Raw genomic sequence first — 52,311 nt, 5'->3', positions numbered from 1 at the left:
TCCTGCTGGCTGTGGCGCCCCATGGCGGCCAGGGCATCGCCGCTCTGGCGGCGCAGGTCGGGGCCGTCGAAGCCGGAGGAGGCGCACAGGGCTTCAAACAGGGGCCGCTTCTGCTCCTCGGGGCGATAGCCGCGGGCAAAGCCGTCAAACACCTGAACGAGTCCAACGGCAAAGAGGGGATCCCCCTGGAAGCCCTTCTGGCGGCTCAGCAAATGGAGTTCCACCAGCAATTCGTCGACCATGCGCCGGTAGAGGGGACCGATGACATGGGGGAAGGCGCCATGGAAGGCACGCTTGCTGTCAGCGACGGTGAGAGCAGCGCTCACGCGGTTGGATTCTTCGTTGCTGCGACCATAGCGCTGCAGGCACTCGACCCGATCGGCGGCTGGGTAGGATCGTCTCAATCGCCTGTCTGGAGCCCATGATCCCGATCGTCATCGAGGAGTCGGGTCGCGGTGAAAGAGCCTTCGACATCTATTCCCGCCTGCTGCGGGAGAGGATCATCTTTCTCGGAGAACCGGTCACAGCCGAATCCGCCAACCGTGTGGTGGCCCAGTTGCTGTTTCTGGAAGCGGAGGATCCCGAAAAAGATATCTTCCTGTACGTCAATTCCCCGGGAGGTTCTGTTTACGACGGCCTCGGCATCTTCGACACCATGCAGCACATCAAACCTGATGTGCAGACCGTTTGCGTGGGCCTGGCGGCCAGCATGGGCGCCTTTCTGCTCTGCGCTGGAGCCAAGGGCAAGCGCAGCAGCCTGACCCATTCGCGGATCATGATCCATCAGCCCCTGGGTGGGGCCCGGGGCCAGGCCAGCGACATCCGCATTCAGGCCGACGAAATCCTGTATCTCAAGGACAAGCTCAACAGGGAGCTGGCCAGCCGCACCGGACGCGATCTTGAGCAGATCCAGATCGACACCGATCGGGACTTCTTCATGTCCCCGGCCGAAGCGATGGCCTACGGCCTGATCGACAAGGTGATCGAGAAGCGGCCCATCCGTCCGGTCTGAGCCTGCAGGGCTGCCAAAGCCGGCTGAATCAATCACAAAAAAGGCCTGCGTGAGCAGGCCTTTTGCATGGGGATCCGGAATCCAGCTTCAGGAAGCTTCGGCTGGATCAGCCACAGCGGTTTCCTGGTGGCTAGCGGTTGCCAGATCAGCAGCCGTGAGCAGGGGGGAGAAACGGTCCTTGTCGGGAATGGCGGCAAACTCTGAGACGATCAGCCGGAACTCATCACCATCGAGACTTTCCTTCTCGATCAGCAGCTCCACCAGCCTGTCCATGCAGGCGCGATGCTCGGCCACCAACTTGACGGTGTCGGTGTAACAGCCCTGGACGATGTGCCGAACGGCTGCATCGATCTTGTGGGCGATGGCATCGGAAACATCGCTGCGGGTCATCAGGTCGCGGCCCAGAAACACCTCCTGGTTGCCAGCCTCCAGGGACATCGGACCCAGCTCGCTCATGCCGAAGCGGGTGACCATCTGCCGAGCCATGGAGGCCACCTGCTGAATGTCACCGCCGGCACCGGTGGTGACTTCCGAATGGCCGAAGACCACGTCCTCCGCGGCCCTGCCGCCGAGGGCTCCCATGATGCGGGCCCGCAGCTGGGCCCGGCTCACCAGCATCTGCTCTTCATCGGGGGCAAACCAGGTGAGGCCCTGGGCCTGGCCCCTGGGAATCAGGGTGACTTTCTGGACGGGGTCGTGCTGCTTCACCAGGGTGCCCACCAGGGCGTGGCCCACTTCGTGATAAGCGATCAGCCGTTTGCTGCGGCCGTCGGTGAGCGGCTTGCCCTCCATCCCGGCAATGATCCGATCCACGGCGTCGTCGATCTCCGCCAGGCCGGTGGCCTCCTTGCGCCGCCTTGCGGTGAGGATCGCCGCCTCGTTGAGCAGGTTGGCCAGATCGGCCCCTGTGAAACCAGGGGTGCGGCGGGCCACCATCTCCAGAGAAACATCATCGGCCAGTTTCTTGTTGCGGCTGTGCACCTTCAGGATCGAGAGGCGTCCCTTGATGTCTGGGGCATCCACCTGGACCTGGCGATCGAAACGGCCCGGACGCATCAGGGCTGAATCGAGAACATCAGGGCGGTTGGTGGCCGCGATGATGATGATGCCGCTGTTGCCCTCAAACCCGTCCATCTCGGTGAGGAGCTGGTTGAGGGTCTGTTCGCGCTCGTCGTTGCCGCCGCCGATGCCGGCACCACGCTGACGACCGACGGCGTCGATCTCATCGATGAAGATCAGGCAAGGGCTGTTCTCCTTGGCCCGCTTGAAGAGGTCGCGGACGCGGCTGGCGCCGACACCCACGAACATCTCCACGAATTCCGAGCCTGACAGGGAAAAGAAGGGCACGCCGGCCTCACCGGCGATGGCCTTGGCCAGCAGGGTCTTGCCGGTGCCGGGGGGGCCCACCAGCAGCACACCGCGGGGGATCTTGGCACCCACGGAAGTGAAACGCTCTGGGGTCTTCAGGAAGGTCACCACTTCCTGCAGGTCCTGTTTGGCTTCCTCAACGCCGGCCACATCATCAAACTTGACGCCGGTTTCCGCTTCCATCGCGAAACGGGCCTTGGTTTTGCCGAACTGCATCGCCTGGCCAGGCCCGCCGGGCATGCCGGAGGAGCGCCGGGCCAGGAAGATCAGGGATCCGATCAGCAGCAGGGGGAACAGCAGGTTGCCCAGCAGGCCCAGGGCGGGCGGAGTGGCTTTGGGGGGGTGGACATCGAAGCTGATGCCCTGATCCTTGAGCTTGTTGATCAGCTCGGGGGCAACACCGGGAAGGTCCACGCGCAGCCGTTGCACCCGGTTATCAAGGTCGGGATCCACCGCTTCGATCACGGCCGTGCGGCCACCGTCGTAGATGTCGACCGCCGTGACCCGGCCCGCTTCGACGTAATCGAGGAAGCGGCCGTAGCTCATCCGGGCCACCGCGGCGTTACGGGGCGAAGTGGTGTCACCGGTGGGCCCGGGCGCCAACCGTCCTCCTGAACTCAGTAACTGCCAGCCCAGGAAGAGGGCCACGGCGACCGGCAACAGCCACAGGGCAAGAACACGCCAGCGCTGATTCATGGTTGTGAAGCTTTTGGACAACCTTAAGAGCGGGGGGTCCGGCTTCGGGAGCCTTCCGGCGTCAAGGTTGACGTCTTCGTCGTCTGGCTCCCGCCCTGCTCAGCTGGCCTGCAGCCAGGGGTTGGCCTCGCTGCCACCCATGGCAGCGTCGGGGACGGGGGCGGCTTCCATGATCAACTCGCGGGACTCGATGGACTCGAGCAGTTCGGGTCCACCGAGACCATGGGTCCAGATTTCCACTTCGCTCCCGGTCGGACAGCGAAAGGTCAGGAGTTCAAAAGGAAAGACGACCCGTTCAAGGAAGAACTGTTCCGGCCCGATGCAGCGCAGGATGATCATGCGATCGGATCCATTCCGGTAGCCGCAATCCACCTGTTCCGTCCTGGCCAACTGTTCCAACACCTTTGTTCGGCGGCTTCCTTACCATCAAGACAGTCCGGCTGTGGGGATTCGGTGACGAAGGCGACGGATTGCCAGTCTTAAGACTTTCTTCTCTTCTCGTTGGTCCCGTGGGTGGCTGGTGCCTCCCCCGTCGTGGCGATGGCGTTGCGGTGGCGTTGCAGATCAAAGGCTCCTCAGGGCCGCGATCGGATCCAGCCGCGCCGCCCGCCGCGCCGGCACCACGCCGAAGAACAGGCCGATCGAACCCGACAGACCCACCGTCAGCAGCACCGTGCTGGCCTCGATCGTGGCGGGCAGCGGGGTGAGGGCCCCAACCAGGGCCACCGTGCCGAGCCCCAGGGCACTGCCGATGACGCCACCGAGGCTGGCGAGCACCAGCGACTCCACCAGGAACTGCAGCAGCACGTCGCTGCTGCGGGCGCCGAGGGCCTTGCGCAGGCCGATCTCCTCGGTGCGTTCGCTCACGGACACCAACATGATGTTCATGATGCCGATCCCTCCCACGAGCAGGGACACCGCACCGATGGCCCCCAGCATCAGGGTGAGGCCGCCGGTGATCGTGCCGACGATGGTGAGGGCATCCTTCTGGGAGCGCACGGCGAAGTCGTCCTCCCGCAGCAGCCGGTGGCGCTGACGCAGCAGGTTGGTGATCTGGAAGGCGGCTGCTCCGGTGCTGGCTTCGTCGCGGGCCTCGACGCTGATGAACGTCAGGCTGATGCCAAACGTTGGATCCCGCCCACTCAGCTGGCTCACCATGGTGGTGAGGGGGATGTAGGCGTTCTCGTCCTGGTTGGAGCCGAACACGGCCCCCTTCGGTGCCAGCACGCCGATCACCTCAAATGATTTGTCGCGGAGGCGCAGCTGGCGCCCCAGGGCTTCCCCGGTTGGCATCAGCTTCTGCTGCAGGTCCGGACCGATCACCACCACGTTGCGGGCCCCCTTCACGTCGCGCGCGTCGATGAAGCGGCCCCGGGCCACCTCGAAACTGCGCACCGGCAGGAACTCGGGGGTCACCCCCGAAACAGAGACCGAGGAGCTGAAGCCGCCGGCCTGGGCCACTTCATTGAGGGTGATCTGGGGCGCGACCCGGCGCACGCTGGGCACCTGCTCAGCGATGGCCTTGGCGTCCTCCAGCACCAGGGTGCGGGGCATCTCGATCCCCTGGCGCCGGGTGTCGTTGTTGCCTGGGACCACGAACAGCACGTTGGCGCCCAGGGTGCTGAGCTGGCTTTCGGCGAGGTTCTGGGCACCCCGACCCACCCCCACCAGGGTGATCACCGAGGCGTTGCCGATGACGATGCCCAACATGGTGAGCAGGCTGCGTAGGCGGTTGGAGCGCAGCGTCAGCAACGCCATGGCCACCGTTTCGCTCAGGGGCAGCTTGGAGGCCATGGCGGCGCAGCCGGAGGGGCTTCGGTTCTAGAGGAACGACGGCACCGCTGAGGGGTGGGTGCTCTGGGGACCTCGGTGCACCACACCGTCCTGCACTTCCAGGGTGACCACCTCCCCCATGCGCAATTCCAGGGTGGCGTTGGCCACACCCACGATCACAGGCACCCCCAGCCGCTCACCGATCACGGCCGCATGGCTCTGGCGACCCTCCTCCTCGGCAATCACCCCACGGGCCTTGCGGATCGCCTCCAGGTAGGCGGCACTGGTTTCGCGCACCACCAGGATCTCGCCGGCCTCCAGGCGGGACGCCTCCTCCGGAGTGCTGGCCAGCCGCACCTTGCCGCTGACCGTGCCGCTGCCGATGCCGACACCGCGGCCCATGACGGCGGAGACGATGCCCACCTTGACCAGGTCGGTGGAGCCGCTCACCCCTTCGAGGGTGCCGGCGGTCTGGACCACCAGATCGCCGGCAGCCAGGAGCCCCTGCTCCTGCGCGGCTGCCATGGCGACGCTGAAGGTGCGGCTGCTGCTCGGCTCGTCGTGGATCAGCAGGGGATTGACCCCCCACACCAGCTGCAGCTGGCGGGCCACGGTGACATCGGAGGTGATCGCCAGGATCGGTGTGCTCGGGCGGAACTTGCTGACGTTGCGCGCCGTGGAGCCGGTCTTGGTGAGGGGCAGGATCGCCGCGGCGTTGAGCTGGCGGGCGATGCTGCTGACCGCCTGGCAGATGGCGTTGGGGATGGTGGTGGCCATGTGGCTGTCCAGTACCCGCTGGGGGTAGTCGCGCTCGATGCGGCGGGCGATCTGATCCATCGTGGCCACGGCTTCGACCGGGAAGTCGCCCACGGCGGTCTCGTTGGAGAGCATCACCGCGTCGGTGCCGTCGAGGATGGCGTTGGCCACATCGCTCACCTCGGCCCGGGTGGGCCGGGGGCAGGAGGCCATCGAATCGAGCATCTGGGTGGCCGTGATGATCGGGATGCCGAGGCTGTTGGCCTTGCGGATCAACTCCTTCTGCAACAGGGGCACCTCCTCAGCGGGCATCTCCACCCCGAGGTCACCCCGGGCCACCATCACCCCGTCGCAGAGGGGAAGGATGGCGTCGATGGCGTCAATCGCCTCGAACTTCTCGATCTTGGCCACCACCGGGGTGTTGTGGCCCTGGCTGCGGATCAGCTCGCGGATCTCGAGCATGTCGGAAGGATTGCGCACGAAGCTGAGGGCCACCCAGTCGACCCCCTGCTGCAGACCGAAGCTCAGGTCGCGGCGGTCCTTGGGGGTCAGGGCCCGGATCGAGAGCTGGACATCGGGGAAGTTGACCCCCTTGTTGTTGGAGAGCACCCCACCCACGGTGACCCTGCACTTGAGGGTCTGTCCGGGGACGTCGACCTCCACCACCACCATCTCCACCCGGCCGTCGTCGAGCAGGATGCGGCTGCCGCAGGCCACCTCATCCGCCAGGCGCTCATAGGTGACCGTGGCGATCGTGTTGTCGCAGTTGACGGCGCGGGAGGTGAGCGAGAACAGATCCCCCTTGGCCAGGGTGATGGGACCGGCCTGGAAGCGGCCCAGGCGGATCTTGGGGCCCTGGAGATCCTGGAGGATGCCGATGTGCACGCCCAGTTCGTGGGCCACCTGGCGGATGGTGGCGATCCGATCGGCGTGGTCGCTGTGGTCGCCGTGGGAGAAGTTGAGACGGAAGGTGGTGGCACCGGCGGCGATCAGCTGCCGCAGTACCTCTGGTGACTCGGTGGCGGGTCCGATCGTGGCCACGATCTTTGTGCGACGCATCAGATCGTGAGGGGCCATGGGTCGACCGTGTACAGGGCCGGAAACTACCATCCGGACTTGCCCGGAGCGAGCTTGGAATGGACTTTCAGGACTACCAGACCCGCTCCCGTGAGACGGCGCGCTACCCGGATATCGGGGCCAACATCCTTTACCCCACGCTGGGGTTGTGCGGCGAGGCCGGCGAGGTGGCCGACAAGGTGAAGAAGGTGCTGCGGGACCGGGGCGGCGACTTCGGCCCCGACGTCCGCGACGACCTGCGGCTGGAGCTGGGGGACGTGCTCTGGTACGTGGCCCAGCTGGCCACGGAGCTGGGGCTCGATCTCGACGACGTGGCGGGCGCCAATCTGGCCAAACTGGCCAGTCGCGCGGACCGTAACGTGATCGGAGGCAGCGGCGATCGGCGGTGAAACAGCGAAGATCCCTCGCGACGCGTTTCGCCCGGCTGGCCTCCGGCCTGCTTCTGGGGCTGTTGCTTCTGCTCTCTGGCCCCGCCTCAGCGGCCGCCACCGACCTGAAGGTGTCGGAGGTGGTGCTCGAGCCCTGCCCCGCCGGTGATCAGGGCACGCAGCCGGAGCTGGCCCGCCCCAGTGGCGCCAGTTGCTGGGCCTTGCGGGGTGTCGTGGTGAACCCTGGGGCCAAGGCCGTCATGGACACCGATGTCTTCGGGCTGATCCTCGATGCCAGCGGTGAGCCGGTGCTGCCCAACCGCACCCGGGTGGGCTCGATCGGCGACGTGCCGCCTGGACGCTCCAACTTCGCCCTGCGGCTGGCGGTGCCGGCGGGCACCCCCGGCCCGCTTGGTACCCGCAGTGTCAAGGCAAGGGGATTCAGCTCCCCGGTGCGAACCCGGGCCGGGGTGGACGATGAACTTCTGCCCCTGGAAGAGGCCTTGGGCGCCTCCGACGATCTGTCCGCTCAGTAGGGCAGGCCGCCGGAGGAGAGGGTGGCGATCGCGGCCCCCAGCAGGCTCTGGGCCAGCTGCAGGGCGATGAAGGCCACCAGGGCCGACAGATCCAGCCCACCCAGGGGCGGAATCAGGCCCCGGAAGGCGTTGAGATACGGGTCGGTGATGGCGCTGACGCTGGAGAGCACCGGGTTGCTCCAGTCGAGGTTGGGGAACCAGCTCAGCAGCACCCGGACCAGCAGCACCAGGAGGTAAATGCTGAGGGTCTGGGCCAGCACCTGGAGCAGGAAAACGAGGATATTCATAGAAGAGGTCGAGGGGGTGGGGCTGCAACCGCCAGCCAACTCTATGGATCCGCTTCATCCTCGGGCGTCAGCGGGCTCGCGTCTGTCTCGGCGGCCGCCAGACGCGAGCCCAGGGCCGCCAGGTCGTCCGCCTTCAGCGAGAAGGTGCGGTGGAACTTCTCGCTCAGGCTGAGCCAGTAGGAACGCCCGTCACTCTGGCGACGTCGTTCGATGAAGTCCTGGGCCAGCAGCTCCTTGATGTGCTCGTAGGCCCCCGAGCCGCGTAGCTCCACCAGTTCCGACTGCAGCAGCCGCTTCTTGAGGGCGATGGTGGCCAGGGTGCGCAGGGAGGCGATCGACAGATCCACCGGCAGCAGATTCTGCACCAGATCCCCCAGGCCCGCGCGCAGCTGCAGCGCATAGCGCTGACCGTCCTGGTGGATCTCCAGGGCGGTGTCCCGGTGGGCGTAGTCGGCCATCAGGGTGATCAGGGCCAGCTCGGTGGCGTCCCGTTCGATGCCGGCGATGCTGGCCAGTTCCCCCAGCTCCAACGGCCGCCCCTTGAGGTACAGGATCGCTTCCAGCCGTGCCGGCAGGGACAGTCCGCAGAAGGGTTCGGGTTCAGCCATGGGAACAGCCGGCACGGTCTGGCGAAAGGGACTGTCCCACCTCCCCCAGGAACAGCCGGTAGGCGGGGTTGTGGGTCTCCTCCCAGTGCTGGTAAGGGAGATCGGCGAGGAAGGCCTGCCAGTCCTCCAGCTCCGCCGGCGGCACCTGCACCCCCACCACGATGCGCCCCACGTCGGCACCGTGGTTGCGGTAGTGAAAGATGCTGATGTTCCAGTTGGGATGCAGGGCGCTCACGAAGGCCATCAGGGCCCCGGGTCGCTCCGGGAACACGAAGCGATAGAGGCGCTCTTCCCCCTGGTTCAGGGCTGAACCGGCACTGGCCGGCAGCCGTCCGCCCACCATGTGGCAGAGATGCAGCTTGGCCAGCTCGTCGCCGCTGAGGTCGAGGCAGGGGAAGCCGTGGGCCTCCAGGGCCTCCATCAACCGGCGGGTGTCCTGGTGGCCGCTGATCTGCACCCCCACGAAGATGTGGGCCAGCTGGGGGTCGGCGAGGCGGTAGCTGAACTCGGTGAGGCTGCGCTGGCCGAGGACGGCGCAGAACCGCGCCAGGCTGCCGGGTTGCTCCGGGATCTCCACCGCCAGCAGGGCTTCGCGCTCCTCGCCCAGCTCGGCCCGTTCGGCCACAAAGGCCAGCCGGTCGAAGTTCATGTTGGCGCCGCAGGCCACCGCCACCAGCGTCCGGTCGCGTAGGTGCCGCTGCGCCACGTCCTTCTTCATGCCCGCCACCGAGAGGGCGCCGGCCGGCTCCAGAATCGAGCGGGTGTCCTCGAAGACATCCTTGATGGCGGCGCAGATCTCATCGGTGTCCACCGTGACCATGCGGTCGACGCAGCGCTGGGCCAGGGCGAAGGTGTGCTCCCCCACCTGGCGCACGGCGACGCCATCGGCGAACAGGCCCACCTGGTCGAGCCGCACCCGCCGGCCTGCGGCCAGCGAACGGGTCATGGCATCGGCATCGCTGGGCTCGACGCCCACCAGCTCCACCTGGGGCCAGAGGCTCTTGACATAGGCGCCGATGCCAGCGATCAGCCCGCCGCCACCCACCGCCACGTAGATGACATCGGGGGGATCGGAGCACTGGCGCAGGATCTCCAGGCCGATCGTGCCCTGGCCGGCGATCACGTCCGGGTCGTCGAAGGGATGGATGAAGGTGAGTCCCCGCTGCCGCTGCAGGCGGTGGGCTTCCTCGCAGGCCTCGTCGTAGGTATCGCCATGCAGCACCACTTCGGCCCCCCGGGCCGCCACCGAGCGCACCTTCATCTCGGGTGTGGTGATCGGCATCACGATCACGGCGGTGCAGCCGAGCCGCTGGGCGGCCAGGGCCACCCCCTGGGCATGGTTGCCGGCGCTGGCGGCGATCACCCCCCGGTCGAGCTCCGAGCGCTCCAGGCCCACCATTTTGTTGTAGGCGCCGCGCAATTTGAAGCTGAACACGGGCTGGAGATCCTCCCGCTTGAGCAGCACCTGGTTGAGCAGCCGGCGGGAGAGGTTGGGGGCGGGATCGAGGGGGGATTCGATGGCCACGTCGTACACCCGGGCCCGCAGGATCCGCTGCAGGTAGGCGGTCGCCTCAGGGAAGGCGTCGTCGTGGTCGGCCAAGGTCATGGCCCCAGTGTCGCAACCCGACCCTGGAACGGTGGCGTTCGCCGCCGTGGGTCGGAGCGAACCCCGTAGATTGGCCATCTGGAAGCAAGGAAGGGCATGCATCTGAGCGAGCTGAGCCATCCGAATCAGCTGCACGGCCTGAGCACCGCTGAACTCGAGGCCATGGCTCGCCAGATCCGCGAGAAGCACCTGGAGGTGGTGTCCACCAGTGGTGGGCACCTGGGTCCGGGGCTGGGGGTCGTTGAACTCACCCTGGCCCTTTATCAAACCCTCGACCTCGACCACGACCGGGTGGTGTGGGATGTGGGCCACCAGGCCTATCCCCACAAGCTGGTCACCGGTCGCTACAAGGATTTCCACACCCTGCGCCAGCAGGGCGGTGTGGCGGGCTATCTCAAGCGCAGCGAGAGCCGCTTCGACCACTTCGGCGCCGGCCACGCCTCCACCAGCATCTCGGCGGCCCTGGGCATGGCCCTGGCCCGCGACCGCCGCGGCGAGGACTTCAAATGCGTCGCCGTGATCGGCGATGGGGCCCTCACCGGTGGCATGGCCCTGGAGGCGATCAACCATGCCGGCCACCTGCCGCGCACCAAGTTGCTGGTGGTGCTGAACGACAACGACATGTCGATCTCAGCGCCGGTGGGGGCCCTCTCCACCCACCTCAACCGCATGCGGCTCAGCAAGCCGGTGCAGTTTCTCTCCGGCAGCGCCGAGGAGGCGGTGAAGCACCTGCCCTTCCTGCACGGAGAACTGCCCACCGAGCTCAAGACGCTCAAAGAGAGCATGAAGCGGCTGGCGGTGCCCAAGGTGGGCGCCGTGTTCGAGGAGCTGGGCTTCACCTATGTGGGTCCGATCGACGGCCACGACATTCCCGAGATGGTGCGCACCTTCCAGGCGGCCCACCGCTGTGAGGGCCCGGTGCTGGTGCATGTGGCGACCACCAAGGGCAAGGGCTATCCCTATGCCGAAGCCGACCAGGTGGGCTACCACGCCCAGTCGGCCTTCGACCTGGCCACCGGCAAGGCCTATCCCTCCAGCAAGCCCAAGCCGCCCAGCTGGAGCAAGGTGTTCGGCCAGACCCTCGTCAAGATCTGCGAGCAGGATTCCAGGGTGGTGGGCATCACCGCCGCCATGGCCACCGGCACGGGCCTGGATCTGCTGGAGAAGGCGCTGCCCCAGCAGTACTTCGATGTCGGCATCGCCGAGCAGCATGCCGTCACGATGGCGGCGGGCATGGCCTGTGAGGGCCTGCGGCCGGTGGTGGCCATCTACAGCACCTTCCTGCAGCGCGCCTACGACCAGCTCATCCATGACGTGGGCATCCAGAAGCTGCCGGTCACCTTCGTGCTCGACCGGGCCGGCATCGTCGGTGCCGACGGCCCCACCCACCAGGGCCAGTACGACATCAGCTATCTGCGGGCTGTGCCGAATTTCACGGTGATGGCCCCGAAGGACGAAGCCGAACTGCAGCGCATGCTGGTCACCTCCATCGCCCACGACGGCCCCTGTGCCATCCGCATCCCCCGGGGGGAAGGGGAAGGGGTGCCCCTGATGGACGAGGGCTGGCAGCCCCTGGAGATCGGCCGCGGTGAGCTGCTTGCCGACGGCGACGACGTGCTGATCGTCGCCTACGGCGCCATGGTGGCTCCCGCGATGGCCACCGCCGGCCTGCTCCAGGAGAAGGGACTGCGGGCTGCCGTCGTGAATGCCCGTTTCCTGCGGCCCCTTGATGAGGCCCTGATCCTGCCCCTGGCGCGCCGCATCGGCCGGGTCGTGACCATGGAGGAAGGCGCCCTTCCCGGTGGCTTCGGCGCCGCCGTGGTGGAAACGCTCAACGACCACGAGCTGGCCATCCCCGTCCTGCGCATCGGCATCCCGGACGTGCTGGTCGACCACGCCAGTCCCGAGCAGAGCAAGGAACGCCTGGGCCTCACCCCCGCCCAGATGGCCGATCGCATCCACCAGCGCTTCGGCCCTGTCTTTCGCGCCACCGTCCCCACCGCCCTTGCCGTCTGAGTCGTCCCTCCGCTGCCAGGTGCTGGTGGTGGGGGCCGGTCCGGCCGGCGGAGACCTGGCTCGGCGTCTGGCCCTTCAGGGGGTGGACGTTGTCCTGGTGGACCGCCTTTCCGACCTGAGCCGCTCCGCCTTCAGCAGCGCCGCCCTGCCGATCGAAACCATGGAAGCCTTCGGCCTGCCGGCGGAGGTGGTGGGCAGCCGCTGGCGGCAATGGCAGTTGATCGGGCCCGGCAGCGCCAGCCGTTCCTGGGCCTCGCCCCAACCCCTGGGGGTGGTGCTCGATTTCGGTGCCCTGCGCCACTGGCAGGCCGACCAGTGCCGTCGCTGGGGCGGGCGGGTGCAGCTGGGGCTGCATGCCTGCTCCAGCCACCAGGAGGGCGAGCGGATGGTCACGGTGCTGCGCCGCAGCGATGGCCGCACGCTGCGCGTCAGCAGCGACTGGACCGTGGATGCCAGCGGCCAGGCGCGGGCCCTGCTGGGGGATCCACCTCCGGCGCAACGGCCGCGGGATGGGCTGGTGGGGGCCGCCGGCCTGGAGTGGTTGCTGCGGGTGTCCCCCGCCTGCTGGGAGCGCTGGGCCGATCGGCTCAGTTTCTGCCTCGGCAGCGACTGGGTGCCCCAGGGCTACGGCTGGATCTTTCCGATGCAGCCGGGGGTGCTGAAGCTCGGGGTGTGCCGGCTGCTGGATCCCCAGCGCCAGCAGCCTCCCCTGGGGGGCCTGATCACGGAGCTGGGCCGGCGCCTGCTGGAGCCCGGAACGGGTGGGGCGGCCTTTGAAGTCCTCGACCGCCATGGCGGACTGGTGCGCAGCACGATCCGCCGCCGCGAACTCCATCAACGGGGCCGTCTGGTGGGACTGGGCGACGCGGTCAGTACCGCCAACCTGCTGGGCGGCGAAGGCATCCGCCACGCCCTCAGCAGCAGCGCCGTGCTGGCTCCCCTGCTGCAACAGGCCCTGGCAGCGTCTGGGGGACAGGCTTCGGCGCAACGGGCGCTGCAGGATTACGCGCCCCAGCTGAGGCGAGCGTTGGGTTGGCGCTGGTCCCTCAGTGGCCGGCTGGCGCGCCGCACCTGGCTCGGCCTGCACGGGCCCCAGGCCGATGGACGTCTCGACCAGGTGCTGAAGGGGCTGGAACGCCGCAGGGCGGAGGATCTCTCGGCCCTGCTGTTCGGCTATCGCTTCGAGCGCTACGGCCTCAGGGCCATGCCGTACCTGCTCGGCTGGCGCTGAAGTCCGGCCTGCGCCGAAAGCTCAGAGGACGCCGCGGGAGGCCAGACCCAGGATCGCGCCCATGCCGAGGATGTGACCCAGGCTGGTGGTGCCGAGCATGGCGCCGTGGCTGAAGCCACCGAAGAAGGAGTTGTTGGGCAGCTGCAGGCCGACGTTCTGCTGCTGGATGGTGGCCTTGCCGATGGCGATGGCGATGACGTTGCAGACGATCATGACCAGGGCCACCTTGGGAGACCAGCTGATCGACGCGGGAGCCATGGCCAGGAGGGGAGCGATCATGATGCACTTGCTGACGCCCCATCTTCCGGGTCAGGGCGCGCTGTGCCCCGCCCCCTTAAGACTTGTTCACCTGGGGCCGTCGGGTGGCTCCTGTTTCTCGGCCTGCTGCGGCAGAAATCCCAGCAGCACCACCAGGTTGCTCAGGGTCAGGAACGCTTCGGCGCCACCGTGGAGGGGATCCACATCCGCCAGTTGCTTGCCGTAGGCCAGCTGGGCCACAACGGCGGCGGCAATGGTCACGGCCACGAACAGCAGGGTCAGCTGGAACCCCCGCAACGCCAGCCGCGGAAAGGCCCGCACCTTCTGGGCCCACCACAGAAACGCCAGGTAGGGCAGCAGCGAGAGCACGAAAAACGGTGCCGGATCCACGCTGCCGAGGCGCTCAAACCAGTCGGCCAGGGGCAGGCTCACGGGGTCCCGTCCTCCGGGTCCAGCCGCTGCAGGCGCAACAGATTCCAGGCGGCCAGGGCCAGGGCCCCGTTGCCCAGGGCGGTGAGGCCGGCCTGCAGGACCACCAGCCCCTTGAGGGCCTCGCTGTTGTCGAACAGATGCCAGGTGCAGGCGGCCATGGCGCTCACCAGGGCCGGCACCATGGCCAGGGCCAGCCAACGCCAGCCCCCTTCTCGCCGCAGCCGCCCGTAGGCCTGTACGGCCAGGATCGCCAGCATCCACTCGAGCACCGAGGTGATGTGGATCCACCAGGTGGGCAGCGACAGCGCGTGCATGGGGAAAGCCTGGTGCGATCCGTAATGTACGGAGCCGGAACCACCGCTGCGTCGGATGCGTGCACTGATCTGCGGGTACTACGGCGAGCACAACCTCGGCGATGACGCCCTGCTGGCGGTGCTGCTGGACCAGCTCCCCGCCAGCTGCCACCCGGTGGTCACGGCCCATGACCAGGCTCTTGTCCGCAAGCAGTTCGGGGTCGAGACCACCGACCGGCGCCGGCTCGGGGCGGTGCTGGCGGCCCTCGGCCGCTGCCAGGCCCTGGTGCTCGGCGGCGGCAGCCTGCTCCAGGACGTCACCAGCTTCCAGAGCCTGCTGTATTACGGCGCCCTGATGCTGGCGGCTCGGCTCCGGGGCCAGCCCGTGATCCTCTGGGGCCAGGGCCTGGGTCCCCTGCGCCGCCGCCGCAGCCGCATCCTGGTGCGGGGCTTGCTGCCCCTGGCCACGGCGATCAGCTGGCGGGATGCCGCCTCCGCCTCCCAGGCGCGGGCCTGGGGGGTGGAGGCCCCCGTCGTCGGCAGTGATCCGGTCTGGGCCCTGGCCGCCCAGGGCTGGAGCGGCCGTGGCGGAGCGATCGTGCTCTGCTTCCGGCCGGTGCACCAGCTCAGCGGGGCGGCCTGGACGCCTTATCTGCAGGCCCTCGAACAGCTGGCGCTGGCGGCCGACCGGGAGGTGCTCTGGCTGCCCTTCCATCAGGACCAGGACCGGGGCCTGCTGGCGAGCCTCACCCAGCAGGGTCTGGTGGGCGAGGCCCTCGCCCGCCGCAGCCGGGAGCTGCTGGTGCAGACCCCCGAAGAGGCCATGGAGGCCTTCCGCCAGGCGTCTCTGGTGCTGGCCATGCGCCTGCATGGGCTGATCCTGGCGGCGTTGGCCGGCAGCCCCTGCGCCGCCCTCAGCTACGACCCCAAAGTGGCCGCTGCCGCCGCGGCGATCGGCTGCCCCTGCCAGGAGCTCGACGCCCCGCCGCCCGAATCTCTCCAGGCCACCTGGGCCGCCGCGCTCGACACGCCGCCGGATTCCAGCGGCATCGCCGCCCTGCAACGGGGCAGCCAGGTGCACCGGGGGATGCTGGCCGCTCTGGCTGTCTGACGTCCGCCCGGGGGGCTTCAGTCGGGCCGCCGCAGCTCGGCCTGGTCGAGGCGACGCCCCTGGCCATGGATGCAGCGCTGCACGCCGTAGCGGCGGAACAGGGGCATGAGCCGGGCCATGGCGGCCAGGGGACGTTGCCGCTGCCGCTGTCGCCGGTGGCCAGGAAGGGCAGCAGCGGCTCCAACCAGGGCCAGGAGCTGCCGGCGCCGGATCACAGCACCGTCTCCCCCTGCAAGCGGATCAGCTCCGCCAGCACCTCCTGGCTGTGGCCGGAGGGCCTGACCGCCACCCAGCTCGCCCGCAGCACCCCGTCCGGATCAATCAGGAAGCTGTGGCGGGCCGAGAAGGGGGCCATCCAGGAGCCATAGCGCCGGCTGACGACACCGCCGGGATCGGAGAGCAGCGGGTAAGCCAGGCCCTCGCTGCCACAGAACGACAAGTGGGCCTCGGCGTCGTCGGCACTGACGCCCACCACTTCGGCCTTCCGGGCGTGGAAGTTGGCCAGATCCCGCTGAAACCCACGGGCCTCCAAGGTGCAGCCGCTGGTGAAATCCTTGGGGTAAAAGTAAAGGGCGACCCAGCGGCCGCCGAAGTCTGCTGTGGCCAGATGGGTCTGCCGCACCGCCCCGTCGGGGCCCGGGGCTACACCGTCGAGATCAAAGACCGGGGCTGGTTGGCCGACCTCTGGCAGGGTCCCGCCCATGGCCCCAGCTCGGGCTGGACGGATCAGAAGCCCGATGCCGGTCAGAACGGCTCCGCCCAAAAACGTACGACGCTCCACGAACTTGCTGTCATCAGGGCAGGACCCTAGCGATGCTGGCGACTTGGCCCGTGGAGGGGGATCAACAGGGGCTCAGATCTTGGCCAGGTTGACGCCCAGTTCCTTGGCGTAGGCGCCGAGGCCTTTTTTCTGGATGGTTTTCAGGGCCTTGGTGGACACGCGCAGCTTGATGAAGCGCTTGCCTTCGGCCCACCACAGCCGACGCTCCTGCAGATTCACCTGCTGCAGCTTTTTGGTGCGCACGTGGGAATGGCTGACGGCCATGCCGTTGTTGGCGCGCTTGCCGGTGAGCTGACAGACCCGGGACATGACGTTGTGACGACGGTGAACAATGCAGGCCTGAGCCAGTTTGAGAGTTTAACAAATGGGGCACAACCACACCCGTGGGCCCATCAGGGAGCGAGTCTGGCGCCGCTCTGGGGATCAAACCAGAGCTCGTGCTGCCGCTGCCAGCTCAGGCGCGGTTCGGGGGGTGTCGGCGCCTCCGGGGCGGTGAGCACCCGCAGGGTGCCCCACGGGCTGTCGAGCCAGAGGAGTTGCTGGTGGCCCCACCATTCGCGGCGCAGCAACCGGGCCGCCACCGCACCGTTGTCGCCGAGTTCCAGGTGCTCGGGCCGCAGGCCGAGTTGGCGCCCGGGCTCGATCGCCAGCAGGTTGATCGCCGGCCGGCCCAGAAAGGAGGCCACGAATCGGTTGGCGGGGTTGGTGTACAGCTCCCGCGGGCTGCCCACCTGCTGCAGACGGCCGGCCTCGAGCAGGGCGATGCGGTCGGCCATGCCCACGGCCTCCTGCTGGTCGTGGGTCACGTAGATCACCGGCTGCTCGCGGCCACACAGGAGCCGCCGCAGTTCCGGCCGCAGCTCCTCCCGCAGCTGGGCGTCGAGGTTGCTCATGGGTTCATCGAGCAGCACGATCCGCGGATCCCGCAACAGGGCGCGGGCCAGGGCCACCCGCTGGCGCTGGCCGCCGGAGAGCTGGGCGGGCCGGCGCTGGCGCAGCTCCCCGAGCTGGAGCAGCTCAAGGGTGGCGTCGATGCGCCGCTGGCGTTCGCGGGGTGCCATGCCGCGCACCTTCAGGCCCAGCTCCAGGTTGCCGGCCACGCTCAGGTGGGGGTAGAGGGCATAGCTCTGGAACACCATCGCCACCTGTCGTTCGCCGGGGCCCCGCTCGCTGAGATCCTCCCCGTCCAGCAGCACCTGACCGCCACTGGCCGGATCCAGCCCCGCCACCAGGCGCAGGGTGGTGGATTTGCCGCAGCCGCTGGGTCCGAGAAGGGCCACACACTCGCCGGGGGCGACGTGCAGATCGAGGCGATCCAGCAGGCGCCGGTCCCCCACCTGCCGGCACAGCTGCCGTAGCTCCAGACCGGCGCCGGCGTTGGGGCTCATCCCTTCACCGCCCCACGGGTGAGGCCCGAGACGATCGACCGCTGGGCCAGCAACACCAGCAGCAGCAGGGGCAGGCTGCCCAGCACGGTGGCAGCGGCGAAGGCTCCGTAGGGGATGGTGAACACCGAGCCGCCACCGATCCGGGCGATGGCGATCGGCAGGGTGAGCAGATCGTTGCGACTGATCCAGGTGAGGGCGATGGCGTACTCGTTCCAGCTGGCCAGGAACACCAGGATCGCCGTGCTGGCCAGGGCCGGCCCGAGCAGCGGCAAGAGCACGTGTTTCAGGCGCTGGCCGAGGTTCAGGCCCTCGAGCCGCGCCGCATCCTCCAGCTCCGGGGGGAGGTCGGCGAAAGCGGCCCGCAGCAGCAGCACGGCCAGGGGCAGGGACAAGGCCGTGTACGGCAGGCTGAGGCTGAGCAGGTTATTGGCCAGGCCGAAGCTTCGGGCGATCTCCAGCAGCGCCAGGAACAGCAGCACGGTGGGGAACATGGCCGCTGCCACCAGAGCCAGGCCCACCCCCCAGCGCACGGGGCCCCGTTCCTTGTGCAAGCCGTAGGCGCAGGGCACCGCCAGCAGCAGGGTGAGCACGGTGGTGACCAGCCCCACCAGGGTGCTGTTGGCCAGGTAGCGCCAGAAAGGGGGGTCGCCGGAGAGCACCAGCTGGTAATTGGCCAGCGTCCAGGGATTGCCGTCGAGCAGCGGCGCCACCAGGGCCTCCGGCCGCAGCAGGGAGGTGCGCAGCTGCCAGAGCAGGGGGCCCAGGCTCCAGAGCAGCACCAGCAGCCTCATGCCGGCCGCCCCGAGGTGCGCTCCAGGCCAGCGCGCCGCAGCAGCAGCCAGCCGCCGCCGAGCAACACCAGCAACAGCAGGAAGGTGGCGAGCATCACGGTGCTGGCGTAGCCGAAGTCGAGGAAGCGCATGGCATTGAGGTAGGCATAGAGGGCCAGGCTCTCGGTGCTGCCGGCCGGCCCACCGCCCGTGAGCACCTGGATCAGGTCAAACACGCCCAGGGCCTGGGCGAGCCGGAACAGCAGGGCCAGGCTGAGGTAGGGCACCAGCAGGGGCAGGGTGAGGCGGCGCAGGATCTGCAGGCGGCTGGCCCCCTCCAGGCGCAGGGCCTCCTCCAGGTCCAGCGGAATCGTCTGCAACCCCGCCAGGAGAAGCAGGGCCACGAACGGCATGGTCTTCCAGACATCCGCCAGCACCACAAAAAACCAGGTGGTGGCTGGGGTGGAGAGGAAGCCGTAGCTGCTGCCGCCCAGGGAGCGGATGGCGGCGTTGAGCGGACCGTGGGGATCGTTGAGGATCCAGCGCCAGCCCAGGGCCATCACCGTGGTGGGCAGGGCCCAGGGCAGCAGGGTGAGGGCCCGCAGGGGTCCCCGGCCCCGCAGGGGGCGGTGCAGCAGCAGGGCCAGGGCCAGACCCCCCACCAGTTCCAGGGCCACCGATACGAGGGCGAAGCGCAGGGTCTGGACCGCATCCGTCCAGAAACGGGCGTCATCGAGCAGCCGCCCCCAGTTGGCGCCGCCATTCGGCACGGGCACCAGGCCGGTGAGCACCGAGCTGGCATGGAGGCTCAGCCAGGCGTAGCGCAGCAGGGGGTAAAGGAACACCGCTGCCAGCAAGAGCAGGGCCGGCAGCATCAGCAACGTGGTCCCGCGTTTGTTCATCAGCCTGGCGCTGCAGGGGTCGGGCTTCCCGCCAGCGAGCGCAGCACCTGCTGGCTCTGGCGTTGGGCGGTGGCCATGGTCTGGTCGGGCCCCGCCTGGCCGGTGAGCATGCCGTTCACCTGCCGGGCCAGCAGGTCACTGAGCTGGGCATAGGCGGGCGTGGGCGGCCGCAACTGGGGATGCTGCAGGGCCTGCCGCTGCACCGCCAGCAGCGGGGCGCGGCGTTGCAGGTCCGGGTCGTCATAGAGCTGGCTCCAGGTGGGGGCGTAGCCCTGCTCGATCGCGAGCTGGCGCTGCACAACGGGGCCGGTGAGCCAGCGGATCACCGCCACCGCCTCCTCGGGATGGGGGCTGCCCTTGATCAGGGACAGGCCCCAGGTGCCCAGGGTGCCGCCCCCCTGTTCCCCCGGTGCCCCCACCATGGGCGTGACGCCCACCTTGCCCGCCACCGGCCCCCCGCCCTTCTCGATCTCCCGCCAGGCATAGGGCCAGTTGCGCAGGAAGGCGGCCTCACCGGCGGCAAAGGACTGCAGGGCATCGTTCTCGGCGTAGTTGGCCACCGCCCTGGGGCTGACCCCGTCGCGCAGCAGGGCATCGAGCCAGGAGGCTGCCGCCACCGCCTCCGGACTGTCCAGCTCCGTCCGTGCGGTGGAGCCATTCCACCAGCGGGCGCCGAAGGCCTGCAGCATTTCCACCATCACGCAGCTCAGCCCCTCGTACTGGCGTCCCTGCCAGAGGTAGCCCCAGCGCACCCGGCCGCGGCGCTGCAGATCGCGGGAGATGGCCACCAGCTCCTCGGTATCCCGGGGCGGGCGGGGCATCAGATCGGTGCGCCAGTAGAGCAGGCCCGTGTCGCCGGTGAGCGGCATCCGCCAGAGATGTTCGCCCAGGCCATTGCCGAGGCGGGCGCCGGGCTCCATGGCCGCCAGCAGCTCCGGGCCGAACCAGCGCTCCAACGGCACGAACCAGCCGGCGGCCACGTACTTCGGCAGCCAGCTGACATCCACCAGCAGCAGATCGAAGGGGGCCTCCCCCAGCAACAGGCTGCTGATGGCCAGATCGGAAATGGTCTCCGTGTCGAGGGGGCCGCGGATCACCTCCACCGCCACGCCGGAGTTGCTGGCGTTGAAGCGCGCCACCGGACCGGCCACCGCATCGGCCAGGGGGGCGGGCATCAGCACCCGGATCGGCACCGGCTCCGCCGCGACCGCCTGCACCGCCCTCAGGCCAGTGGCGGACAGCAACACCAGCAGCAGAACCGCGAGCAGCCCGAGGACAGCGGGCTGCCGCCGCAGGCTGGAGAGAAGGGGGCGGGCCGCCATCGGCCAACGTTACCCGGCCCCTTCAGGACCTTCCCCGGCCACCCCCGGCGAGGTGGGGCTCAGAGGCCCCGCTGCATCAGCTGACCCATCAGGTCGGAGCTGCGCTGCTGGAAGCCGGCCAGCTGGTTGGGCTCCAGGCCCCCCACGGCCAGGCGGGCCACCTCATAGATGTGGCGGCTGAGATCCTCCGCCAGCTGGCGGCTGGGCGAGGTGCCGGTGGCCCCGGTGATCACGGCGCCGGAGGAGAGCTTCAGCAGACCTTCCACCAAGGGATGGCGGCGATTGACCAGCAGCACGTGGTGGTCGGGCAGGCCCGGCAAGCGCTGCTCCATCAGGGCTCCCATGTCATTGAGCCGGCGCATCTGCTCCGGCAGCAGGATCAGGGCGGCCGGTGAGCCGTCCCCCTTCAGCGACTGCACCTGGATGGTGATCTTGTTGTTGTCGAGGGCGGCCCTGAACAGGTCGCGCAGCTTCTCACCGCTGTCCTTGCCTTCGGCATCGGCCAGCTCGCTCTCGGGCTCATGCAGGCTGGCGTCGAGCTCGGCGTCGACCCGCTGGAAGCGCAGGTCGCCATGGCGGGCTTCGAGCCAGGGGATGAACTGGGAATCGATCAGGGTGTCGGCCAGCAACACCTCCGCCCCCTGCCCTTTCCACAGGGCCAGGGCGCCGGCCTGCCCGGCCTCATCGGTGCAGTAGAGGATCCGATCGGCGTTGTCGCCGGCCAGGCGGCCCCGGTAGCCGGCCAGGGTGGTGTAGGTGCGGCCATCGGTGGCGACCGGATCCAGCTCAGCGGCCTCCTCGCCGTCCTCGGCAGGCTGGGCGGCCGCCGCGGTGGTGCCGTAGAGGATCAGATCCGCCACCTGCTCGGCGAACTTCTCGTCCTCCATGGCGCCGATCTTGATGAAGGGGGCCAGGGAATCCCAGATCTCGGCGTAGCGGGCCGGTTCGTCGCGGTGCAGCGCCTTGAGCCGATCGCCCACCTTCTTGGCCACGAAGCCGCCGATCGAGCGCACCCGGCGGTCGGTCTGCAGGGCACTGCGGCTGACGTTCAGCGGGATGTCGGGCGAATCGATCACGCCCCGCAGGGGCAGCAGGTAGCGGGGCACCACCTCCTTGATCGAATCGCTGACGAACACCTGGTTGCAGTACAGACGGATCTCCCCTTTCTCCCAGTCGGCGCGGCCGGTGATCCTCGGGAAATAGAGAATCCCCTGCAGGTTGTAGGGGTAGTCGGTGTTGAGGTGCACCCAGAGCAGGGGATCGCCCTGGAACGGGTAGAGATAGCGGTAGAGGGCGATGTAATCGTCGTCGCTCAGATCGCGGGGGCTTTGGCGCCAGGGCGCCTCGCGCTTGTTCACCGTTTCGCCATCCAGCTGCACCGGCACCGGCAGGAAGTCGCAGTAGGTGGTGATCAGGGTGCGGATCCTGGAGGGCTCGATGTACTCCAGCTCCTCCTCCATCAGGTGCAGGATCACGTCGGTGCCGGGCTCGGAGCGCTCGGCCCCCTCAAGGCTGAAGTTGGGGGAGCCGTCGCAGCTCCAGCGCACCGCCTCGGCGTCGGTCGTGGCACTCAGGCTGACCAGCTCCACCCGGGAGGCCACCATGAAACTGGAGTAGAAGCCCAGGCCGAAGTGGCCGATGATGGCGTCGCTCTCGCTCTTGTACTTCTCAAGGAAGTCCTCGGCGCTGGAGAAGGCCACCTGGTTGATGTAGCGCTTCACCTCATCGGCGGTCATGCCGATGCCGTTGTCACTGATGGTGAGGGTTTTGGCCTCCCGGTCGATGCGGATGGAGATCAGCCCTTCGCTGCCCTCGCTGCAGTCGCCGGCCATGGCGGCCATGCGGCGCTTGCTGATCGCATCCACCCCGTTGCTGACCAGTTCCCGCAGGAACACCTCATGGCCGGAATAGACGGCCTTCTTGATGATCGGGAAGATGTTCTCGGTGTGGATCTGAATCCGGCCCTGTTCCAGCACCGTCATGGCGAATGAGAAGAAGCGCCCTGAACCTAGGTGGGGGTGCGCGGCGGCTCAAGGCCAGCGAGGGTGGGGTCCCCGAACCAGCGGACCTCAGCCGCCGGGCTGCTGCAGGTCGGGGCGCTCCTCCGGCAGGATCGCCCCCTCCACCGGACACACCTGCAGGCAGATGCCGCAGTCGATGCAGGTGTCGAAATCAATCCAGAAGAACACGGTTCCCTTGCTGTTGGCGCCCGCTCCGGGGTGGATGCAGGCCACCGGACAGGCGTCGACACAGTCGGCCACGCCCTCGCAGACGTTGGTGACGATCGAGTGGGCCATCGATAGGGAGAAGCAGCGGGCTGATCCTAGGCAGCCAGCCAGACCGCACCACGGCAGCCCCGCTCCGCCGCCAGCCGCTCCGCTTGCAAGCGGTCGGCGCAGGGCCGGGTGCAGAGCTCGGCGGCGTCCCCGGCTCGGTGCAGCTCAGCCATGCGGCTGAGGGCCTGCCCGAGGCCGGCGGCGCTGGCGCTGGCCACGAGCCAGGGACCCGGGGTCTGCGCCGCCCCCGCCGCCAGGGAACCATCCGCTTCCAGCAGGTCGCGGATGGCCTCCACGTCGAAACCGAAGCCGGTGCCGGCGGCCTGGTTGCTGCCGGTGCAGAAGCGTCCCACCAGGGCGTCGTAGCGACCGCCGCTGGCGATGGCCACCGGCGCATCGGCCCCCTGGCAGACGAGCTTGAAGACCAGGCCGTCGTACAGATCGAAGTGGGGCTGGAAGGTGGGATCCAGCTGCACCCGCACGCCAAGACCGGCGGCGGGCTGCCTCACGCTGGCCAGGGTGGCGGCGAGGGACTCCAGCAGCGGCACCGGTCCGAGCCATTGCTCCAGCTGGTAGAGCACCCGCACCGGCTCCCCCCGCAGCCCGATCAGGGCCATCAGCCGCTGCCGCTGGCTGTCGGGCAGGGCCAGGGCCCCGAGGGCCAGGGGGTCGAAGTCGGTGAGGGCGTGGCGCGCCGCTGAGCGCTGCTCCTGGGGCACCTGGCTGAGCAGGGCGCTGAGCAGGCCGTGGTGTCCCACCAGCAGGGTGGGCTGGTGCTGGGGCGGCAGAGCCAGGCTGGCCAGGGCCGCCAGCAGCAGGTGCAGCAGCTCGGTGTCCGCGGCGGCGGAGGGCTCCCCCAGCAGCTCCACGCCGCTCTGCAGCTGTTCGCTGATGCGCTGGCCGCCCCCATCGCCGCTGAAGCTGCGGAAGGTGGTGCCACTGGCCCAGAGCCGCAGGGGCCGGGGACGGCCCAGCATCCGGGTGCTGGCGGCCCGGGCGATCGGAGCGGTGAGTTCCGGCCGCAGCCCGAGGGGCTCATCGGCCACCAGCCGCACCAGCTCCCGTTCGGCGATGGCACCGCCGGCCTCCAGGGTGTCGAGCCGCTCGATGGTGGGGGGCGCCACCTCCTGGTAGCCCCAGAGGCGGTAGACGTTGGCCAGCAGGTCGCACAGGCGCCGGTTGCTGTCCACCTGACCCGGGTTCAGGTCCCGCGCACCGGCGGCAGGTTGGAGGGCCATGAAGAAGCTGGGGGCAGGCGGGGGGTGGGGGACGGATCCTATGGAGCGGTGGCATCCAGTTCGGGGGCCCCGAAGCTGGCACCGCTGAGCGGCCGGCAGAGGGCCAGCCCGTCGATCAGGGGTTGGCGCAGGGCGGGGGTGCAGGCGATCACCCGGCCGTCGGTGAGGTCGAGGCGGCCACCGTCGTAGGCGCAGACCTGCCCGCCGGCCTCTTCCACCAGCACCACGCCGGCCACCAGGTCCCAGGGGGACAACCCCCGCTCCCAGTAGCCGTCGACCCGGCCGGCGGCGACGAAGGCCAGATCCACGGCGGCGGCCCCCGCCCGGCGCACGCCGTGGCTGCGGTGGGTGAACCAGGCGAACTCGGCGTAGTTGTTGTCGAGGCGCTGGACCCGGTCGTAGGAGAAACCCGTGACCAGCAGGGAATCCGCCAGGGCGGCGCAGTCGCTCACCTGCAGCCGGCGTCCGTTGCACCAGGCGCCGTGGCCAGGGGCGGCCCAGTACTGCTCCTCGAGGGCCGGCACCTCCAGGGCACCGAGCAGGGGCAGCCCCTGCCAGCTGAGCCCCACGGAGGTGCCGAAGAACGGATAGCCATGGGCGTAGTTGGTGGTGCCATCGAGGGGGTCGACGCACCAGAGCAGGTCGCCCTGGCCGGCCAGTTGGCCGCTTTCCTCGGCCAGCACGGCCACCCCAGGGCTGGCCTCCGCCAGGACCGCCAGCACGGCGGCTTCGGCCGCCAGGTCGGCTTCGGTGACCAGGTTGCCCGCCAGGCCCTTCTCTTTCACCTGCTCCAGGCGGCCGAAGTGGCGCCGCAGCTCACGGCCGCCGGCCTCAGCGGCATCGCGGGCCACCTGCAGCAAGCGTTCCAGTTCGGTGGCATCAAGGCCGGAGCCCGCCAGGGCCCGTTGACAGAGGGAGGTCATTCGTCGTCCAGGGGCAGGCCGGGACGCACCAGACCGCGGCCGAAGAAGCGGCCGAACTGGCGGTCGTAGACCTCGTCCTCGTCCTGGGTCTCCACCTCCAGCGGGCCGGTGGCCCGGGCGACGCAGAGCAGGCCGTAGCCCTGCTGGCGCAAGTCTTTCGAGAGGCCGAGGGCCTCCCGCTGATCGATGCTTCCAGCCAGCACCCGCACGGCGCAGGCGGTGCAGCAGCCGTTACGGCAGCTGAAGGGCAGGGGTTCGCCCTGGGCTTCGAAGCTGCGCAGGATGTACTCCCCCTCCGGCACGTCGAGGCGGATGACGCGGTTGGTCTGTCGCCAGTGGACCGTGATCGGGTAGGTGCTGCTCATGGGGGCGCTGGGCAAGTAGGGGTGCAGGCGGGGCGAGGGGGCCAGGTGCAGCCCCTGCTAGATTGCCACCTGCCCCATTTCGCCGCTGGAGAGGTGGCCGAGTGGTCGAAGGCGCAGCACTGGAAATGCTGTATAGGGGCAACTCTATCGAGGGTTCGAATCCCTCCCTCTCCGCTTTTGAAGTCGGTCCTCCGGGCCGGCTTTTTTTTCGTCTGCAGGAGCCAGAAAACCCTCCCAGCGCACGCACTGAAAGGGTTCTTGTAGCCGCTTTTTGTTTGACGACCCCCAAGGCTAGGAATCAGCCGAAGCGTCCGCTGACGTAGTCGAGCGTCGACTGCTGGTTGGGGGAGTTGAAGATGTTTTCGGTTTCGTTGAATTCCACCAGATAGCCCACTTTCCCCGTGCCCCCTTCGACGGCCTCGGCATTGAAGAAGGCCGTCATGTCGGCGACGCGCACGGCCTGCTGCATGTTGTGGGTCACGATCATGATCGTGTAGCTGCGCTTGAGCTCGTGCATGGTCTCCTCGATCTTGAGGGTCGAGATCGGATCCAGCGCCGAGCAGGGTTCGTCCATCAGGATCACCTCGGGTTCGGTGGCGATGGCGCGGGCAATGCAGAGCCGTTGCTGCTGGCCGCCGGAGAGGGAGAAGCCGCTCTCCTTGAGCTTGTCCTTGCACTCATCCCAGACGGCCGCCTTGCGCAGGGAGCGCTCCACCAGCTCGTCCATGTCCCCTTTGTAGCCGTTGATCCGGGCCCCGAAGGCGATGTTTTCGTAGATCGATTTCGGGAAGGGGTTGGGCTTCTGGAACACCATGCCGATGCGGCGCCGCACCTCCACCGGATCGACCCGTTTGTCGTAGAGATCGTGCTGATCGAAGATCACCCGGCCCTTGAGGCTGCAGCCGGGGATGAGGTCGTTCATGCGGTTGAGGGCCCGCAGCACGGTGCTCTTGCCGCAGCCCGAGGGGCCGATGAAGGCGGTGACCTTGCCCTTGGGCAGATCCATGTAGACGTTCTTGACCGCTTCGAAGCTGCCGTAGGAGATCGTCACGTCCTGCAGGGACATGCAGACGTCGCTGGCCACGGTGGAGGGAGAAGATGCCGTCATGTCAGGGAAGGGGTGAATCGAAGCCGGAGGGAAGGGAGGCGGAAAAGGAGGCGGAACAGGGATCAGGACCGGGAGGCGTGGCTGATCCAGCGGGCCAGCAGGTTGGCTCCGAGAATCATGATCACGAGCACGAAGGAGGCGGCCCAGGCCAGCTCGTTCTGGGCTTCGTAGGGCATGATCGCGAAGTTGAAGATCAGCACCGACATGGTGGCGATCGGATGGAACAGTCCTTCTGGCCAGAAGGGGGAGAACAGGGCCGTGAAGATCAGGGGGGCGGTTTCCCCCGCCGCCCTGGCAATCCCCAGCACCACGCCGGTGGCGATGGGGGTGAAGGCGGCGGGCAGGGTGATCTGGGTGATGGTGACGAACCGGGAGGCACCGACGCCGTAGGCCCCCATGCGCATCTCCTGGGGCACCAGCAGCAGGCCTTCGTAGGTGGTCTTGATCACGGTGGGCAGCATCAGCACCGAGAGGGCGATACCGCCCGCCATGGCGCTGAAGCTCTGGTCGAAGAACACCCTGGTGGCGACGATCAGGGAGTAGACGAAAACCCCAGAGATGATCGAGGGCACCCCGGCGAGCACGTCGTTGCCGAAACGGACGAACTTGGAAAACCAGCCGTTCTGGGCGTATTCCGAGAGATAGACACCGCCGCCAACCCCCACGGGAATCGCGATCAGGGAGGCGATCAGGGTCACCACGATGGTGCCGATGATCGCGTTGCCGATGCCGCCACCCTCAAGGCCGGGGGCCGGGGGCAGGTCGGTCAGCAGCTGCAGGCTGATCAGACGCCCTCCCTGGATCAGGACGTAGATCAGCACCAGGAACAGCGGAACCACCGCGAGGGCCGCGAAAAAGGCGGCGATGGCGTTGGCGACCTGGTTGAAGCGATTGCGCTTCAGGCCCGGGTCGTAATGCAGGGTGAGCCGCTCCGTGAAGTGATTGATCGGTGGGGGTGTCGAGAGAGACATGGCCAGGGAACGGCGTGGACGGGGGGATGAAGTGGGTGCAGGGGAGCGGAAGTCAGTAGCGCAGGCTGAGACGCCGCACGATCCACTGGGCCAGCACGTTGACGACGAAGGTGAGGACCATCAGCACGACGGCCGCGTACATCAGCGCCGACACCTGGATGCCATCGGCCTCACCGAACTGGTTGGCGAGCATCGAGGCGATGGTGTTGCCCGGTGCCAAAAGGGAGACGCTGAAGTTGAGCGAGTTGCCGATGATCATCGTGACGGCCATGGTTTCGCCCATGGCCCGGCCCAGGGAGAGCATCACGCCGCCCATGATCGAGGAGACCGCCGCCGGCAGGATCACGTTGAAGATGGCTCCCCAGCGGGTGGTGCCCACCCCGTAGGCGCCCTGGCGCAATTCGATCGGCACCTGATTGAGAGCATCCCGTGAAATGGCGGTGATGATCGGCAGCACCATCACCACCAGAATCAGAATCGCGGGGGCCGTGCCGGATCCCTGGGGTGCCGTGGAGAAGAAGGGCGTCCAGCCGAGTGTGGTGTGCAGCAAGTTCAGGAAGGGGCGGATGGCCGGTTCCATCACGAAGATCGCCCACAGGCCCAGCACCACCGAAGGAATCGCCGCCAGGAGCTCCACCATCAGCCCGATCGCCTCCCTGAGCTTTGAAGGCAGCAGATCCTCGGTGATGAAGATCGCCGTGCCCAGGCCGATGGGAATCGCGATCAGCAGCGACAGGATGGCGGTGACGAGGGTGCCGTAAATGGCGATCAGGGCCCCGTACTGCTCGTTGACGGGGTCCCAGGCCGAGGTGGTCAGGAACTTGAAGCCAAAGGTGGCCATGGCCTCCCTGGCGCCACTGAACACCGTCAGGAAGATGGCGAGCAGGATGATGCCCACCGAAGCAGCCAGCACCAGGGTGAGCTGGCGGAAGCCGATGTCGATCAGCTTTTCCTGGGGGGGCCGGCGCCTCAGGGTGAACGCGTCGATGGGTGGGGCGCTCCTCATGCAGGGATGGTGCCGGTCGGCATGGACGTTCCTCCTGATCTGAGCACGAGTTTCCGCCGCTGCGTTTAAGCTCGGTTTAACGGCCCTCAGGCTCCGGTAGCGTTGGGCCGCCATCAAGACTTCCATGGGGCGCATCGTCGGTATCGATCTGGGCACCACCAATTCGGTGGTGGCCGTGCTCGAAGGCGGCAGACCCCAGGTCATCGCCAATGCCGAGGGGGGCCGCACCACCCCCTCGGTGGTCGGGTTCAGCCGTGACCAGGAGCTGCTGGTGGGCCAGCTGGCGCGGCGCCAGCTCGTGCTCAACCCCCGCAACACGTTTGCCAACCTGAAGCGCTTCGTCGGCCGCAGCTGGGACGAACTGGATGAGGGCAGCCTGGGCGTGCCCTACAGCGTGCGCGCCAACGACCAGGGCAACGTGCGTGTGATCTGCCCGGCCACCGAGCGGGAGTACGCCCCCGAAGAACTGGTGGCCTCGATCCTGCGCAAGCTCGTGGACGACGCCACCACCTACCTCGGCGAGGCGGTGGAGGCGGCCGTGATCACGGTGCCGGCCTATTTCAACGACGCCCAGCGCCAGGCCACCCGCGATGCCGGCCGGCTGGCGGGGATCGCCGTGGAGCGGATCCTCAACGAGCCCACCGCGGCGGCGCTGGCCTACGGCTTCGACCGCAGCACCGTCAAGCGGGTGCTGGTGTTCGACCTCGGTGGCGGCACCTTCGACGTGTCGGTGCTGCGCATCGCCAACGGTGTTTTCGATGTGATGGCCACCAGCGGCGACACCCAGCTGGGGGGCAACGACTGGGACCGCCGCATCGTCGACTGGGTGGCCGAAGCCTTCCTGCAGCAGAACGGCCTCGACCTGCGCCGTGACCGCCAGGCCCTGCAGCGGCTCACCGAGGCCGCCGAGAAGGCCAAGGAGGAGCTCTCCGGGGTGCAGAGCACCCCCCTGTCGCTGCCGTTCATCGCCACGGGGCCCGATGGTCCGCTGCACATCGAAACCACCCTGGAGCGGGGCGTCTTTGAGGGTCTCTGCCCGGACCTGCTCGACCGGCTGCTGCGCCCCGTCCAGCGCGCCCTGCGGGATTCGGGCCTCACGGCCGACGCGATTGATGACCTGGTGCTGGTGGGGGGCTCCACCCGCATGCCGATGGTGCAGGAGCTGGTGCGCACCCTGATTCCCCGCGAGCCCTGCCAGTCGGTCAATCCCGACGAGGTGGTGGCGATCGGGGCGGCCGTGCAGGCCGGCATCCTCACCGGTGAGCTGCGCGACCTGATGCTCAACGACGTCACGCCTTTGTCCCTGGGGCTGGAGACGATCGGTGGGGTGATGAAGGTGCTGATCCCGCGCAACACCGCGATTCCCGTGCGCAAGTCGGATCTGTTCAGCACCTCGGAGGCGAACCAGTCGTCGGTGGAGATCCACGTGCTGCAGGGCGAACGCCAGATGGCCGCCGACAACAAATCGCTTGGCCGCTTCCGGCTCTCCGGCATTCCCCCGGCGCCGCGCGGGGTGCCCCAGGTGCAGGTCTCCTTCGACATCGATGCCAACGGCCTGCTGCAGGTGTCCGCGACCGACCGCACCACCGGACGCCAGCAGAGCGTCTCGATCCAGGGGGGATCGAACCTCAGCGAGGAGGAGATCAACCGGTTGCTGGAGGAGGCGGAGCGCAAGTCGGTGGAGGATCGCCGCAAGCGGGCCGTGATCGACCGCCGCAACCGCGCCCAGACCCTGGTGGCCCAGGCCGAACGGCGTCTGCGGGATGCCGCCCTGGAGCTGGGGCCCGCCGGGGCGGATCGCCAGCAGCGTGCCGTGGAGCTGGCCCTGCGGGATGTGCAGGACGTGCTTTCCCAGGACGACCCTGCCGACCTCGACCTGACCGTGAGCCAGCTGCAGGAGGCCCTGTTCGGTCTCAATCGGCGCCTGCTGGGGGAACGGCGCGCCGAGAGCGGCCCCCTCAAGGGACTCAAGAACACCCTGGGATCGCTCAAGGACGAACTCTTCTCCGACGACGACTGGGACGACTGGGGCGGATCGGGCCGCTCCGATCCCTGGTCGAGTCCGCCGCGACTGCCCCAGCGGGATCCCTACCCCCTCGGCCGCTTCGCCGAGCGGGAGGCTGGCTACGACGACGACCTGCCTTCGCGCCGTTGGGAGAGCGGCCGTTCCTGGGAGCGGCAGGAGTCCTCCGAGCGGGATCCGGCCGCCGATCGTCACCGGCCGCGTCGCCCCGGCCGGGGCGATCAGGATGATCCCTGGGCCGACGGCTGAGGGTCGTGAGCCAATTCCCCAACTCGGATTCGGTGGCGACCGCCGCCCGTGACCACTGGGAGGTGCTCGGTCTGGCGGCGGGCGCCGATGCGGTCAGCATCAAACGGGCCTTCCGCCAGCAGGCCCGCCTCTGGCACCCCGACCTCAACGGCAATGATCCGGTGGCCGAAGCCCGCTTCAAGCGGGTCAACGAGGCCTATGCGGTGCTTTCCGATCCGATCCGGCGCCGCGCCTGGGAGGCCGGCGAGGGGCAGGACAGTGCCGGCTTCGAAGGCGATCCCTTTGCCAGCGGCTTCCCCCGTTTCGAGGACTACCTGGCCCAGCTCTTCGGCCAGGAGCGCCGCAGCGGCCGGAGCTGGGACGAGGAACCCGAGCCGGAGGAGCCGCCTGAGGCCGGCCGCGTCACCGCCGCAGCGGCCGCATCGCCCCCGGTGATGGCCGCCACCGATGAGGAAACCCTGGTGAGCCTCACACCGGAGCAGGCGCTCGCCGGCCAACGACTGGAGCTGGAGCTGCGCGACGGCACCGTGGTGGAGGTCTGGTCGCCGCCGCTGGCGGGGGATGGCTGGCGGCTGCGGCTGGCCGGGGTGGCGGCCGGCGGCGCCGATCACTTCCTGCAGCTGCGGGTACGCACCGAAGAGGGCTTGCGCATCGATGGCCTGCGGGTGCTCTACCAACTCGAGCTGCACCCCGCCGAGGCCGCCCTCGGCTGCCAGGCGGTGGTGCCCACCCTGGAGGGTCCCGTGCGGCTGCGGGTGCCCCCCGGTTCCTCCAGCGGCCGGTTGCTGCGCCTGCGGCACCGGGGCCAGAGCCAGGGGGAGCAGCGGGGTGACCAGCTGGTGGAGGTGCGGATTGTTGTGCCGGCCACGCCGACAGAGGCGGAGCAGGCCCTGTTCCGGCGCCTGCAGGAGCTGCACCGGGAGCAGGGCAGCGTCCCCATCAGCGGCTGACCGTCCCAGCGGCCGCCAACGGATGAGACACTGGCCAACGCCCCATCCCTAACGCTGTGACTGCCAGCAGTCCCCCACCCAAGCCGGTGCATGTCCTGTTGTTCGATCCGGGCAGCGACCAGGAGGGCATCCATTCGCTCGAGCTCGGGGGGCGCACGGTGGTGCTGTTGTTTGAGGACCCGGACGACGCCGAGCGCTATGCCGGCCTGCTCGAGGCCCAGGATTTTCCGGTGCCCTGCGTCGAGGCCCTGGATCGGGAGGAGCTGGAGATGTTCTGTGCTGAGGCTGGCTACGAAGCCCGCTTCGTTCCGGCCGGCTTTCTGCCCAACAGCGAGGAGGAGCGGCTGCTGATCGCGCCGCCCGAACGCAACATGGACGTGACCACCTGGAAGGAGGAGCAGGCGGCGGCGGCGCAGGCTGACGCCGGGGCACCCGAGGGCTCCGGCAGCGATCCGGAGCTGGAGGCCTTCCGGCGCCGCCTGGAAGGGCTGCTGTGAGTGAGGCCAGCGGCGACAGGGGCCACCTGCTCACCGAGCGGCCCAACCCGGCCAGCGAAGACCTCGACCGGCTGCCGACGGCGAGCCTGGTGGAACTGTTCTGCGCCAACGACCTGCTGCCCCAGCAGGCGGTGGCCGCTGCGGCACCGGCCCTGGCGGCCGCCATCGATGCCATCGCGGCTCGCCTCTCGGCCGGCGGGCGCCTGTTTTACCTGGGGGCCGGTACGTCCGGCCGGCTGGGGGTGCTGGATGCGGCGGAGTGTCCGCCGACGTTCTGCAGCCCCCCGGAGCTGGTGCAGGGGGTGCTGGCGGGCGGGGCGGCGGCCCTGCTGCGCAGCTCCGAGGGCCTGGAAGATCTCCGGGAGGCGGGTCGGGACGACCTCATCGAGCGGGGTTTCGGCCCGGCCGATGCCCTGGTGGGCATCGCCGCCGGCGGCACCACCCCCTATGTGCTCGGTGGGCTCAGCCATGCCGTCGCCATCGGAGCCCTGGCGATCGCCATGGCCTGTGTGCCCACCGAGCAGGTGCCGATGCCCTGCGACATCGACATCCGCCTGCTGACCGGCCCCGAGCTGCTGACCGGCTCCACCCGGCTCAAGGCGGGCACGGCCACCAAGATGGCCCTCAATATCCTGTCCACCGGCGTGATGGTGCGGCTGGGGAAGGTCTATGGCAACCGCATGGTGGATGTGGCCGTGACCAACAGCAAGCTGGAGGACCGGGCGCTGCGCATCCTGCGGGACCTGGCTGGCGTCGATCGCCCCCGGGCCGCCGCGTTGCTGGGCGCCGCCGATGGCTCGGTGAAACTGGCCCTGCTGATGGCGTTGACGGGCCAGGATGCGGCCACCGCCGCCCAGCAACTGGCCTGCAGTGGGGGCAGCCTGCGTTCGGCCCAGGCCGCGATGGCCGCCGGTTGAGCGGTGGGCTCCCGGCTGGATCAGCTGGCGCTGGATCCGTTCGCCAGGCGTTCGGCGGGCACCACGATCCAGAGGCGTTGAGCCTTGCCGCCGCCTGGGGCTGAGCCCGTACCGGTGTAAATGGCCACCAGGCCATTGGGCCCGGTTTTACAGAGACCGGGTGGATAGCCGTAACGGGCGCCGTGGTTGGCCAGGCTGGAGGCGGAGCGCAGGCCGATGGCCTGGGCGGCCCTGCTGCTGGGCAAGGCCGCTTCGTTGGCCAGGCTGGCCAGCTGGGCCGGGCTCAGCGGCTCAGTCTCGCTGCTGCTTTGGGCGCTGGTTGGCCGGAGCGCCGTTGCGGGTGCGGGCGGCAGTCTGCGCTCCAGGGCTTCGAGGCGGCTGTCCAGGGCCTCCAGGGACACCTTGGCCTGGGGCTCCACCGGCTTGGGGCGGCGGAAGATCAGCATGGAGAGCACCCCCACCGGAAACACCCCGATCAGCTCCCAGCCCTGGCTGCCCTGGCCGTTGAGGAAGCCTTGCAGTTGCTGGGCCGGATGCTGCGGCGGTGGGTCCACGCCCCCCTCGCCGGCACCCGCTTGGTAGAGGTGGGGGAACTCCTGTTTCAGAAACGACTCGGAAAAGACCCGGGCGCTGCCCCCCTCCCGGCTGCCGGGCGCCTCGGCAGCAGGTGAATCCGCTGGGGCTGCCTGGGCCGCAGGTTTGGGCGGCTCCACATTGATGTGGATCACCAGGTACTCCCAGCTATCCATGGCCTGTTCTGTGGGGAGGGATTCCAGGATCTCAGCCGGTGTAGGGGCCCCAGTAGGGGGCGGTGAACAGCTCGGTGCGGCGGCGGGTGGCCGGCGGCACCTGGGCGGCCGGGGTCAGCAGCGCATCCCGCAGCGCCTGGTGGGCCGAGCTGGGGGGGCGCAGGGCCTGGATCCGCTCGGCGGCCAGGCGCACGATCTGCTGGGCCAGGACCGCATTGGTGCGCAGGTTGTCGATCACCAGCTCAATCGTCACCGCGTCGTGCATGGTGTGCCAGCAGTCGTAGTCGGTGACCATCGCCAGGGTGGCGTAGGCCATCTCCGCCTCCCGGGCCAGGCGGGCTTCGGTGTGGTTGGTCATGCCGATCACCGTGCAACCCCAGGAGCGGTAGAGCTCGGATTCGGCCCGGGTGGAGAAGGCCGGCCCCTCCATGCAGAGGTAGGTGCCCCCGCGGTGCAGCTGGCGACCCTCCGGCATCAGGCTGTCGCCCACGTCGCCGAGCACCCGGGAGAGCACGGCGCAGAAGGGATCGGCGTTGCCCACGTGGGCCACCAGCCCCTCACCGAAGAAGGTGAGCGGCCGCTGCATGGTGCGATCGATGAACTGATCGGGCACCAGCATGTCGAGGGGGCGCACGCTCTCCTGCAGCGAGCCGACGGCCGACACCGACAGGATCCAGCGCACGCCGAGGGAGCGCAGGGCCCAGAGGTTGGCCCGGTAGGGCACCTCACTGGGGGTGAAGCTGTGGTGGCGGCCGTGCCGGGCCAGGAACACCACCTCGAGAGCGCCGATGCGCCCGATCCGCAGGCTGTCGGACGGGGCCCCGTAGGGGGTTTCAACGGTCAGTTCCCGGACATCCTCCAGCCCCTCCATGGCGTAGAGGCCGCTGCCACCGAGCACCCCGAGGCGGGCACGGGCATGGTCGAGGCTGGCCGGACCGCCGGCCTGGGGGGAGGGGGAGCGGGGCTCAAGGGTGGCCATGGAAGCAGGTTGCCCTGGACGGATACAGTCGAAGTTTGCCTCCTCGACCGTGACCAAGGCCCTGATGGACACCGACGCCGGCCTGATCAGCATTGATCTGTTCGACAGCGAGGCCCCCGGCACCGTCGCGAATTTCGTCAAGCTCTCCAAGGACGGCTTCTACGACGGCCTCGCCTTTCACCGGGTGATCGAAGGCTTCATGGCCCAGGGGGGCTGCCCCAACAGCCGTGAAGGCGCCCGCGGCACGGCCGGCACCGGCGGCCCCGGCTACACGATCCCCTGCGAGATCAACGCCCAGAAGCACAAGGCCGGCAGCCTGTCGATGGCCCATGCGGGGCGCAACACCGGCGGCAGTCAGTTCTTTCTGTGCCATGGCCCCCAGCCGCACCTCGATGGCCAGCACACTGTGTTTGGCCACACCGACAACATCGATTTGGTGCTGGCGCTCAAGAACGGCAGCCGCATCAATAAGGTGACAATCGAGGAGTGACGCTCTGCCCCTCCCCCATCGGGGGGGGGGTTATGGGTGGTCGGCCGACCCGGAAGCGGCTTGTTTGTCCTGGTCTGGCTCCTGCTCGGCCGATTCGAGATAATCCAGTAGCAGTGAGATGATCAGATCGGTCAGCGTCTGATCATTCAGCACGGCCTGACGCTTGGCCCGCAGGTGCAGTGTGGCGGGTAACAACACCGAGAGCTTCTTGATGGATTTCCCGGTTACCGTCATGGAGTCGGATTGCTGCTGATCGGGCCGGGTCGCGGTGTGCGCACTCGTCGTCATCAAGAGAGGCCTGCTGAGCTTGGTGCATTCTGCAGCAGGATTACTGCGAACCTTTGGGCTGATCCCCCATCCCCCCCCCGCTTGGGGGGGATGGGGGATCAGCTTGCCGCCGCCAGGACCAGGCCGCCGCCGCCAGTCGGTTGTTGCTGCCCAGCTTGCGCCGTACGGCCTTCACGTAGCTGCGAGCCGTTTCATAGCTGAGCCCAAGGCTGCTGGCGATCTGGCGATCGCTCAGGCCCTGGCCGATCAGCTCCAGCACCTCCTGCTCCCGTGGCGTCAGCTTGGGCTCCCTGGAGCGCTGCTCGGGGGCTGGAGGGCCTGTCACCCCGTGTTGTGGCTGCCGCAACGATGGGCTGCGGTAGCGGCCAGCGCGCAGGAGCGCCATGAAGGCCTTCACGACCGGATACTCCTCGTGGCCGATATCGAGGGGGTGCAGCACCGCATCCACCAGTGCATCGATCTCCTGGACGGCTGATCCGCTGTCCTGTGGGTCCAGGAACAGGAGGATCCTCAGCTTGGGTTGTTGTTGCCGGGCCCTGCGGCAGAGGCTGATCGCGTCGCCCTCTTCCAGGGGAGAGACCACGATCAGCAGTCCGGGCTGAAGCGTCGTCAGGGCGTCCACGGCTTCCGCCTCGGTGGTGATGGCGGCATAGGGACGACTGCGTCGCAGAATCAACTGGCCGAGCAGCAGCAGAGTCAGTCTGTTGCCGCTGGCCAGAACGACGCTCTGGGGCAGCAGCGAGGTTAAGAGCCAGCTCCGCAGATTGCGCTGACGGCTAGCAAAGTCCTTGATTCTGCTTGTGAGATCCATCGCGATGTATCGATGCTGACATTATTCCAACTCACTCATCTTTAAGCGTGTTTCAGCTTGGGTTTAGGATGGATTGCGACATGAGCTGATGGTCTGCGAACAGTTCGCTCGACAGGTGGGCGGGACGGACAGCAGGACCATTAGGGTGCTTAAGACATATTATTCCGTTTCCGTATGACCCAGGCTCCTGCCAAGAGTAGGCTGCAGGTTATGGATGTGCAGTGTCCGGATGGCGGGATCTCCTCTGAGCCCACCGGCTCCGAGTCGATGGCTCGCCTCAGCGTCAGCCTGCCCCGCAGCCTCTACCGCCAGTTTCGCTTGCATGCGATGGATCAAGATACCACGCTCTCGGCCTTGATGGCCCGCCTGATCCGGAAGGAGTTGGAAGCCAGGCCTTAATTCTTCAACTCGGTGTCATTCTGCTGAGCCTGATCAGGCGCTACTTGATCGATGACGTGATGGTGATGGTCAACTCGGTCCTGTTGTTATGGCTATCTACATCGTCCAGGGTTTCTAAATAGTGGATCGCCGCTGCTGTGTTGTTGAACTGGTGATGGACCGTTTCCTGGCTCACAGAGGCAGATTGCCTCTGGGCCGCCTGGGCGTGGCGTCGCTCTGTGCTGAAGCTGGCCCCGTACACATCCTTGTAATCCAGGCGGCTGAGACTGGTGTCACCGAGGCCGCTGCGGCCCAGCAACTGCTGAATCGATTGATCCTGCAGATTCCTGTCCCAGAGCAGCTGCCGCAACGCACTGAGGCGGGCCAGCTTCAACCAGCGCATCGGTGAGAGGGCTAACTGGCTCTTGAAGCAGGCCTGCACACGGCGAGGGGTCAGGCCGACCTCCTGAGCCAGCTGGGGCAGGGTGGTCGGGGCGTTGAGCCGGGTCATCATCCATTCGATGGCCATGGAGGCGTGGCCTGCGGCGATGGCGTCGCTGGGTTTGGGCGGGCCGAGCAGGTGCCGGAGCTCCTGAGCGAGCCGGTTGTAGAAAGCCGCCGTGATCGGCCGGTGCTGCTGGATCTCCGCGCTGGCAAGCTGCTGGCCCAGGGATTCGATCCGTTGCACCAGGGTCGCTGGTGCCGCCACGCCCTGGAGGCAGGCGAGCTGGGACACCGGGATCGCCTGGGCGGAGAGCGCGCGCAGCAGGGCGGCGCTTTCCAGGCGCAGGTAGGTGACCTTCGAGTTGCGATGGTGGTTGGTGCAGCTGCCGTTGGCGAGGTGCCAGTGCAGGGTTGGGCCTGGGGGATGGGGGCCGGAGTCGCTGAGCGGGCCGGTGCTGCTGAAGCCACCGGGGTGGAAGCTGAGCATCAGCGCGAAGAAGGCGTCGGGCAGCTCGCCGTGGTTTGTGGCCTGCCCGAAGGTGCGGACGTGACGCACCAACAGCGTCGGGCTTTCGATGGTCTGGATGCGGAAGTGAAAGTCGTCAGAGACGTCGACGAGGTTGCTGTGGGCCGCGAAGGTCAGAAATTGTTGATACCGATCAGCTTTTCCCTCCAGCAGGAGATGCGGCATGGCAGCCTCTGACCAGTCGGTCATCGAAACTAAGGCTTCCCCGGGCGGCCTAGACGACGATCAGAACCAGCGCCAGGGGCGACGCAGGCGGCTCACGGCGGGCAGGGGCGGCGGCAGCGTCTGCACCAGGTGGCGGGCGCTGGCCTCACGGCCCAGCTGGCGCAGGGCCTCATAGGCGCGCAGGCGCCGCAACCAGGCCGCGTTGTCGCCGCCCTGATCCGGGTGCCAGCGCAGGCTGCTGCGGCGCCAGTGACGCCGCAGCTCGCTGACGCTGCAGGGGCCGCTGAGCCCGAGCTCTAGCCAGCAGCTGCGAGCAAAAAGCTCCAGCTGATCCCGTTCAAGCCACTGCTTGCGCCCGTCCAGATTGGTGAGGCACCAGCCCTGTCGCCTGCGGCGCAGAGTGTCGAGCCGGTGCTGGTGCTCGCGGGCCTGGCTGTGGATGCGCTCAACGGCCAGCCCATCGCGGCAATGCTGGGTGGCGCGATCCATCAACGCCAGGGTGAGCGAGATCGCGAGGCTGATGCCCCACCAGAGGGCCGCCAAGCCGACCACTGTGAAGAGAAGGGTGGAGACGGCCATACTGCCGAGCCCGTCAGGGGGGATTGCTCGGGTCTGAAACCTCTGATCGCTTACTTTAGTCCTTGCAGGGTGTTGTCCGGCCGGGGCGGAAGCAAACTGAACGACTGGAACAGGGCTGGCAGATCGCCCACGCTCTGCTCGATCTGATCGAGGTGGTGCATCACGCTGGCGTCCAGATCCTGTTCGAAGATCTCCCACATCAGCTGCCTACAGAGAGATTGATCGAGGCTGGCGGGGAAGTGGTGCAGCAACCTCACGATGCGGAGGTCACCATCGAGGCGGCAGGGGGGATGGATCTCTCCCGGCCTCAGGCGCGTGAGCAGGCTCCGTAGCTCCGGACCCAGCGCACTGGCCTGCACCGGTCCCACCAGCCCTCTTGTCCAGCGCTCCTCCCCTTCCGAATAGCGGGTGGCAAGCTGGCCGAAGTTGCTTTCACTGATCGCCAGTAATTGGTGGAGCTTGTGAGCCATTTCGACATCACTCAGCTGGATGCACTCATACACATAGCGATCAAAATCTGCTGCCCGCTGGTGGAAATGGTCGCTGGCCCGCTCGTGGAGATTGGTCTCGATCCAACGCCGGAGCCGCAGATCATCCCAGCTCTCTATCAGGGCAACCCGCGTCTCCGCAGAAAGCGTCAGCAGCCACTCGGGATCGAGTCGACTGGGGTAAGGAGGAGGGATGTCCAGATCCTTCATCAACTCGCTGATCACGTCTGCCATGGCGTGCTCAGGAAAGATCACCGATGAGAGCAGATCACTCACGATCCGCCTCCGCAAGGCATCGGCTGTCACCTCGTAGCGCTCCAGCACGGCCAGATCCGTGGCGGGTTGCATCGCCTCGGGCTGAACGGCGACCAGCCCTGCCTGGGGTTGCAGTTCAGACTGCAGCTGCTGGAGCAGGGAGGGGGGGGGCTGGACGCCAGCGTCGGAAACCTGCCAGGCCCGGAACACGGCCACCTGGCGCTCCGGCGCGAGCGCCAGCAGGGCGTCCAACCAGGGGGCCGGGTGCTCCTGAAGCAGGGGCGCCAGCTCTTGCCGCAGCAGGGCGAAACAGGCTGGTAAATCCGCAGGCTGGTGATGCTGCAACAGGGGGCCGAATGCGGCCTCGGCCGCCGCGAGCACCGGCAGTTCAAACAGGCTGCGCAGGCGACCGTGGATCTCCTGCCGCCACGACTGCAGGGACTCTGGACCACTGCTGCGCAGACCCGGGGCCAGGCAGCCGCCCACGGCGGCGATGCGGACCTCCAGGCTGCGAATGTCACTCTCCGCCCAGCGGCCCTGCCGCGCACCTGTGAGCAGCTGTTCCGCGCTCAGCAACGCCTCGCTGATCGCCTCCAGGCTGATGTCATGGCGGGGTGGATCGCACCGCCACAGCAGAGCCATCGTCTGCAGGACCCGAACCTGAAGCTCAGGGGGCAGGGATGGGTAGAGGTCATGCATGCCGGCAGTCAGCCCATGGGATCCAGCCTTGATTCTCGCCGGCGAGTGTGTTTGAGATTAAATCCCAACAGCAGCAACCTGGATCGGGTGTCGCTCCATCGCTTTTACACTCAGCTGCATGGCGCAGCGCGATGAACCCTTCCATGGACCAGGTTGAGCCTGAGGGCACAGCGTTCGCAAGGGACGACCAGCCGTGGGGCAAGGGTCAGGATCAGTCCGATCAGCTGCTTCTCGTCACGCAGGAGCTGGTGGAATCCTCCAATCGGGCTCTGGGTCAGTCGAATCAGAAGCTGGTGGCCCTGGAAACGGAACTGGCGGACATGCAGAGTCGTTTCGAGAAGGTCGGTGGCACGCTGGCGAGCGAGCGTAAAATGCGGATGGCTGCTGAGTCCCAGTTGGCGGCCCTCCTGGAGATCAGCCGCGGTGCCGAGCCGGCCGCTGCCGTTGAGGCGATCACCAGGGCCGACATCCAGGAACTGCTGCGGCGTCTAGATGCGGCACCTGCCGCGGCGAAGGCGCCCGCAAAGGCGGGCGGCGCCTCCGGCCTCTTCGGCATGCTTCTGGCGATGGTCGCCGGTGGCGCTCTCGGAGCAGCGCTGACACTGCTCACGCTGCCGTTATGGGAGGCCGGCCGGCAGACGCCGAAGCGGCTGTTGCCCGACACTTTGAACCAACCCCAGAGTCAACTCCAGGCTCAGAAGACAGGCGGATCGGGCTCGCAACTTCGCCCCAGCAGCACTGCCCCTCCAAGCACCACGGCTCCGGCCAGGGACATCCTTCGGTTGCGCTGCGTGCAACCGTGCTGGCTGGAGGTGACAGAGCTGAACTCCGGCAAGCAGCTTTTCTTCAGTATGTTGAAGGATTCCACCAGCTTCCCGATCGGGGCAGGCCTTGAGGTGTTCACCGGCCGTGGTGATCAGTTGAAGATCCGCATCAACGACGGGCAGGAAACACCCTTCAGCACCCGGCGGGTGGGCAAACGAACGTTCCTGCCGGTGTCGAGGTAACGTGCCAACCAATCCGGGGGCAGAACCCAAGCTGAGCCGACAGCAGCTGGTGCCAGAGCTGCAGCGCTTGTTGGCGTCGGGGGCAAGCAGCCATGACCTGTTGGTGGTGGCCGCCCACTTCCGGCGAATGGAGCTGGAGCAGTGGCTCTGGCGCCATCTTCAGGGTCAGATTGCGGCCGGGCCGTTCCGAGGTCTGCACTATCCAGAACAGGCCCATGGCTCAACCCTGGCGCCAAAGCTGCTGGGCACCTACGAAAAGGAAATTCAGACTGACCTGATGGGTCTTGTGGCCGGAGCCCGCACGTTTCTGAACATCGGCTGCGCCGAGGGGTACTACACCACAGGGTTGGCTGTGCGCGCCGATCGTCTGCAGGTGGTGGGGGTGGACGTCGATCAACGGGCCCTGCAGGCAGCGATCGCCAGTGCCCAGGTCAATGGCGTCAACCAGCAATGTCGATTCACTGCGGATCTGCAAACCGCGATTAGTTGGCTGGAGCGTCTTGATCTGGTGTTGATTGACGTGGATGGCGCTGAGCTGGATGTACTGGCGAGGCTATTTGCCGCTAGCAAAGAACAAGCGCTGAGCAAGGCAACCCTGATCATCGAAACCGATTTTCATGCCGATCAACACTCCAATCGGTCTGAAATCATCGCAAGCCTGGTGGAGCATGGTTTTCAGATTCAAGCCGAACGCAAACAATCCATCCACAACCGATTCAGCGACTTTCCTGACCTGAACTTGCCGCGCAACTTCTTTGATCAGTGCCTGCTGGGTCTGGAAGGACGTCCCGGCGATCAATCATGGTTGATTGCAAGCAAAGCTGAGCGTTGACATCCGTGCCAGATCTCATCCTGATGGCGCAGCATCAGAATGCGGTAATGCTCGGGGACTGGTTGCATCACCTTCAACACAGGCAGAAGCAAGCCGGTGGCAGCAGGCTCAAGCGGGCCGAAAAATCAGACATCCGTGAGCTGATCAGCCTATGGATCTTCGGTATCAGCCTGGTCGAGCGACTGCCGCACAGTGGGCTATGCCCTGCTGCAGATGGGCAAGGTATCCCGCCAGCCATGAGATTGGACGTCACCAGATCCAGCGCCTGGGCCCAGACCGACCAAAACAGCGATGGTCATCCGTTTCCGTTCAGACCTGCCAGATCTCCTGCAGCTCGATCTGAAGCCCGGGGAACAGGGGGCCAGCATCGAGGCTGGTGGCGGCATCCAGCCGGGCAGGCCCATCGCCACCGAGGGCGGGCCACACCTCCACGGCCTGCTGCTCGGGGATCAGCAGCCAGCCGAGCTGGGCGCCGTTGGCCTGGTACGCGGCCATCTTGCGGCGCAGGGCCGTGAGGCCACGGGGCCCTTCGTCGCTGGGGCTGGCCAGTTCCACCACCAGATCAGGGCAGAGGGGGGCAAAGCCACGGCGCTGCTCGGGGGTGAGGGCCTGCCACCGAGCGAGGCGCACAAGCGAGGTATCCGGGCTCAGCACCGAGCCATCGGGTAAGCGGAAGCCCGTGGAACTGTCGAACAGCTTGAAAGGAAGACCTGAGGCTCGAACGGCAATCCAGAGCAGGGCTCCGAGGGCTTGATTCCTGGATCCTGTTTCGCTGCCCGTGGGGGTCATGTGGATCAGCTGACCGCTGGCGTCGAGCTCCAGCACGGCGTTGGGGTTGGCCTGGCACACGAGCGCAAACTGCTCGGGCGTGAGCCGCAGCTGGTCTGGCAGCAGCAGGGGCGCCAGGGCATCGCGGGTGCGGGCCATGGGCACAGGGGCATCTGCCAGCGTCATGGCCAAGAAGCAACCTTGGGGTGAGCGTAGGGCGCCTTGCCGGAGGCCGTTGCCGCTACGCATTTCACCTGCACCTGGCCGCACGATGGCTGCGGGTGATGGTCATCTGTAGCCCAGGGAACAGGGGGCCAGCACCATGCCCACGTTTTCAGCGGTGATGGAGCGCTGCCCTGAGACCGGGCTCTTGGTGGGCCACGTCCCAGGGTTTCCGGGCTCTGATGCGCTCGCTGCTCGACATCAACGTGATCATTGCCCTTTTGGATCGCGGGCATGTGATGCCCAGGGCTGCCCGCCACTGGATGGAGCAGGAGCTTGACCACGGCTGGGCCACATGCCGTCACATGACCGACAGCCACTTTCTGGCGCTTGCCTCTTTTGGCCTCAGCCAGGTGATCACGCTGCTGCGGGATCAGTTCCTGGTCGATGGCCGCTGGCCTGACCTTGATACCAGCTGCTGATGGGCAATTGCGCCTCAGTTGGCTTTGTCCGTTCGTATCTGCCATACTGACAAAGTCAATTCCTGGGGTTGTCGTGATGGTTATGCAAGGGGGGGGCTCTGGCTTGGCGTCAGCAGCCTTGCCGTCAGTGGCCTTGGCGGATGATCCCCAAGCACGGGAGTTGCTGGGTCGCGTCAACCAGCTGGTGCTGCGCAAGCTGGCCTCCCCCGGTGGGCCTGTGCAGGAGATCAGCCATCGGCCATCAGCCGTGGCGCTCGATGATCTGAGCCTGCTCACCGAACTTGTGATCAACGCCTGGCGGCGTGAGCCCGTGCCGCCGCCCCGCGAGGTGCTGCTGCGGTTGCGGGGAGAACAGGCCCTGATGCAGCTGCTGCAGGCCAGTGGCGGCAGCCTCAGCCCGGCTGAGGTCCAGCAGCTGCTCGGCCTCAGCGGTGAAGGGGTGCGCAAGCGGCGCGATCGCAAGCGGCTGCTCGGCTGGCGCCATGGCAAGCAGAGTGTGTATCCGGCCTTTCAGTTCGATTTGGCCGGTGGACGGGTGTGGTCCGGCCTGGAAACGGTGCTGCATCTGCTCGATACCGATAGCGGCCCGGCCCAGCTGCGCTTCTTCCTGAGCCCAGACCCGGAGCTGGGCGACACACCGGCCGCCCTGCTGTGCAGATCGGAACCGGTTGCCGTGGAGGCGGTGAACCGAAAGGCGCGCCAATTTGGCTGCCAACTGGCCCGCTGAGGTGAGCCTGCCGCTGCCCCCGAAGCAGCAGGCCCGTGGCCTGCACTTGCGCGCCATCGCGGCTGGCAGTCAGTGGTTCCGCATCCACCAATGCCGCCATGCCACGGCACTGCATTGGGGCCGCCACGATCAAGGCCGTTGGAATGCTGCCGATGGTGGGTTCGGCGTGCTCTACCTGGCCAACACCCTGGAAATAGCCTTCGCTGAAACCTACGGCCATCAGGTGATGGACAGTCATCTGCCGGCAGGGTTGAAGTTTCTCTCCCGCCTGGAACTGGAGGAACGCTGCATCAGCAGGATCACGGCCACCCGTGACCTACAGGTGCTGGATCTGAGGGGGCCGGCGCTGACCAGATTGAACCTGGATGCCCGGCTGCCCGTATCTCAGGCCTGGTCGCGCTGGTGGCACGACGCGGTTGAGCGGCCCGATGGCCTGCTCTATCCTTCACGGCTGCTCCCCCGTGGCACCAACCTGGCGCTCTACGAACACTGCAGGGATGCCTGGGAGGAGGAGTTGCTGGGTGACCTGATGCATTGGCCAGCCGCCAGCGCTGAGCCCGCCGTACTGGAGATCCTTGATACCCACGGTTGGGGCCTGGTGGGTTGATGTCAAGCTGTCAACCACTCGAGGCAATGCCAGCCAGTTCGCGGATGGAGATGTTGCCAGGTTCCAGGTAGAGCTCCTGAAGGAACTCGGCGGGATGGGATGGGATGGGGTGGGGTTGTGTAGTGCCATTCATGGTAATCCTCGTAATCGAGAACGAATGCGTTGCCATTGAGTGTCTGAGAACCGTTGCGACAGAATGGGTCTCAGGTCATTGGGTGGGCAGGGAGCTATGAGAACTTGGGGCTACGAAACCAATCCAATCCCCAGTGGCATCCCATGCCCGGCTCCATGCTGAGCTGATCGGCCTCCTGCGTCAACACAGTCCGTTTCTTGATCAGCGTCATCTGGTGCTCTTGGCACAGATGGTGACTGGTCTGCTGCTGAGCCAGACGGTCTGTTTCGACCGCTGGAAGAGCGTGTTGCCGCTGGGGAACTGCTTGGCAGCCAGTTGGCAGCGGCGTTGTCAGCGCTGGTTGCTCTGGAATCGGTGTTGCGTGGTTGTGCTCTCCGTGGTGGCCCATGGTCGGGCCATTCCGTTGCTGTGGCACACGCTTGCCAGCGCTTCTGCTGCGAGCAGCGGCCTGCGCGACCCGCAGCGCATCGATCGGCTGTTGCTGATCGTCGCTATCGCTGTGATGGGCAGTCTGCAGGGCTATGCCATCAGCCTGGCTTGCCTGCGCCGTCAGGTGGATCCACACTGGCGGCAGGGTAGGCGCTTTGTGCGGATCGGGCTGGCGACGCTGCAGGTGTTCGTCGCTGATATCAAAGCCAAACTCATGACCTGGATGCCCATCCCCCAGCGGCAACTGGGGCCCTGCATTCCCAGCCGCGGTGTCAGGCTGGCGCCGCCGCAAGCAGCCCTGGTTCACGCGGATTGAACTGCCACCACGATCACAACCTCAGCGCCTCGATCCGCTGCAGCTCGCTGTCGCATGAGCGTCTCGGTTGAGATGTGTCGGTCAATCAGGCCTCTTCCACCAGCAGCTGCTCGACCAACCTGATCTCGGTCTGCGGCTCGCGGCTTGGTTTGAATCCCCCTCCCAGGAGCCCACGAGCCTGCCTCTGTCCATGCCTCCCTGCGTTACCAGCGTGATTGGTCGCTGCGCCTCGCTTTCAAGATCCTGCTGCGCACCGTCTTCGCCCTCTTCTCCTCCAAGGCCTTCTAACCAAACCAGCCTTTACCGTCGCTGCGCTTGCGGCTGAGGCGGCGGGCCTGCTGCGCCGTGAATTGGCTCACGCTCGGGTTGGCGACGAGCGGATCCACGTGGGCCACCTGCTGCCAGAGGTCGCGCCGCGCCCAGCGCACGCTGTGATGCACCGCATCCAGGCGCACCACATGGCACCAGTGACAGGCTCCACACGCCGCGCAGAACAGTTCCTCGATCCACTCATTGCTGAGCACCAGCACCGGGAAGGCCTTGATCACGAGCCGGGCTTTGCCATCCGGCATGCCCCGCTGCTTCAGTTGCTCGGATGTGAGCAGATGGAGAAAATATTTCTTTCCGTTGCCCACCAGTTTCTGCTCGGGATGGGCGGGGCAGAACAGTTCGCGGCGGCGGCTGCGTTGGCGAGGTTTGCGCTGCTGGCCGTCTCCCTGTTGCGCGTGATCACTCCCGGCCTGCATGCTGAGCCATTTCCAGTCAGGCCATCTTGGCGCGAAGGCGGCTTCGTAAAAGCATCAGCGGCCCCGTTTTGGCAAGTGCCCACACCTCAAGGCCCCTTTCATGGCAGCCGCCCCCCCCTGCCGCCACACCCTCGCAAGCCTGGCCCTACATCCTTGGCTGCGGCCGATGTCGTGCCGGGGATTAGCGACGGCTCGATGGCCTTCAACCTCGGCATCTACGGCCGGATGCTGGAGGCAGAGACAGGGTTTTGATCTGAAGCTGTTGCGGCTTCTGGCGCCGGCGGGCCTGGGCCGCAGCGGCTTCTGCCTCCAGCTCAGCCTTGGCCTGGCGGATCTTCTCCAGCCGGCTTTCCCGACGCTGCAGCTGCTCGGGTCGTTCACTGCCACGCTTGCCCTTGCCGTGGCGGCCGTCCTCCTGAGCGTCGATGAGCTCGGCCTTCCTCAGCAGTTCCCGCCTCTCCTGCCTGAGTTGCTGCTCGCTCTTCTCCATGCGCTCGTGGCTCATGACCTTGGCTTCCACCTTGGTGCCGTCCAGCGCCATAGGCCCCATCTGCACCAGGCCGGACTTCTGACAGAGCCTGAGCACCTGCACGTAGCCCCTGGGCTTCTGCGAAGCCGTACAGATCCTCCAATAGCTCCAGGTGCCGGCGTCGGAACTCACTGATCCGTGTGTGGTCCGGCTGCTGGTTACCGCTCAGCACCCGGAAGGGCAGGTCCTCATAGCAGGCTCTCTCGATCTTTCGTGACAGACGGCAAGCCGACGCAGTAGGCGTACAGAAGCAGCACAACCGGGACCGCTGATCTCGAAACTGCCTCCATCAGCTGCGCGATATGCCTAGCGCTTGAGGGGTCTGGTGGTTGGCTGATCCGCATCTGGCAGCGAACCCATCGCTAAGCTGCAGATGACCAACAGACCAGATGACTATGCGTACGGTTGGTTTGGCCGAGGCCAAGGCCCAGCTTTCGGCGTTACTGGATGCGGTGGAAGCTGGCGATGAAGTGGTGATCACCAGGCGTGGTCAGGCAGTGGCGCGGTTGGTGCGCGAAGGGCAGGGGCCCCAGTCTGAGGTTGCTCTGCCTTGGCCGCAGCGGCTGCGCCGTTTCCATGCGGGTCAGCCCAGCCTGGCCGTTAGTGCTGTGGAGCTGGTGCGTGAGTTGCGGGAGGAGGCGTGATCGCCGCTGGAAGCCCTGCGCCGGTTTATCTGGATAGCTGTGTGGTGCTGTCACTGTTTCTTGCTGATAGCGGCTATGGCGCAGCTGAGCGGTGGCTACTGGCCCAGGCTGATCAGGCCCTGTGGGTGAGCCACTGGGTGTTGATGGAGTTTTCCGATGTGGTGGCGTTATGCCTGCGCCGCGGTGAGCTCACGGCCCAACGCGGCCGGGCCATTCATGCCGAATTTGAGTGTTTCCGGCAGGAGCGGCTGGGCTTGCTCGAGCCGCGTGGCGCGGACTATCTCCAGGCGCGCCAGTGGTTGCAGGAGTTCAAAGGGCCGCCGCTGCGCAGTGGTGATGCCCTGCATCTGGCCATCGCCAAGCGCCAAAGCCTCACGATGGCCAGCGCCGATCAAGGGTTGGTCAAGGCTGCCGAGGCCCTGGGCCTGCCCTTTCAGCTGATCGCCTAGTGGGGCGAGTCGCCACCGGGCCGGCGCACGCCCTCCTGAATCCCCTTGGCCAGTCATCTCGCTGCGGCTGGCCGTTGGGGTTGGGGTTCTGTGCCGTTCCCAGATGGTTGCCCTGCCGCTTCTTTCCATTGGATAAGCAGGAGCCGGGCTTTGGCTACGCCTCATGCCGAATCCCCGAGCGCAGTCAGAAAATCGGCGACAGATTGACCGAAGTCGCGGTGATCGCCAGTGAGCTACACAGTGGCTTTGCAAGCGTGGGCAGCTCTGTAAATCGGCCAATCTTGCTGAGCTGACGACTGAACTCAGGTAAGCCAACAGGAGCTTTGCGTTCGAGGTTGCGGCGTGCTTCTTCCCTGGCGTAGGCGCTTGAGGATCTGCTGGCGTTCCTGGTCTGAGAGGGCATCAGCCTGATCCCAGGCGGCGATGTCTTCATCGCTGTACAACTCCACCTCCAGCACGGCTGCTGGCTTGAGTCGCAGCTCACCGCCACAGTCTTCCACGATCACCGCGCCACCCGGTTCGATGCCCAGGTGCCTGTGCATTTCGGCGGGCAAGGTGATCTGGCCACGGCTCGACACCGTGAGCACCTCGCGCAGGGAGGCACGCTGGGGAACTTGTGCAAGGGGTCTAGGGCTTGTGTCGGTCATATCCGGCAGGTAGCGGTTGCGGGCGGCGCGCTTGGCTTGGCCGTAGGCCGTGGTGGGGTTCGGCCAGGGCGGCAGCTTCAGACCGCCCAGATCTCCTCGAGGCGCAACTGCAGATCCGGGAATTCGGAACCAGCCTCCAGCAGAGTGATTGCTTCAAGGCGCTGGGGCTCGCCGCTGGCGGGCCAGACCTCCACAGCCTGTTGGTGGGGGATGAGCAACCAGCCGAGCCGGGCACCGTTGGCCTGGTAGGCAGCCATTTTGCTGCGCAGGGCCGTGAGGCCGCGGGGACCTTCGTCGCTGGGGCTGGCCAGTTCCACCACCAGATCAGGGCAGAGGGGGGCAAAGCCGCGGCGCTGCTCGGGGGTCAGGGCCTGCCAACGATCGAGACGCACCAAGGAGGCGTCGGGGCTGAGCACGGAGTCGTCGGGCAGGCGGAAGCCAGTGGAACTAGCAAACGCCTTCCAGGTGGTGCCTGATCGGGCGAAGCGCTGGAGCTGGAACGCCAGTTCGATGTTGCGCCCTCCGGTTTCGCTTCCGGTGGGCGTCATCGCCAGCACCTGGCCATCGGAGGCGAGTTCCAGCACGGCCTCACGGTTCTCGGCACACAGACGTGCAAACTGCTCGGGCGTGAGCCGCATGTCGGTGGGAAACCGTAGCGGAGCCAGGGCATGGAAGGGAGTGGTTGACCCGGGTGTGAGTGGGCTGGCAGAGATGGTCATCACACCAAGCCGTTGGACTGCTTCAGGGTAGGGCGCATCCAGACTCACGGTTCAGCTTCAGACCGCCCAGATCTCCTCGAGGCGCAACTGCAGATCCGGGAATTCGGGACCAGCCTCCAGCTGAGTGATTGCTTCAAAGCGCTGGGGATCACCGCTGGCTGGCCAGACCTCCACAGTGTGCTGGTGGGGGATGAGCAGCCAGCCGAGACAGGCGCCGTTGGCCTGGTAGGCAGCCATCTTGCTGCGCAGGGCCGTGAGGCCGCGGGGACCTTCGTCGCTGGGGCTGGCCAGTTCCACCACCAGATCTGGACAGAGGGGGGCAAAGCTGCGGCGCTGCTCGGGGGTCAGGGCCTGCCAACGATCGAGACGCACCAAGGAGGCGTCGGGGCTGAGCACGGAGTCGTCGGGCAGACGGAAACCCGTGGAACTGCCGAACACCTTCCAGCCACCCTGCTGGTCGGCCCAGAGGAGCAGACGCATCTCAAGGCGGGAATTGCGGGCGCCGGTTTCACCGCCTGTCGGCGTCATCACGATCAGGCTGCCATCGGCAGCCAACTCCAGCACAGCCTCTCGATTTTCAGCGCAGAGCTGGGCGAACTGCTCTGGCGTGAGGCGCAGGTCGGGCGGAACCCGTAGCGGGGCCAGGGCATGAAAGGGAGTGGTTAGCTCGGATGCGGCTCGGCTAGCAGAGATGGTCATCGCTCCAAGCCATGGGGTCGTTTCAGGGTAGGGCCGAATCAGGCTGGAGCCGCTTGTGCAGCCGCGCCGGAGCGGCGGATGGCTTCCGCCAAGGGAACGGTGACGCTAAGGCTGAGCTGCTGCTTGGCTTTGCGGATATCGGGCACGTAGCGGTTGCGGGCGGCGCCGGGGTTGGGCTGGCCCAGGATGTGTGCGGTTCCAGGCCGTGCTGGGTTCGGCCAATGAAGGTATCCCGCCTGTCGGATGGTGGCTGCGGGTGGTGTGGCACCTGAGAGCTACGAAATTGGACGTCAATAAAATAATGCCAGCAGCCGGTAGTCAGCTCACCCGCCTCAAATACCCATCAGGCGCCACGCTAATCAGCAGCTTGTTATCAATATCCTTATCGATCTCGAACTCAGGGTCGGTCTTCCACCACAGTGTCGAACACGATGCAGTAGCTGCCGACGGACACCAGCACCCGATCGACGCCATCGGCATGGCTGCGCATTTTTTGGATGATCTCGGGGGCGATTGAGGACCCCTTAATTAGCTCCATCTTGAAGTGCAGGATACTGCCCGCCGCTTCGCGATCGGGGTCGGGGGGGCAGCAGCTGGAGCTCGGCGTCGAGCCATAGATCAGCTCCCGCGCCTGCGCAAGGAAATGCACGCCCAGACCTCTCTCCTCTAGGAGTCTTACCAGCAGGCGGAGGTATTGAGCCCGCCCCTCGAAGCGGCTGAACGCAGGAGACACAACCATTTCGCACAGCAGAACTATGCTGGGTTGATGATCCGCTCCTTCCGATGTCCCGATACCAAGCGGCTGGCTCAGGGATGGGCGGTGCCACGGTTCCAGGCGTTCGAGCGAGTGGCCCGCCGCAAGCTCAGGCAACTGGAGATTGCTGTCTGTCTCGACGACCTGCGGATCCCTCCAGGCAACCGGCTGGAACCCTTGCGAGGTGATCGGGCAGGTCAACACAGCATCCGCATCAACGACCAGTACCGCCTGTGCTTTCTCTGGTCGGACGCTGGCCCTGAAGCCGTTGAAATCGTTGATTACCACTGATGAACCCTATGGACCGCCTCACACCCATCACCCCTGGCGAACTGCTTGATGAGGAGTTTTTGCAGCCTCTCGGCGTCAGCCAGTACCGGCTAGCCAAGGCAATCGATGTGCCTGCATCGCGGATCAGTGAGATCGTGGCGGGCCGTCGCGCCATCAGCGCCGATACGGATCTGCGCCTCTGCCGTTTTCTGGGATTGAGCCCTGGCTACTGGCTGCGCGCCCAGGCCGCCCATGACACCGAGGTGGCCAGCGCTGAGCTGGCTGAAGAGATTGAACGAATTGAGCCCCTGGTGGCCAACTAAATCTACAAATGTGGTCCGATAACGACAGATGCTGCTAACACAGAGCTATTAAGCGCATACAAAGCCTTATTTGCATTCCAGCAATACAGAGTAAGCAAGCTAAATCTCAGGCTCGGCCTCTACTCTAAGCGATATGCGGTATTTGAGCAATTTCTGGTATTCACTAAGGTTGTATGCGAATCAAGCTGGCAGGAATGGGTTGAGCACGAGAGTGATCAAGGTTCCGGCAAAATCAGAGATGCTTACGCAAAAGTGATGACGGCCCGAGAAGAAGCAGAGTTTTTATTCGATTCCAGCGATGAAACCACCAGACAATAGACAAGGCTAGATCAGAAAGTCTGCATGTCGGACTATGGATGAGAAACTCAAATAACCTGACCATGGCCGAGGATCAGAAACGAGTACTTTCAGATAGGCACAAGGAAGCTTTGGCCAATATTGATCATGCAAAGTCATCTCTGAGGGGCAAGCTAGAAAGATATCTTTCATTTCGATATGTACTGCCCTAAAGTGAATGGCCCGAAGGAAGGGCCTACTATTCCAATCAGATGATTTCCTCGCAAAGCCAGAAGCGTCTATTTATTCATGTTTTATTACTCGACTGGAGCTGGCTTACCCTCGTCAAGTACCCATCCGGCGCCACACTAATCAACAGCTTGTTGTCGATGTCCTTATCGATCTCAAACTCAGGATGGCTCTTGAGCCACTCATGAACGGCCGTTTTGGGATTGTTGCTGACGTCCCAGGGGCGATCGGGGAAGGAGCCGGCGGGTAGGTCTTCAATAGCTGTATCGAACACGATGCAGTAGCTGCCGACGGACACTAGATCGGCATAGGCATTCAACTCAGCCAACACATGCTCATGCGCTGACTGCCCGACACAAGTCTGAGAACCCTTGCGACAGAATGGGTCTCAGTCAATGGGGTGGGCAGGGAGCCATGGGAGCTTGGGGCTGCGAAACCAATCCAATCCCCTGTGGATCCCCAGACCCGTCTCCATCGTGAGCTGATCGGCCTCCTGCGTCAACACAGCGCCTTCTGCGACCAGCGGCACTTGCTGCTGTTGGGCTGGATGGTCGCCGGGTTGCTGCTGAGTCAGACGG

The 52,311-nt window shown here is 66.8% G+C and carries 62 protein-coding genes and 1 tRNA gene (1 of these 63 only partly in view); 22 read left to right on the top strand and 41 right to left on the bottom strand.

Features of this window, described 5'->3' with window-relative positions:
• Positions 1-326 carry the 5' end (the start) of a photosystem II biogenesis protein Psp29 gene (gene psb29 / locus KBZ33_RS10405; RefSeq protein ID WP_254952599.1) on the bottom strand. The gene continues 370 nt to the left of window position 1, outside the view, so 326 of the gene's 696 nt are visible here — the first part of the coding sequence; the start codon lies at positions 324-326; the stop codon falls past the left edge of the window.
• 95 nt (positions 327-421) lie between these two features.
• Between psb29 and clpP the strand changes: the two genes are divergently transcribed.
• Positions 422-1,012: an ATP-dependent Clp endopeptidase proteolytic subunit ClpP gene (gene clpP / locus KBZ33_RS10400; protein WP_216908779.1), complete on the top strand. Its 591-nt coding sequence runs from the start codon at positions 422-424 to the stop codon at positions 1,010-1,012.
• A gap of 87 nt (positions 1,013-1,099) precedes the next feature.
• On the opposite strand, the gene ftsH is transcribed toward clpP, so the two are convergent.
• From ftsH to pyk, 4 genes are all read right to left on the bottom strand, one after another.
• The gene (gene ftsH, locus KBZ33_RS10395; protein ID WP_254952512.1) at positions 1,100-3,076 is read right to left on the bottom strand and encodes an ATP-dependent zinc metalloprotease FtsH; all 1,977 of its coding nucleotides are present in this window, start codon (positions 3,074-3,076) and stop codon (positions 1,100-1,102) included.
• 99 nt (positions 3,077-3,175) lie between these two features.
• On the bottom strand, positions 3,176-3,448 hold the full coding sequence (locus KBZ33_RS10390) for a DUF1830 domain-containing protein (protein ID WP_255011750.1): 273 nt from the start codon (positions 3,446-3,448) through the stop codon (positions 3,176-3,178).
• A gap of 192 nt (positions 3,449-3,640) precedes the next feature.
• Positions 3,641-4,870 (bottom strand): ABC transporter permease, encoded by a 1,230-nt coding sequence (locus tag KBZ33_RS10385; RefSeq protein ID WP_254952515.1) that lies wholly within the window; start codon positions 4,868-4,870, stop codon positions 3,641-3,643.
• 27 nt (positions 4,871-4,897) lie between these two features.
• A complete protein-coding gene (gene pyk, locus KBZ33_RS10380; protein ID WP_254952516.1) occupies positions 4,898-6,682 on the bottom strand; it encodes a pyruvate kinase in 1,785 nt (594 codons plus the stop codon).
• A 59-nt stretch (positions 6,683-6,741) separates the two neighbouring features.
• Here pyk and KBZ33_RS10375 point away from each other — a divergent pair, with 59 nt between their 5' ends.
• Positions 6,742-7,071, top strand: coding sequence for a nucleoside triphosphate pyrophosphohydrolase family protein (locus KBZ33_RS10375; protein WP_254952518.1), 330 nt, complete (start codon positions 6,742-6,744; stop codon positions 7,069-7,071).
• Positions 7,068-7,586 carry a hypothetical protein gene (locus KBZ33_RS10370; protein ID WP_254952519.1) on the top strand — a complete coding sequence of 173 codons (519 nt, stop codon included), beginning with the start codon at positions 7,068-7,070 and terminating at the stop codon, positions 7,584-7,586. Before KBZ33_RS10375 ends, KBZ33_RS10370 begins: the two co-directional genes overlap by 4 nt.
• Here the strand turns inward: KBZ33_RS10370 and KBZ33_RS10365 are convergent.
• Genes KBZ33_RS10365 through ilvA form a run of 3 tightly spaced genes read right to left on the bottom strand, consistent with a single transcriptional unit; the run spans position 7,580 to position 10,087 of the window.
• Positions 7,580-7,873 carry a YggT family protein gene (locus KBZ33_RS10365; protein ID WP_254952521.1) on the bottom strand — a complete coding sequence of 98 codons (294 nt, stop codon included), beginning with the start codon at positions 7,871-7,873 and terminating at the stop codon, positions 7,580-7,582. The two genes, KBZ33_RS10370 and KBZ33_RS10365, sit on opposite strands and share 7 nt — an antisense overlap.
• 41 nt (positions 7,874-7,914) lie before the next feature.
• A complete protein-coding gene (scpB, locus tag KBZ33_RS10360) occupies positions 7,915-8,481 on the bottom strand; it encodes an SMC-Scp complex subunit ScpB (protein WP_254952522.1) in 567 nt (188 codons plus the stop codon).
• Positions 8,474-10,087, bottom strand: a complete 1,614-nt coding sequence (gene ilvA / locus KBZ33_RS10355) for a threonine ammonia-lyase, biosynthetic (RefSeq protein ID WP_254952524.1) — start codon at positions 10,085-10,087, stop codon at positions 8,474-8,476. Before ilvA ends, scpB begins: the two co-directional genes overlap by 8 nt.
• Before the next feature lie 96 nt (positions 10,088-10,183).
• Here ilvA and dxs point away from each other — a divergent pair, with 96 nt between their 5' ends.
• Positions 10,184-12,103, top strand: coding sequence for a 1-deoxy-D-xylulose-5-phosphate synthase (dxs, locus tag KBZ33_RS10350; protein ID WP_254952525.1), 1,920 nt, complete (start codon positions 10,184-10,186; stop codon positions 12,101-12,103).
• The gene (locus tag KBZ33_RS10345; protein WP_254952527.1) at positions 12,093-13,334 is read left to right on the top strand and encodes an NAD(P)/FAD-dependent oxidoreductase; all 1,242 of its coding nucleotides are present in this window, start codon (positions 12,093-12,095) and stop codon (positions 13,332-13,334) included. The genes dxs and KBZ33_RS10345 overlap by 11 nt, the downstream gene beginning before the upstream one ends.
• 21 nt (positions 13,335-13,355) lie before the next feature.
• Here the strand turns inward: KBZ33_RS10345 and psaK are convergent, their stop codons facing one another.
• The 3 genes from psaK to KBZ33_RS10330 all read right to left on the bottom strand — a co-directional run bounded on the left by psaK (position 13,356) and on the right by KBZ33_RS10330 (position 14,338).
• On the bottom strand, positions 13,356-13,613 hold the full coding sequence (gene psaK, locus KBZ33_RS10340) for a photosystem I reaction center subunit PsaK (RefSeq protein WP_216908757.1): 258 nt from the start codon (positions 13,611-13,613) through the stop codon (positions 13,356-13,358).
• A 66-nt stretch (positions 13,614-13,679) separates the two neighbouring features.
• The gene (locus KBZ33_RS10335) at positions 13,680-14,024 is read right to left on the bottom strand and encodes a DUF3593 domain-containing protein (protein ID WP_254952529.1); all 345 of its coding nucleotides are present in this window, start codon (positions 14,022-14,024) and stop codon (positions 13,680-13,682) included.
• Entirely contained in the window at positions 14,021-14,338 is a 318-nt protein-coding gene (locus KBZ33_RS10330; RefSeq protein WP_254952530.1) for a DUF2499 domain-containing protein, read from the bottom strand. The genes KBZ33_RS10335 and KBZ33_RS10330 overlap by 4 nt, the downstream gene beginning before the upstream one ends.
• A gap of 55 nt (positions 14,339-14,393) precedes the next feature.
• Between KBZ33_RS10330 and csaB the strand changes: the two genes are divergently transcribed.
• Complete coding sequence (gene csaB, locus KBZ33_RS10325) at positions 14,394-15,428, top strand: polysaccharide pyruvyl transferase CsaB (protein WP_254952532.1); 1,035 nt, start codon at positions 14,394-14,396, stop codon at positions 15,426-15,428.
• Between the two features lie 17 nt (positions 15,429-15,445).
• Here the strand turns inward: csaB and KBZ33_RS10320 are convergent, their stop codons facing one another.
• From KBZ33_RS10320 to KBZ33_RS10265, 12 genes are all read right to left on the bottom strand, one after another.
• Positions 15,446-15,643, bottom strand: coding sequence for a hypothetical protein (locus tag KBZ33_RS10320; protein ID WP_254952533.1), 198 nt, complete (start codon positions 15,641-15,643; stop codon positions 15,446-15,448).
• Complete coding sequence (locus KBZ33_RS10315; protein ID WP_396108324.1) at positions 15,640-16,209, bottom strand: peroxiredoxin; 570 nt, start codon at positions 16,207-16,209, stop codon at positions 15,640-15,642. The genes KBZ33_RS10320 and KBZ33_RS10315 overlap by 4 nt, the downstream gene beginning before the upstream one ends.
• 72 nt (positions 16,210-16,281) lie before the next feature.
• Positions 16,282-16,518, bottom strand: a complete 237-nt coding sequence (rpmB, locus tag KBZ33_RS10310) for a 50S ribosomal protein L28 (protein ID WP_216903196.1) — start codon at positions 16,516-16,518, stop codon at positions 16,282-16,284.
• A gap of 83 nt (positions 16,519-16,601) precedes the next feature.
• Positions 16,602-17,597, bottom strand: coding sequence for an ABC transporter ATP-binding protein (locus KBZ33_RS10305; RefSeq protein ID WP_254952537.1), 996 nt, complete (start codon positions 17,595-17,597; stop codon positions 16,602-16,604).
• A complete protein-coding gene (locus tag KBZ33_RS10300; protein WP_254952539.1) occupies positions 17,594-18,388 on the bottom strand; it encodes a carbohydrate ABC transporter permease in 795 nt (264 codons plus the stop codon). Before KBZ33_RS10300 ends, KBZ33_RS10305 begins: the two co-directional genes overlap by 4 nt.
• Entirely contained in the window at positions 18,385-19,269 is an 885-nt protein-coding gene (locus KBZ33_RS10295) for a carbohydrate ABC transporter permease (protein ID WP_254952541.1), read from the bottom strand. The genes KBZ33_RS10300 and KBZ33_RS10295 overlap by 4 nt, the downstream gene beginning before the upstream one ends.
• Positions 19,269-20,591 carry an extracellular solute-binding protein gene (locus KBZ33_RS10290; RefSeq protein ID WP_254952542.1) on the bottom strand — a complete coding sequence of 441 codons (1,323 nt, stop codon included), beginning with the start codon at positions 20,589-20,591 and terminating at the stop codon, positions 19,269-19,271. Before KBZ33_RS10290 ends, KBZ33_RS10295 begins: the two co-directional genes overlap by 1 nt.
• Positions 20,592-20,650: 59 nt before the next feature.
• Entirely contained in the window at positions 20,651-22,573 is a 1,923-nt protein-coding gene (htpG, locus tag KBZ33_RS10285; protein WP_254952544.1) for a molecular chaperone HtpG, read from the bottom strand.
• A gap of 87 nt (positions 22,574-22,660) precedes the next feature.
• The gene (locus KBZ33_RS10280) at positions 22,661-22,888 is read right to left on the bottom strand and encodes a ferredoxin family protein (RefSeq protein ID WP_254952546.1); all 228 of its coding nucleotides are present in this window, start codon (positions 22,886-22,888) and stop codon (positions 22,661-22,663) included.
• Positions 22,889-22,914: 26 nt separating this feature from the next.
• Positions 22,915-24,105: an ATP phosphoribosyltransferase regulatory subunit gene (locus tag KBZ33_RS10275; RefSeq protein WP_254952548.1), complete on the bottom strand. Its 1,191-nt coding sequence runs from the start codon at positions 24,103-24,105 to the stop codon at positions 22,915-22,917.
• Positions 24,106-24,143: 38 nt separating this feature from the next.
• Entirely contained in the window at positions 24,144-25,028 is an 885-nt protein-coding gene (locus tag KBZ33_RS10270; RefSeq protein WP_254952550.1) for an inositol monophosphatase family protein, read from the bottom strand.
• A complete protein-coding gene (locus KBZ33_RS10265) occupies positions 25,025-25,393 on the bottom strand; it encodes a 2Fe-2S iron-sulfur cluster-binding protein (protein WP_254952552.1) in 369 nt (122 codons plus the stop codon). The genes KBZ33_RS10270 and KBZ33_RS10265 overlap by 4 nt, the downstream gene beginning before the upstream one ends.
• An 87-nt stretch (positions 25,394-25,480) precedes the next feature.
• Between KBZ33_RS10265 and KBZ33_RS10260 the strand changes: the two genes are divergently transcribed.
• Positions 25,481-25,567: transfer RNA gene (locus tag KBZ33_RS10260), tRNA-Ser, on the top strand.
• A 124-nt stretch (positions 25,568-25,691) separates the two neighbouring features.
• Here the strand turns inward: KBZ33_RS10260 and pstB are convergent.
• From pstB to pstC, 3 genes are all read right to left on the bottom strand, one after another.
• Complete coding sequence (pstB, locus tag KBZ33_RS10255; protein WP_254952553.1) at positions 25,692-26,501, bottom strand: phosphate ABC transporter ATP-binding protein PstB; 810 nt, start codon at positions 26,499-26,501, stop codon at positions 25,692-25,694.
• Positions 26,502-26,563: 62 nt separating this feature from the next.
• A complete protein-coding gene (gene pstA / locus KBZ33_RS10250) occupies positions 26,564-27,472 on the bottom strand; it encodes a phosphate ABC transporter permease PstA (RefSeq protein WP_254952555.1) in 909 nt (302 codons plus the stop codon).
• Positions 27,473-27,524: 52 nt separating this feature from the next.
• Positions 27,525-28,478, bottom strand: coding sequence for a phosphate ABC transporter permease subunit PstC (pstC, locus tag KBZ33_RS10245; RefSeq protein ID WP_254952556.1), 954 nt, complete (start codon positions 28,476-28,478; stop codon positions 27,525-27,527).
• Positions 28,479-28,602: 124 nt separating this feature from the next.
• On the opposite strand from pstC, the gene dnaK reads away from it, so the two are divergent.
• From dnaK to murQ, 4 genes are read left to right on the top strand one after another with little or no spacing between them, the layout of a single operon-like run.
• Positions 28,603-30,750: a molecular chaperone DnaK gene (gene dnaK / locus KBZ33_RS10240; protein ID WP_254952557.1), complete on the top strand. Its 2,148-nt coding sequence runs from the start codon at positions 28,603-28,605 to the stop codon at positions 30,748-30,750.
• Positions 30,751-30,782: 32 nt separating this feature from the next.
• The gene (locus KBZ33_RS10235; protein ID WP_255011718.1) at positions 30,783-31,700 is read left to right on the top strand and encodes a DnaJ domain-containing protein; all 918 of its coding nucleotides are present in this window, start codon (positions 30,783-30,785) and stop codon (positions 31,698-31,700) included.
• 56 nt (positions 31,701-31,756) lie between these two features.
• Positions 31,757-32,197 (top strand): DUF3110 domain-containing protein, encoded by a 441-nt coding sequence (locus KBZ33_RS10230; protein WP_254952560.1) that lies wholly within the window; start codon positions 31,757-31,759, stop codon positions 32,195-32,197.
• Positions 32,194-33,114, top strand: coding sequence for an N-acetylmuramic acid 6-phosphate etherase (gene murQ, locus KBZ33_RS10225; RefSeq protein WP_254952562.1), 921 nt, complete (start codon positions 32,194-32,196; stop codon positions 33,112-33,114). Before KBZ33_RS10230 ends, murQ begins: the two co-directional genes overlap by 4 nt.
• Before the next feature lie 20 nt (positions 33,115-33,134).
• Here the strand turns inward: murQ and KBZ33_RS10220 are convergent, their stop codons facing one another.
• Together KBZ33_RS10220 and mtnP are read right to left on the bottom strand one after the other, a co-directional pair.
• Positions 33,135-33,863, bottom strand: coding sequence for a DUF4177 domain-containing protein (locus KBZ33_RS10220; RefSeq protein WP_254952563.1), 729 nt, complete (start codon positions 33,861-33,863; stop codon positions 33,135-33,137).
• A 31-nt stretch (positions 33,864-33,894) separates the two neighbouring features.
• Positions 33,895-34,842 (bottom strand): S-methyl-5'-thioadenosine phosphorylase, encoded by a 948-nt coding sequence (gene mtnP, locus KBZ33_RS10215; protein ID WP_254952564.1) that lies wholly within the window; start codon positions 34,840-34,842, stop codon positions 33,895-33,897.
• Between the two features lie 49 nt (positions 34,843-34,891).
• Here mtnP and KBZ33_RS10210 point away from each other — a divergent pair, with 49 nt between their 5' ends.
• Positions 34,892-35,332, top strand: coding sequence for a peptidylprolyl isomerase (locus KBZ33_RS10210; protein WP_254952566.1), 441 nt, complete (start codon positions 34,892-34,894; stop codon positions 35,330-35,332).
• A gap of 30 nt (positions 35,333-35,362) precedes the next feature.
• Here KBZ33_RS10210 and KBZ33_RS10205 read toward each other — a convergent pair whose 3' ends face one another.
• From KBZ33_RS10205 to KBZ33_RS10185, 5 genes are all read right to left on the bottom strand, one after another.
• On the bottom strand, positions 35,363-35,620 hold the full coding sequence (locus KBZ33_RS10205) for a hypothetical protein (RefSeq protein WP_254952568.1): 258 nt from the start codon (positions 35,618-35,620) through the stop codon (positions 35,363-35,365).
• 40 nt (positions 35,621-35,660) lie between these two features.
• Positions 35,661-36,431, bottom strand: coding sequence for a response regulator transcription factor (locus tag KBZ33_RS10200; RefSeq protein ID WP_254952569.1), 771 nt, complete (start codon positions 36,429-36,431; stop codon positions 35,661-35,663).
• Positions 36,432-36,870: 439 nt separating this feature from the next.
• Positions 36,871-37,944, bottom strand: coding sequence for a helix-turn-helix domain-containing protein (locus tag KBZ33_RS10195; protein WP_254952571.1), 1,074 nt, complete (start codon positions 37,942-37,944; stop codon positions 36,871-36,873).
• Between the two features lie 60 nt (positions 37,945-38,004).
• On the bottom strand, positions 38,005-38,523 hold the full coding sequence (locus KBZ33_RS10190; RefSeq protein ID WP_254952572.1) for a hypothetical protein: 519 nt from the start codon (positions 38,521-38,523) through the stop codon (positions 38,005-38,007).
• A gap of 50 nt (positions 38,524-38,573) precedes the next feature.
• Positions 38,574-39,908, bottom strand: coding sequence for a DUF445 domain-containing protein (locus tag KBZ33_RS10185; protein WP_255011714.1), 1,335 nt, complete (start codon positions 39,906-39,908; stop codon positions 38,574-38,576).
• A gap of 200 nt (positions 39,909-40,108) precedes the next feature.
• Between KBZ33_RS10185 and KBZ33_RS10180 the strand changes: the two genes are divergently transcribed.
• Entirely contained in the window at positions 40,109-40,972 is an 864-nt protein-coding gene (locus KBZ33_RS10180; RefSeq protein ID WP_254952574.1) for a DUF4115 domain-containing protein, read from the top strand.
• 49 nt (positions 40,973-41,021) lie between these two features.
• Complete coding sequence (locus tag KBZ33_RS10175) at positions 41,022-41,804, top strand: methyltransferase domain-containing protein (protein ID WP_255011711.1); 783 nt, start codon at positions 41,022-41,024, stop codon at positions 41,802-41,804.
• Positions 41,805-42,113: 309 nt separating this feature from the next.
• On the opposite strand, the gene KBZ33_RS10170 is transcribed toward KBZ33_RS10175, so the two are convergent.
• Positions 42,114-42,758, bottom strand: a complete 645-nt coding sequence (locus KBZ33_RS10170; RefSeq protein WP_255011708.1) for a Uma2 family endonuclease — start codon at positions 42,756-42,758, stop codon at positions 42,114-42,116.
• Between the two features lie 218 nt (positions 42,759-42,976).
• On the opposite strand from KBZ33_RS10170, the gene KBZ33_RS10165 reads away from it, so the two are divergent.
• The 4 genes from KBZ33_RS10165 to KBZ33_RS10150 all read left to right on the top strand — a co-directional run bounded on the left by KBZ33_RS10165 (position 42,977) and on the right by KBZ33_RS10150 (position 45,428).
• Positions 42,977-43,216: a hypothetical protein gene (locus KBZ33_RS10165; RefSeq protein WP_254952579.1), complete on the top strand. Its 240-nt coding sequence runs from the start codon at positions 42,977-42,979 to the stop codon at positions 43,214-43,216.
• Between the two features lie 118 nt (positions 43,217-43,334).
• A complete protein-coding gene (locus tag KBZ33_RS10160; RefSeq protein ID WP_255011706.1) occupies positions 43,335-43,943 on the top strand; it encodes a hypothetical protein in 609 nt (202 codons plus the stop codon).
• Between the two features lies 1 nt (position 43,944).
• On the top strand, positions 43,945-44,550 hold the full coding sequence (locus KBZ33_RS10155) for an RES family NAD+ phosphorylase (RefSeq protein WP_254952583.1): 606 nt from the start codon (positions 43,945-43,947) through the stop codon (positions 44,548-44,550).
• A gap of 494 nt (positions 44,551-45,044) precedes the next feature.
• Positions 45,045-45,428 (top strand): hypothetical protein, encoded by a 384-nt coding sequence (locus KBZ33_RS10150; RefSeq protein WP_255011703.1) that lies wholly within the window; start codon positions 45,045-45,047, stop codon positions 45,426-45,428.
• A gap of 284 nt (positions 45,429-45,712) precedes the next feature.
• Here KBZ33_RS10150 and KBZ33_RS10145 read toward each other — a convergent pair whose 3' ends face one another.
• The gene (locus KBZ33_RS10145) at positions 45,713-46,174 is read right to left on the bottom strand and encodes a hypothetical protein (protein WP_254952585.1); all 462 of its coding nucleotides are present in this window, start codon (positions 46,172-46,174) and stop codon (positions 45,713-45,715) included.
• A gap of 202 nt (positions 46,175-46,376) precedes the next feature.
• On the bottom strand, positions 46,377-46,835 hold the full coding sequence (locus tag KBZ33_RS10140; RefSeq protein WP_254952587.1) for a hypothetical protein: 459 nt from the start codon (positions 46,833-46,835) through the stop codon (positions 46,377-46,379).
• Positions 46,836-47,092: 257 nt separating this feature from the next.
• Here KBZ33_RS10140 and KBZ33_RS10135 point away from each other — a divergent pair, with 257 nt between their 5' ends.
• Positions 47,093-47,347, top strand: coding sequence for a type II toxin-antitoxin system Phd/YefM family antitoxin (locus KBZ33_RS10135; RefSeq protein ID WP_254952588.1), 255 nt, complete (start codon positions 47,093-47,095; stop codon positions 47,345-47,347).
• Entirely contained in the window at positions 47,344-47,796 is a 453-nt protein-coding gene (locus KBZ33_RS10130; protein WP_254952590.1) for a type II toxin-antitoxin system VapC family toxin, read from the top strand. The genes KBZ33_RS10135 and KBZ33_RS10130 overlap by 4 nt, the downstream gene beginning before the upstream one ends.
• A gap of 302 nt (positions 47,797-48,098) precedes the next feature.
• On the opposite strand, the gene KBZ33_RS10125 is transcribed toward KBZ33_RS10130, so the two are convergent.
• The 4 genes from KBZ33_RS10125 to KBZ33_RS10110 all read right to left on the bottom strand — a co-directional run bounded on the left by KBZ33_RS10125 (position 48,099) and on the right by KBZ33_RS10110 (position 50,335).
• A complete protein-coding gene (locus KBZ33_RS10125) occupies positions 48,099-48,443 on the bottom strand; it encodes an AbrB/MazE/SpoVT family DNA-binding domain-containing protein (protein WP_254952591.1) in 345 nt (114 codons plus the stop codon).
• A 77-nt stretch (positions 48,444-48,520) separates the two neighbouring features.
• Positions 48,521-49,162 (bottom strand): Uma2 family endonuclease, encoded by a 642-nt coding sequence (locus KBZ33_RS10120; RefSeq protein ID WP_254952592.1) that lies wholly within the window; start codon positions 49,160-49,162, stop codon positions 48,521-48,523.
• A gap of 57 nt (positions 49,163-49,219) precedes the next feature.
• Entirely contained in the window at positions 49,220-49,861 is a 642-nt protein-coding gene (locus KBZ33_RS10115) for a Uma2 family endonuclease (RefSeq protein WP_254952593.1), read from the bottom strand.
• 318 nt (positions 49,862-50,179) lie between these two features.
• Entirely contained in the window at positions 50,180-50,335 is a 156-nt protein-coding gene (locus KBZ33_RS10110; RefSeq protein ID WP_255011747.1) for a cephalosporin hydroxylase family protein, read from the bottom strand.
• A 292-nt stretch (positions 50,336-50,627) separates the two neighbouring features.
• On the opposite strand from KBZ33_RS10110, the gene KBZ33_RS10105 reads away from it, so the two are divergent.
• Both KBZ33_RS10105 and KBZ33_RS10100 read left to right on the top strand, forming a co-directional pair.
• Positions 50,628-50,906: a type II toxin-antitoxin system RelE/ParE family toxin gene (locus KBZ33_RS10105; RefSeq protein ID WP_254952601.1), complete on the top strand. Its 279-nt coding sequence runs from the start codon at positions 50,628-50,630 to the stop codon at positions 50,904-50,906.
• 8 nt (positions 50,907-50,914) lie between these two features.
• Complete coding sequence (locus KBZ33_RS10100) at positions 50,915-51,208, top strand: HigA family addiction module antitoxin (protein ID WP_255011701.1); 294 nt, start codon at positions 50,915-50,917, stop codon at positions 51,206-51,208.
• A gap of 583 nt (positions 51,209-51,791) precedes the next feature.
• On the opposite strand, the gene KBZ33_RS10095 is transcribed toward KBZ33_RS10100, so the two are convergent.
• Positions 51,792-52,064, bottom strand: a complete 273-nt coding sequence (locus KBZ33_RS10095) for a cephalosporin hydroxylase family protein (protein ID WP_254952596.1) — start codon at positions 52,062-52,064, stop codon at positions 51,792-51,794.
• Positions 52,065-52,311: the final 247 nt, after the last annotated feature.

It is taken from the genome of Cyanobium sp. Cruz-8D1 (assembly GCF_024345975.1).
Lineage (GTDB): Bacteria > Cyanobacteriota > Cyanobacteriia > PCC-6307 > Cyanobiaceae > Cyanobium.
The sequence above is the reverse complement of the archived record's forward strand: the minus strand, read 5'-3'. Positions and strand labels throughout refer to the sequence as shown.

What these genes read in the sequence shown, in the direction of transcription:
- clpP (WP_216908779.1), top strand. Translation starts at nt 422, where the DNA reads ATGATCCCGATCGTCATCGAGGAGTCGGGTCGCGGTGAAAGAGCCTTC.
- ftsH (WP_254952512.1), bottom strand. Translation starts at nt 3,076, where the DNA reads ATGAATCAGCGCTGGCGTGTTCTTGCCCTGTGGCTGTTGCCGGTCGCC.
- KBZ33_RS10385 (WP_254952515.1), bottom strand. Translation starts at nt 4,870, where the DNA reads ATGGCCTCCAAGCTGCCCCTGAGCGAAACGGTGGCCATGGCGTTGCTG.
- pyk (WP_254952516.1), bottom strand. Translation starts at nt 6,682, where the DNA reads ATGGCCCCTCACGATCTGATGCGTCGCACAAAGATCGTGGCCACGATC.
- KBZ33_RS10375 (WP_254952518.1), top strand. Translation starts at nt 6,742, where the DNA reads ATGGACTTTCAGGACTACCAGACCCGCTCCCGTGAGACGGCGCGCTAC.
- KBZ33_RS10365 (WP_254952521.1), bottom strand. Translation starts at nt 7,873, where the DNA reads ATGAATATCCTCGTTTTCCTGCTCCAGGTGCTGGCCCAGACCCTCAGC.
- scpB (WP_254952522.1), bottom strand. Translation starts at nt 8,481, where the DNA reads ATGGCTGAACCCGAACCCTTCTGCGGACTGTCCCTGCCGGCACGGCTG.
- ilvA (WP_254952524.1), bottom strand. Translation starts at nt 10,087, where the DNA reads ATGACCTTGGCCGACCACGACGACGCCTTCCCTGAGGCGACCGCCTAC.
- dxs (WP_254952525.1), top strand. Translation starts at nt 10,184, where the DNA reads ATGCATCTGAGCGAGCTGAGCCATCCGAATCAGCTGCACGGCCTGAGC.
- psaK (WP_216908757.1), bottom strand. Translation starts at nt 13,613, where the DNA reads ATGATCGCTCCCCTCCTGGCCATGGCTCCCGCGTCGATCAGCTGGTCT.
- KBZ33_RS10330 (WP_254952530.1), bottom strand. Translation starts at nt 14,338, where the DNA reads ATGCACGCGCTGTCGCTGCCCACCTGGTGGATCCACATCACCTCGGTG.
- csaB (WP_254952532.1), top strand. Translation starts at nt 14,394, where the DNA reads ATGCGTGCACTGATCTGCGGGTACTACGGCGAGCACAACCTCGGCGAT.
- rpmB (WP_216903196.1), bottom strand. Translation starts at nt 16,518, where the DNA reads ATGTCCCGGGTCTGTCAGCTCACCGGCAAGCGCGCCAACAACGGCATG.
- KBZ33_RS10305 (WP_254952537.1), bottom strand. Translation starts at nt 17,597, where the DNA reads ATGAGCCCCAACGCCGGCGCCGGTCTGGAGCTACGGCAGCTGTGCCGG.
- KBZ33_RS10300 (WP_254952539.1), bottom strand. Translation starts at nt 18,388, where the DNA reads ATGAGGCTGCTGGTGCTGCTCTGGAGCCTGGGCCCCCTGCTCTGGCAG.
- KBZ33_RS10295 (WP_254952541.1), bottom strand. Translation starts at nt 19,269, where the DNA reads ATGAACAAACGCGGGACCACGTTGCTGATGCTGCCGGCCCTGCTCTTG.
- KBZ33_RS10290 (WP_254952542.1), bottom strand. Translation starts at nt 20,591, where the DNA reads ATGGCGGCCCGCCCCCTTCTCTCCAGCCTGCGGCGGCAGCCCGCTGTC.
- htpG (WP_254952544.1), bottom strand. Translation starts at nt 22,573, where the DNA reads ATGACGGTGCTGGAACAGGGCCGGATTCAGATCCACACCGAGAACATC.
- KBZ33_RS10280 (WP_254952546.1), bottom strand. Translation starts at nt 22,888, where the DNA reads ATGGCCCACTCGATCGTCACCAACGTCTGCGAGGGCGTGGCCGACTGT.
- KBZ33_RS10275 (WP_254952548.1), bottom strand. Translation starts at nt 24,105, where the DNA reads ATGGCCCTCCAACCTGCCGCCGGTGCGCGGGACCTGAACCCGGGTCAG.
- KBZ33_RS10270 (WP_254952550.1), bottom strand. Translation starts at nt 25,028, where the DNA reads ATGACCTCCCTCTGTCAACGGGCCCTGGCGGGCTCCGGCCTTGATGCC.
- KBZ33_RS10265 (WP_254952552.1), bottom strand. Translation starts at nt 25,393, where the DNA reads ATGAGCAGCACCTACCCGATCACGGTCCACTGGCGACAGACCAACCGC.
- pstB (WP_254952553.1), bottom strand. Translation starts at nt 26,501, where the DNA reads ATGACGGCATCTTCTCCCTCCACCGTGGCCAGCGACGTCTGCATGTCC.
- pstA (WP_254952555.1), bottom strand. Translation starts at nt 27,472, where the DNA reads ATGTCTCTCTCGACACCCCCACCGATCAATCACTTCACGGAGCGGCTC.
- pstC (WP_254952556.1), bottom strand. Translation starts at nt 28,478, where the DNA reads ATGAGGAGCGCCCCACCCATCGACGCGTTCACCCTGAGGCGCCGGCCC.
- dnaK (WP_254952557.1), top strand. Translation starts at nt 28,603, where the DNA reads ATGGGGCGCATCGTCGGTATCGATCTGGGCACCACCAATTCGGTGGTG.
- KBZ33_RS10220 (WP_254952563.1), bottom strand. Translation starts at nt 33,863, where the DNA reads ATGGATAGCTGGGAGTACCTGGTGATCCACATCAATGTGGAGCCGCCC.
- mtnP (WP_254952564.1), bottom strand. Translation starts at nt 34,842, where the DNA reads ATGGCCACCCTTGAGCCCCGCTCCCCCTCCCCCCAGGCCGGCGGTCCG.
- KBZ33_RS10205 (WP_254952568.1), bottom strand. Translation starts at nt 35,620, where the DNA reads ATGACGACGAGTGCGCACACCGCGACCCGGCCCGATCAGCAGCAATCC.
- KBZ33_RS10200 (WP_254952569.1), bottom strand. Translation starts at nt 36,431, where the DNA reads ATGGATCTCACAAGCAGAATCAAGGACTTTGCTAGCCGTCAGCGCAAT.
- KBZ33_RS10195 (WP_254952571.1), bottom strand. Translation starts at nt 37,944, where the DNA reads ATGCCGCATCTCCTGCTGGAGGGAAAAGCTGATCGGTATCAACAATTT.
- KBZ33_RS10190 (WP_254952572.1), bottom strand. Translation starts at nt 38,523, where the DNA reads ATGGCCGTCTCCACCCTTCTCTTCACAGTGGTCGGCTTGGCGGCCCTC.
- KBZ33_RS10185 (WP_255011714.1), bottom strand. Translation starts at nt 39,908, where the DNA reads ATGGCTCTGCTGTGGCGGTGCGATCCACCCCGCCATGACATCAGCCTG.
- KBZ33_RS10180 (WP_254952574.1), top strand. Translation starts at nt 40,109, where the DNA reads ATGGACCAGGTTGAGCCTGAGGGCACAGCGTTCGCAAGGGACGACCAG.
- KBZ33_RS10170 (WP_255011708.1), bottom strand. Translation starts at nt 42,758, where the DNA reads ATGACGCTGGCAGATGCCCCTGTGCCCATGGCCCGCACCCGCGATGCC.
- KBZ33_RS10165 (WP_254952579.1), top strand. Translation starts at nt 42,977, where the DNA reads ATGCGCTCGCTGCTCGACATCAACGTGATCATTGCCCTTTTGGATCGC.
- KBZ33_RS10145 (WP_254952585.1), bottom strand. Translation starts at nt 46,174, where the DNA reads ATGCAGGCCGGGAGTGATCACGCGCAACAGGGAGACGGCCAGCAGCGC.
- KBZ33_RS10135 (WP_254952588.1), top strand. Translation starts at nt 47,093, where the DNA reads ATGACTATGCGTACGGTTGGTTTGGCCGAGGCCAAGGCCCAGCTTTCG.
- KBZ33_RS10125 (WP_254952591.1), bottom strand. Translation starts at nt 48,443, where the DNA reads ATGACCGACACAAGCCCTAGACCCCTTGCACAAGTTCCCCAGCGTGCC.
- KBZ33_RS10120 (WP_254952592.1), bottom strand. Translation starts at nt 49,162, where the DNA reads ATGACCATCTCTGCCAGCCCACTCACACCCGGGTCAACCACTCCCTTC.
- KBZ33_RS10115 (WP_254952593.1), bottom strand. Translation starts at nt 49,861, where the DNA reads ATGACCATCTCTGCTAGCCGAGCCGCATCCGAGCTAACCACTCCCTTT.
- KBZ33_RS10110 (WP_255011747.1), bottom strand. Translation starts at nt 50,335, where the DNA reads ATGGCGTCGATCGGGTGCTGGTGTCCGTCGGCAGCTACTGCATCGTGT.
- KBZ33_RS10105 (WP_254952601.1), top strand. Translation starts at nt 50,628, where the DNA reads ATGATCCGCTCCTTCCGATGTCCCGATACCAAGCGGCTGGCTCAGGGA.
- KBZ33_RS10100 (WP_255011701.1), top strand. Translation starts at nt 50,915, where the DNA reads ATGGACCGCCTCACACCCATCACCCCTGGCGAACTGCTTGATGAGGAG.